The sequence below is a fragment of the Alteromonas sp. S167 genome (assembly GCF_036864375.1).
GTDB lineage: Bacteria > Pseudomonadota > Gammaproteobacteria > Enterobacterales > Alteromonadaceae > Alteromonas.
This window is the reverse complement of sequence record NZ_JAZETR010000010.1, coordinates 115,344-161,770: the sequence shown is the minus strand read 5'-3', so window position 1 is coordinate 161,770 and position 46,427 is coordinate 115,344. Positions and strand designations below refer to the sequence as shown.

General features: G+C 44.8%; 43 protein-coding genes (1 of these 43 only partly in view). 20 read left to right on the top strand and 23 right to left on the bottom strand.

Features of this window, described 5'->3' with window-relative positions; genetic code table 11:
• On the top strand, positions 1 to 85 hold an 85-nt coding region (locus V7R35_RS17865), incomplete at its 5' end, for a hypothetical protein (RefSeq protein WP_131138255.1).
• Positions 86 to 443: 358 nt separating this feature from the next.
• On the opposite strand, the gene V7R35_RS15495 is transcribed toward V7R35_RS17865, so the two are convergent.
• The 3 genes from V7R35_RS15495 to V7R35_RS15485 form a co-directional block, all read right to left on the bottom strand.
• Positions 444 to 926: a type II secretion system protein gene (locus V7R35_RS15495; protein ID WP_334015832.1), complete on the bottom strand. Its 483-nt coding sequence runs from the start codon at positions 924 to 926 to the stop codon at positions 444 to 446.
• Positions 927 to 1,004: 78 nt separating this feature from the next.
• Positions 1,005 to 1,757 carry a LytR/AlgR family response regulator transcription factor gene (locus V7R35_RS15490; RefSeq protein WP_334015831.1) on the bottom strand — a complete coding sequence of 251 codons (753 nt, stop codon included), beginning with the start codon at positions 1,755 to 1,757 and terminating at the stop codon, positions 1,005 to 1,007.
• Positions 1,750 to 2,838 (bottom strand): sensor histidine kinase, encoded by a 1,089-nt coding sequence (locus tag V7R35_RS15485; protein WP_334015830.1) that lies wholly within the window; start codon positions 2,836 to 2,838, stop codon positions 1,750 to 1,752. Before V7R35_RS15485 ends, V7R35_RS15490 begins: the two co-directional genes overlap by 8 nt.
• A 362-nt stretch (positions 2,839 to 3,200) precedes the next feature.
• On the opposite strand from V7R35_RS15485, the gene V7R35_RS15480 reads away from it, so the two are divergent.
• Positions 3,201 to 3,623, top strand: coding sequence for a TonB-dependent receptor plug domain-containing protein (locus V7R35_RS15480; RefSeq protein WP_334015829.1), 423 nt, complete (start codon positions 3,201 to 3,203; stop codon positions 3,621 to 3,623).
• A 38-nt stretch (positions 3,624 to 3,661) separates the two neighbouring features.
• Positions 3,662 to 6,118 carry a TonB-dependent receptor domain-containing protein gene (locus V7R35_RS15475; protein WP_334015828.1) on the top strand — a complete coding sequence of 819 codons (2,457 nt, stop codon included), beginning with the start codon at positions 3,662 to 3,664 and terminating at the stop codon, positions 6,116 to 6,118.
• A 364-nt stretch (positions 6,119 to 6,482) separates the two neighbouring features.
• Here the strand turns inward: V7R35_RS15475 and V7R35_RS15470 are convergent, their stop codons facing one another.
• Positions 6,483 to 7,367, bottom strand: a complete 885-nt coding sequence (locus V7R35_RS15470; protein WP_334015827.1) for a TraB/GumN family protein — start codon at positions 7,365 to 7,367, stop codon at positions 6,483 to 6,485.
• Between the two features lie 336 nt (positions 7,368 to 7,703).
• Between V7R35_RS15470 and V7R35_RS15465 the strand changes: the two genes are divergently transcribed.
• The 6 genes from V7R35_RS15465 to V7R35_RS15440 all read left to right on the top strand — a co-directional run bounded on the left by V7R35_RS15465 (position 7,704) and on the right by V7R35_RS15440 (position 15,812).
• Positions 7,704 to 8,735 (top strand): alpha/beta hydrolase fold domain-containing protein, encoded by a 1,032-nt coding sequence (locus V7R35_RS15465; protein ID WP_334015826.1) that lies wholly within the window; start codon positions 7,704 to 7,706, stop codon positions 8,733 to 8,735.
• Positions 8,736 to 9,090: 355 nt separating this feature from the next.
• Positions 9,091 to 10,770: a carbon starvation CstA family protein gene (locus V7R35_RS15460; RefSeq protein ID WP_334015825.1), complete on the top strand. Its 1,680-nt coding sequence runs from the start codon at positions 9,091 to 9,093 to the stop codon at positions 10,768 to 10,770.
• 278 nt (positions 10,771 to 11,048) lie between these two features.
• Positions 11,049 to 12,236, top strand: coding sequence for an SO_0444 family Cu/Zn efflux transporter (locus tag V7R35_RS15455; RefSeq protein WP_334015824.1), 1,188 nt, complete (start codon positions 11,049 to 11,051; stop codon positions 12,234 to 12,236).
• A gap of 134 nt (positions 12,237 to 12,370) precedes the next feature.
• Complete coding sequence (locus V7R35_RS15450) at positions 12,371 to 13,453, top strand: CNNM domain-containing protein (RefSeq protein ID WP_334015823.1); 1,083 nt, start codon at positions 12,371 to 12,373, stop codon at positions 13,451 to 13,453.
• Between the two features lie 103 nt (positions 13,454 to 13,556).
• The gene (locus tag V7R35_RS15445; RefSeq protein ID WP_334015822.1) at positions 13,557 to 14,735 is read left to right on the top strand and encodes an energy transducer TonB; all 1,179 of its coding nucleotides are present in this window, start codon (positions 13,557 to 13,559) and stop codon (positions 14,733 to 14,735) included.
• Between the two features lie 69 nt (positions 14,736 to 14,804).
• Complete coding sequence (locus tag V7R35_RS15440; protein ID WP_334015821.1) at positions 14,805 to 15,812, top strand: hypothetical protein; 1,008 nt, start codon at positions 14,805 to 14,807, stop codon at positions 15,810 to 15,812.
• A gap of 74 nt (positions 15,813 to 15,886) precedes the next feature.
• On the opposite strand, the gene V7R35_RS15435 is transcribed toward V7R35_RS15440, so the two are convergent.
• From V7R35_RS15435 to pdsR, 6 genes are all read right to left on the bottom strand, one after another.
• Positions 15,887 to 17,125, bottom strand: a complete 1,239-nt coding sequence (locus tag V7R35_RS15435; protein WP_334015820.1) for a hypothetical protein — start codon at positions 17,123 to 17,125, stop codon at positions 15,887 to 15,889.
• Positions 17,125 to 17,775 carry a methylamine utilization protein gene (locus V7R35_RS15430; protein ID WP_334015819.1) on the bottom strand — a complete coding sequence of 217 codons (651 nt, stop codon included), beginning with the start codon at positions 17,773 to 17,775 and terminating at the stop codon, positions 17,125 to 17,127. The genes V7R35_RS15435 and V7R35_RS15430 overlap by 1 nt, the downstream gene beginning before the upstream one ends.
• Positions 17,776 to 17,960: 185 nt before the next feature.
• On the bottom strand, positions 17,961 to 18,641 hold the full coding sequence (locus V7R35_RS15425) for a Fe2+-dependent dioxygenase (RefSeq protein ID WP_334015818.1): 681 nt from the start codon (positions 18,639 to 18,641) through the stop codon (positions 17,961 to 17,963).
• Between the two features lie 33 nt (positions 18,642 to 18,674).
• Positions 18,675 to 20,981, bottom strand: coding sequence for a TonB-dependent receptor (locus tag V7R35_RS15420; RefSeq protein ID WP_334015816.1), 2,307 nt, complete (start codon positions 20,979 to 20,981; stop codon positions 18,675 to 18,677).
• 127 nt (positions 20,982 to 21,108) lie between these two features.
• Complete coding sequence (gene pdsS / locus V7R35_RS15415; RefSeq protein ID WP_334015814.1) at positions 21,109 to 23,280, bottom strand: proteobacterial dedicated sortase system histidine kinase; 2,172 nt, start codon at positions 23,278 to 23,280, stop codon at positions 21,109 to 21,111.
• Between the two features lie 21 nt (positions 23,281 to 23,301).
• On the bottom strand, positions 23,302 to 23,991 hold the full coding sequence (gene pdsR / locus V7R35_RS15410; protein WP_334015812.1) for a proteobacterial dedicated sortase system response regulator: 690 nt from the start codon (positions 23,989 to 23,991) through the stop codon (positions 23,302 to 23,304).
• Positions 23,992 to 24,281: 290 nt separating this feature from the next.
• Between pdsR and pdsO the strand changes: the two genes are divergently transcribed.
• Positions 24,282 to 25,073, top strand: coding sequence for a sortase-associated OmpA-like protein PdsO (pdsO, locus tag V7R35_RS15405; RefSeq protein ID WP_334015811.1), 792 nt, complete (start codon positions 24,282 to 24,284; stop codon positions 25,071 to 25,073).
• Between the two features lie 37 nt (positions 25,074 to 25,110).
• Here the strand turns inward: pdsO and V7R35_RS15400 are convergent, their stop codons facing one another.
• Entirely contained in the window at positions 25,111 to 25,734 is a 624-nt protein-coding gene (locus V7R35_RS15400) for a carboxymuconolactone decarboxylase family protein (protein ID WP_334015810.1), read from the bottom strand.
• A gap of 271 nt (positions 25,735 to 26,005) precedes the next feature.
• Between V7R35_RS15400 and V7R35_RS15395 the strand changes: the two genes are divergently transcribed.
• The 3 genes from V7R35_RS15395 to trmB are packed head-to-tail and all read left to right on the top strand — an operon-like array spanning position 26,006 to position 28,465.
• Positions 26,006 to 26,932, top strand: coding sequence for an ABC transporter ATP-binding protein (locus tag V7R35_RS15395; protein ID WP_334015809.1), 927 nt, complete (start codon positions 26,006 to 26,008; stop codon positions 26,930 to 26,932).
• 49 nt (positions 26,933 to 26,981) lie between these two features.
• Positions 26,982 to 27,797, top strand: coding sequence for an ABC transporter permease (locus tag V7R35_RS15390; RefSeq protein WP_334015808.1), 816 nt, complete (start codon positions 26,982 to 26,984; stop codon positions 27,795 to 27,797).
• Positions 27,797 to 28,465, top strand: coding sequence for a tRNA (guanine(46)-N(7))-methyltransferase TrmB (gene trmB, locus V7R35_RS15385; protein ID WP_334015807.1), 669 nt, complete (start codon positions 27,797 to 27,799; stop codon positions 28,463 to 28,465). The genes V7R35_RS15390 and trmB overlap by 1 nt, the downstream gene beginning before the upstream one ends.
• Before the next feature lie 63 nt (positions 28,466 to 28,528).
• Here trmB and V7R35_RS15380 read toward each other — a convergent pair whose 3' ends face one another.
• On the bottom strand, positions 28,529 to 29,260 hold the full coding sequence (locus tag V7R35_RS15380) for an EAL domain-containing protein (protein ID WP_334015806.1): 732 nt from the start codon (positions 29,258 to 29,260) through the stop codon (positions 28,529 to 28,531).
• 366 nt (positions 29,261 to 29,626) lie between these two features.
• Here V7R35_RS15380 and panP point away from each other — a divergent pair, with 366 nt between their 5' ends.
• On the top strand, positions 29,627 to 31,264 hold the full coding sequence (gene panP / locus V7R35_RS15375) for a pyridoxal-dependent aspartate 1-decarboxylase PanP (protein ID WP_334015805.1): 1,638 nt from the start codon (positions 29,627 to 29,629) through the stop codon (positions 31,262 to 31,264).
• 135 nt (positions 31,265 to 31,399) lie between these two features.
• Here the strand turns inward: panP and panC are convergent, their stop codons facing one another.
• The 7 genes from panC to sfsA form a co-directional block, all read right to left on the bottom strand.
• The gene (gene panC / locus V7R35_RS15370) at positions 31,400 to 32,248 is read right to left on the bottom strand and encodes a pantoate--beta-alanine ligase (protein WP_334015804.1); all 849 of its coding nucleotides are present in this window, start codon (positions 32,246 to 32,248) and stop codon (positions 31,400 to 31,402) included.
• 80 nt (positions 32,249 to 32,328) lie between these two features.
• On the bottom strand, positions 32,329 to 33,123 hold the full coding sequence (panB, locus tag V7R35_RS15365) for a 3-methyl-2-oxobutanoate hydroxymethyltransferase (RefSeq protein WP_334015803.1): 795 nt from the start codon (positions 33,121 to 33,123) through the stop codon (positions 32,329 to 32,331).
• A gap of 74 nt (positions 33,124 to 33,197) precedes the next feature.
• The gene (folK, locus tag V7R35_RS15360; RefSeq protein ID WP_334015802.1) at positions 33,198 to 33,695 is read right to left on the bottom strand and encodes a 2-amino-4-hydroxy-6-hydroxymethyldihydropteridine diphosphokinase; all 498 of its coding nucleotides are present in this window, start codon (positions 33,693 to 33,695) and stop codon (positions 33,198 to 33,200) included.
• Positions 33,688 to 35,004, bottom strand: coding sequence for a polynucleotide adenylyltransferase PcnB (gene pcnB / locus V7R35_RS15355; protein ID WP_334015801.1), 1,317 nt, complete (start codon positions 35,002 to 35,004; stop codon positions 33,688 to 33,690). The genes folK and pcnB overlap by 8 nt, the downstream gene beginning before the upstream one ends.
• Before the next feature lie 98 nt (positions 35,005 to 35,102).
• Entirely contained in the window at positions 35,103 to 36,071 is a 969-nt protein-coding gene (gene gluQRS / locus V7R35_RS15350; protein ID WP_334015800.1) for a tRNA glutamyl-Q(34) synthetase GluQRS, read from the bottom strand.
• Between the two features lie 62 nt (positions 36,072 to 36,133).
• A complete protein-coding gene (gene dksA, locus V7R35_RS15345; RefSeq protein WP_334015799.1) occupies positions 36,134 to 36,583 on the bottom strand; it encodes an RNA polymerase-binding protein DksA in 450 nt (149 codons plus the stop codon).
• A gap of 222 nt (positions 36,584 to 36,805) precedes the next feature.
• Positions 36,806 to 37,507 (bottom strand): DNA/RNA nuclease SfsA, encoded by a 702-nt coding sequence (gene sfsA, locus V7R35_RS15340; RefSeq protein ID WP_334015797.1) that lies wholly within the window; start codon positions 37,505 to 37,507, stop codon positions 36,806 to 36,808.
• 106 nt (positions 37,508 to 37,613) lie between these two features.
• Between sfsA and pepB the strand changes: the two genes are divergently transcribed.
• Positions 37,614 to 38,897 carry an aminopeptidase PepB gene (gene pepB / locus V7R35_RS15335; RefSeq protein ID WP_334015796.1) on the top strand — a complete coding sequence of 428 codons (1,284 nt, stop codon included), beginning with the start codon at positions 37,614 to 37,616 and terminating at the stop codon, positions 38,895 to 38,897.
• A gap of 87 nt (positions 38,898 to 38,984) precedes the next feature.
• Here the strand turns inward: pepB and V7R35_RS15330 are convergent, their stop codons facing one another.
• Positions 38,985 to 39,167, bottom strand: a complete 183-nt coding sequence (locus V7R35_RS15330; protein ID WP_334015795.1) for a helix-turn-helix domain-containing protein — start codon at positions 39,165 to 39,167, stop codon at positions 38,985 to 38,987.
• A gap of 369 nt (positions 39,168 to 39,536) precedes the next feature.
• On the opposite strand from V7R35_RS15330, the gene V7R35_RS15325 reads away from it, so the two are divergent.
• Positions 39,537 to 40,139: a YhgN family NAAT transporter gene (locus V7R35_RS15325; protein WP_334015794.1), complete on the top strand. Its 603-nt coding sequence runs from the start codon at positions 39,537 to 39,539 to the stop codon at positions 40,137 to 40,139.
• Positions 40,140 to 40,718, top strand: coding sequence for a YjaG family protein (locus V7R35_RS15320; RefSeq protein WP_334015793.1), 579 nt, complete (start codon positions 40,140 to 40,142; stop codon positions 40,716 to 40,718). It begins immediately after the preceding gene.
• A gap of 27 nt (positions 40,719 to 40,745) precedes the next feature.
• Here the strand turns inward: V7R35_RS15320 and rsmD are convergent, their stop codons facing one another.
• Positions 40,746 to 41,414, bottom strand: coding sequence for a 16S rRNA (guanine(966)-N(2))-methyltransferase RsmD (rsmD, locus tag V7R35_RS15315; RefSeq protein ID WP_334015792.1), 669 nt, complete (start codon positions 41,412 to 41,414; stop codon positions 40,746 to 40,748).
• A gap of 66 nt (positions 41,415 to 41,480) precedes the next feature.
• On the opposite strand from rsmD, the gene ftsY reads away from it, so the two are divergent.
• Genes ftsY through ftsX form a run of 3 tightly spaced genes read left to right on the top strand, consistent with a single transcriptional unit; the run spans position 41,481 to position 44,759 of the window.
• On the top strand, positions 41,481 to 43,040 hold the full coding sequence (gene ftsY, locus V7R35_RS15310) for a signal recognition particle-docking protein FtsY (RefSeq protein ID WP_334015791.1): 1,560 nt from the start codon (positions 41,481 to 41,483) through the stop codon (positions 43,038 to 43,040).
• 37 nt (positions 43,041 to 43,077) lie between these two features.
• Entirely contained in the window at positions 43,078 to 43,782 is a 705-nt protein-coding gene (gene ftsE, locus V7R35_RS15305; protein WP_334015790.1) for a cell division ATP-binding protein FtsE, read from the top strand.
• Entirely contained in the window at positions 43,779 to 44,759 is a 981-nt protein-coding gene (ftsX, locus tag V7R35_RS15300) for a permease-like cell division protein FtsX (protein ID WP_334015789.1), read from the top strand. The genes ftsE and ftsX overlap by 4 nt, the downstream gene beginning before the upstream one ends.
• A gap of 118 nt (positions 44,760 to 44,877) precedes the next feature.
• On the opposite strand, the gene V7R35_RS15295 is transcribed toward ftsX, so the two are convergent.
• Together V7R35_RS15295 and V7R35_RS15290 are read right to left on the bottom strand one after the other, a co-directional pair.
• Positions 44,878 to 46,119 (bottom strand): EAL and HDOD domain-containing protein, encoded by a 1,242-nt coding sequence (locus V7R35_RS15295; protein WP_334015788.1) that lies wholly within the window; start codon positions 46,117 to 46,119, stop codon positions 44,878 to 44,880.
• A gap of 240 nt (positions 46,120 to 46,359) precedes the next feature.
• Positions 46,360 to 46,427, bottom strand: partial view of an EAL and HDOD domain-containing protein gene (locus tag V7R35_RS15290; protein ID WP_334015787.1) — the final stretch only. It continues 1,159 nt past the right edge of the window; 68 of the gene's 1,227 nt are visible here — the last part of the coding sequence; its start codon lies beyond the right edge, outside the window; the stop codon is at positions 46,360 to 46,362.

Genomic DNA, 46,427 nt, shown 5'->3' with positions numbered 1-46,427 from the left:
CGCGATGGAAGAAGGTCTTCGTTTCGCAATCCGTGAAGGTGGTCGTACAGTAGGTGCTGGTGTTGTATCTAAGATCCTAGACTAATCTAGACTTAGCAACACGAGCCCAAAAAAGCGCACTTAGGTGCGCTTTTTTTATGCCTTTTGGAAAGTGCGCGAGTGTATGCCCTCTGAAACACGCCGTAAACCCATCCTTGGGGGCTCCTACACCGCATCCCTGCGGTGTAGGGTTTCAGAAGGCATACACTCACTCCCTTCTTGCCGCATAACAGAAAGCTTTGGAGAAAGAAGAGAACACGCGGTGAGTCCATCCGTGCTTTTGTATTAGCGGCTTCGCAGCTGCATCCATGCAGCTAAGAGTTCTAAATTAAATAAGCGCCACCCCTTTAGCATTTATAAAGCTTGGTGGGAGAGAGAAACTTGTCGATACCTGCCCAATAATGCTAACTATCGCAGTCAGAAATTGTAATGGTAGGTTGTTCACCTTGGTTTGGGTGACGGTAGGTTAACTTACAAACGTCGCTTGCGTTTATTTCGGCATTCGATAGCCCACTGGTGGCACTTTCTAGGGTAGCGATAACCTCAGGTGCCGAGCCTGTAAGTTTGAAATCGTCTTCAGTGAAGTCAGCAACCAATTTTAAGTTGGTTTGGGTGGCGTAAGGATAGCCGTAGCGAACGCGAATACCAGAACTTAGCGTGGTATCGGCACTGTCTGTAGCCCCTTCGATAAGTGCTTTGGCATAAACGACGTTCGCGCTTGACGTTAGTGCAGCTCTTAGCCCTTCAAGCGCACCTTGCTGTGCATCTTTCTGTAAGTTTAAAAATTTCGGTACCGCAGTCACAGCTAGTATGCCTAGCAGTACAATTGCAATAATAAGCTCTATTAATGTAAAACCAGTCTGAGCTCTCTTTACAACTTTCTTCATGCGCAAATCAGATTTTTGTTACTACGTATTAGTATTAGTATTATACAGCTGAAATGCGCTTCAGTATCAATTAGCTTGTTAACTCATTAGATACTCTAACTTATCGCGGTTTCGTCGCGACAGCACAACACACTCGCCAGAGCGAAGCGTAACGTTGTAATCGCCTTTTTCAGTAGGGCTAAGCTCGCAAATGGCATTTCGCCTAACAATGGTTGAACGGTGAATACGAAGAAATAAGCTTGGGTCTAGCTGAGATTCCAGCGAAGTAAGGGTCTCGCGATGTAATATTACATTCCCGTCGTCAAGATGAAGCTCTGCGTAATTGCCAGCACCACCTATGTAAATAATAGACGATACATCTACTAGCCTAATGCGGCCTGGGTCGCGTACAATCAGGCGCGTTTTGTACTGTTCGGGCTTATGGGTAGCTTGTTTAATGACATCGCTTATTTGCGTGAGGTCCAGCGTGTTTTTATCAGTTACTCGTTCACTTATTTTATTTAGCATTTTATGAAACCGCTCGTCATCGAAGGGCTTCAAAATGTAATCAACAGCACTTAGTTCAAAAGCTTCAATGGCGTGCTCATTAAATGCAGTCACAAAAACAATAATGCAGTGTGGCGGTAATAATTGAGCTACTTCTAAACCGTTTTTCTGCGGCATCTCAATATCTAAAATAACCACGTCAGGATGATGCAAATTAGCAAGAGAAATGGCGTCGTCGCCGTTGCATGCTTCCCATATTTCAGTTACTTCTTCACGCTCATTTAATAGCACTTTTATGGTTTCTCGGGCGAGTCTCTCATCATCAGCAACCAGTACTTTAAGCATCCGTCTCTCCTGTTGGTATGGCTAAATGTGTCTCGAATAAGCCGTTCTCGCACCTACGTAACTCAAATTGAAAATGCTCAAACATTCGTGATAATCGCTCACGTGTGTTGGCAACGCCAATACCATGTCCTTCATGCGTAGTGTTTTCATCAAAGGCATTTCTTAAATTTACGTGAAGCATGCCTTTTATTGCTTCAACCTTAATTTGTAGAGGGTTTTTTCTAAATGTTGATTGCGAGCCATGGTGCACTGCGTTTTCAACTAAAGGGTGTAGCAACATTGCCGGTATACGCATTCCCATGCAGCTTTCGTCTACTTCTATGGAAATATCTAGCTTATCTTCAAAGCGCATTTTTTGAATTTTTAGGTAGCTCTCGATAAAGCGAATTTCATCTCGTACTTTTACGCTGTCGTTGCTCTTGTTCTCAAGTATGGTGCGAAGCATAACGCTTAATGAAGATAACGCCGTTACCGCTTCTACTTCGTTTTTTAATCGAACAAGACTGGCAATGGTGTTTAATGCATTAAACAAAAAGTGTGGATTAAGCTGCGTTCGTAATGTTTTTAATTGTTCTTCTACTAGCAATACCTGCAGTCGCCGCACTTCAATTCGGTCTTCCATCTGCCGTTGATACAAACGAGTACCAAACGCCAAGCTTAAAGTGGCACAGTAGATGAACAAATCCATGTGCAGGCTGCCGGTAACTGTTTTAAAGAAGGAAGCGATGTTTTCGTCAAACGTACGGTTTACTAACCAACCTCGCATGAAAGTAGATGCAGCAGCATAGCTTAGAAGAAGGAAAATACAGGTAACAACATGTGATAGCACCTGCTTGAGAGGTTTCCAACCTTTGCGCTCAATAAACGAGGTTGCGGTAAAGATACATGCCGATACCCAAACCCAGTTTAAAAACCACGGGCTTAATAACACCCATACGCGAATCCAAGTTATGTCTTCTTGTGTGCCTTTAAGTGCTCCGAACTGGATGTAGGTCGTTACGCTCAGCGCTGCAAGCCAAATGCAAACTGCAATCGGCCAGAAGTACTTGCCTGGAAGGTGTGGTTTGATGCTATCGAACATCCAAATGTACCTTAAACATAGGGCGCTAGCGTCTATGTATTTATCCTACTTTTGTCTAGTTTGTATTCAATAAAGCACTATATATAAGCGTTAGTCAACCTCGGCTATGTGTCAAGTTATTGCCAAGTTGTCACTAAACAAAGGTGTTTTGTCCTCAATCTACGTCATTTTAGGCACATTACTAAGTTCATCTTTTTGTTCGTCACACCATTCTGTCTGTTTATCACTGCACTCCCTCATCTGGCGTAAAACCGCTAGAGCGTTGCCAATATTGTTCCTAATTTACTTTTCAATAGCGCTAGTTATTACCAACACATAAACGCGAAATGTTACCAGGAGGGTAACTTTCCAGGGAGAATACAATGTATATAAAAACAAAGCTGGCTCGAGCCGTTAGAGTGTCTTTACTGTTAGGTGCGGCAAGTACAGCGTTATCTACAACGCAACTTTACGCACAAGAAACTGAAGTAAATGAACAAGAAGTTGAAAAAATCGCCGTGACGGGTTCGCGTATTAAGTCGGCCGAACTCGCTTCTGCTTCACCCCTTCAAATTTTAGATGCGGGCGACATTCAAGCTGCAGGTGTTGCTAACATTCAGGACTTACTTCTTGAAAACCCTGCTTTTGGCTCTCCGGCCATAAGTCGAACTAATTCAAACTTCTCTACGGCAAGTGCTGGTGTTTCAACAATCGATCTGCGAAGCCTAGGTACCGCGCGTACTTTGGTGTTGGTAAATGGACGACGCTTTGTCTCTGGTGTGCCAGGCAGTCGGCAGTCGACTTAAATACCATTCCTGCACAGTTTATTGAGCGTATTGAGATCTTGACCGGTGGTGCATCGGCTGTGTATGGCTCTGATGCTGTTGCGGGCGTTGTTAACATTGTTATGAAAGACGATTTTGACGGCCTAGAAATGCACGCACAATATGGTGAGTCTGCCGAAGGTGATGCAACTGAACGCCAGTTCTCTCTAACAACGGGAACCCAGTCATCTAATGGGCGCGGTAGTATAATGGCGCACTTATCTTACACCGACCAAGACTCAGTGTTTTCACGAGACAGAGACCGTTCTGCGGTAGACCAACTTTCGGGTATTTATGGAGAAGCCGACCCAGTTGCTAATCCAGAATCAATATTTGAAGCCATTACCCCATTTTTCTCATCATTTCCCCCACAAGGGCGTTTTGACGCTGGCGGCACTCGCTTCACCTTTGACCAAAACGGAAACCTTCAAGAAGGCTTTTCAACCAATGGAAATGGCACAATAGGTCCTGACGGTTTTAACCGGTCTGCATTTAGAACTATCGCTATTCCAACAGAACGCTACTTAATGGGGATTAACGGTAATTACGAGTTAAATGACAATCACCGTATATTCTTTGAAGGTAATTATTCGAACGGCTCAACAACAACCGAACTAGAGCCTTTCCCATTTGCTTCAGACGATATTTACGCTGATGGCTTTGTTCCGCTTGAGTTTATGGTGGATGGTCAAATGGTGGCAAACCCGTTTGTTCCCGATGCCATTCTTAATGCCGCTGTCGATGAAAACGGAAACGGTGCAAGAGACTTGTTCTTCGCTAAGCGTCTACAAGATGTGGGTAACAGGGGTAATACGGCCGAGCGGGATACTTTCAGAGTATTGGTTGGCATGGATGGCGAGCTGTTTGATGGTTGGTATTACGATGTGTTCTATACCTACGGTCAAACAAAGGAAGCTCAGGTATCTAATGGTTTAGTTAATGTGCAAAACTTCCGCTATGCATTGGAAGCTATAAGCGATGTTAACGATGTTGATGGTGACGGCATAACTGACGAAGCGGTGTGTGTGGATGAAACTGCTCGAAGCTTTGGCTGTGTTCCTATCGACATTTACGGTTTTAATTCCATATCACCTGAAGCTGCAGCCTATGTACAGGCACCTTCGCTGCTATCAACCGAAGTAACGCAAGAAGTTATCGGCGCTAACTTAGCCGGTGAAGTGTTTGATTTACCTGCAGGTCCGTTGGGTTTAGCATTTGGTTTTGAGTACCGCGAAGAATTCTCTCGTAGTGAATTTGATGCCCTACAGCAAGCTGGACTAAACGCCGGTAACGCAATTCCTGCCACTCAGGGGGAATTTGACGTAACGGAATACTACGTTGAAACCAACATTCCGGTAATCGACGGGTTTAATATTAAGGCTGCGATACGTGCATCTGATTATTCTACAGTTGGTAGCACCACAAGCTGGAACGTAGGTTTCGACTATGCGGTTAATGAACAACTTCGTTTCCGTGTAATTCAAGCGCAATCTACACGTGCACCAAATATTAATGAGCTATTTCAGCCTGATAGCCAAACGTTCCCGTCTGGCTTAATTGACCCTTGTGTTGCAAATGCGACTGCGCGTTGTCAGGCCGACCCTGGTGTGGCAGCAAATATCGCAACAAACGGCACGTTCACACTAAACCAATCTGACATACAAGGTATCAGTGGCTTTAACCGCGGAAATCCCAATGTGTCTGAAGAGGTCGGAACGTCTACCACTGTTGGTGTGGTATATACGCCTGAAGGTATTGCTGTACTTGAAGACTTCAATTTCACTGTTGATTACTTCGATATTGAAATAGACGATGCCATTGTATCGACACCGCGCCAGTTTATTCTTGATCAATGTTACGGCGGTGGTGATGAGTCTTTCTGTGACTTTATTACTCGTCGTCCAACGGCGGTAGGGAATAATAGTGCTGGCTCACTTGAGTTCATCGATAGCGGCGTATCAAATAGCGGTGGTGTAACGCTGGAAGGTGTCGACCTTACTGCCAACTATAGCGCTGATGTTATGGGTGGAAGACTAACGGCAAGACTTGCTTATACTTACTTAATTGACGGAGCGACTACGCCACTTCCTGGTGCCGAAGAAGATCCGTTCGTAGGTGAAATAGGTACATCAGAGCACAAAGGGTTCTTTAACCTAGGTTATCGCTATGACGATTTAAATGTTATCACACGCTTTACCTATATTGGCGCTGCTGACTTTGACGATCAGTTCTTGGCTGGCTTTGACATAGCACCAGGCGGTGTTGGAGTAGACTCGGTGACCTATGTTGATATACAGGCTAGCTATCAGTTAAACGATATCGTTGAAGTGTATGGCGGTGTAGATAACCTCTTCGACAAAGAGCCTCCACGTATCTTAACGGGTGTAACAGGAAATAGCACAGGTACAGAAACTGACGCAGGTACTTACGACCCAATTGGTCAAGAATTCTATGTTGGTGTACGAGCAAGATTCTAGTCTGTTTCTTAAGTAATTTTATAAATTAAAAAATAAAAGCCCTAGCATTCAAGTGTTAGGGCTTTTTACGTTTAGTACGTTGAAAAATGGTTAGGTTTTTCGAAAATACGCAAAGTGAAAATGTTTACTTTGCGCCAGCTTACCACTTTGTCACAGGATCCTTGCCGTTAGTCACAGACCGCTTTGCAAGCCAAAAAATATACACAAGTATAGCTGTGTCAGTATTAATTCTGACCAATACATTGATAATGTGTATTGCAAACTGGACTTTAGGGCTAACAGATTTCTGTTGGCCCATTTTTTTGCCCAATTACCTGAAGCTACCTGATAAAAAAGCAGCTTTGTAGAAGTAAGCTCCACGCATCTACAGTTGCTTTACGGTGTAGCCCTTCGCTTTAAGTAATTCAAGAACGTTGCCTTCACCAACAAGGTGACCCGCGCCAACTAATACAAACTCACTATCGTCATCGCCAAACATGGCTTCAATTTGTGGTACCCAATTTTGGTTTCGCTTGGTAAATACATCATCAAACGAAGAAGGAGACTCGCGTTTAAATGTATCGATAACCAGTGTTTCTATTGTTTCGCTATCGCCCTCGCGCCACGCGTCAATTGTGCCCTGCATTATTTCTTTGAATTCGGGCAGCGTGGTTAGCGTTTCAGAGATAAAGCGCTCTTCTTCACCAACCCCCATATTTGCAAGCATATTTAGCTGAAAGTCGATGGTTTCTAGGTATTCTCTTGGTTTGTTATCGCGCTTTGCCAGTTGCGTGAAATAAGCATCTACCCCTTCACCGGCCATATTTACCCGTTGTGCTTCCATTGTTATTAGCATAGTAGCCACCAAACCAGGCTTGAAGCGCGCAAGCTGCTCTGCGTTAGCCCCAAACATTCCAAGGTATTGGTTAAGCGCATTGAAGGTTTCTTCAGACAACTTGTCTTTTAAATTACTTTCACCGGTGTAGGCCATTGCTTCAATCATTCTTTGTTGGGCAGCAATGTCTGTTGGGTCAGGTAATTCTGCTTCTAATACAATGGTGTCGCTCTTTTCATAGGTGTCTGTAAAAGCAGCGGGTAATGGAAATTCAGAAATGGGGAGAATGTGAATGGTACCGCCAACATACACGGTATCACTGTCTTTCGAGACTTCCCAAACCGATGTAGTAGATGCGTCTTGTGCAGCGCTAATGGTACTAACTGCAGATAAACCTACCGCAAGAAAAAAGCGGCGTAACGAAAATCTAGTCATAAAATATTTCCCTATAAATGTTTATTAAAAGTGCCTTGAATTCCATGTGTTACACCCGCCGTTCTGAATCGTCTTTTATGCCTAATAACTCGGGTATATTGTAAAAATCATAGCAAACTCACGTTAGTATCACGCCTGATCTAAATACTAGTTTTTCGACATTTTATAAATTTTAAATGTCGGTAAAAGCGTGAAACCCTTACCAAGTAAGCTGCAAAATAAATTTACTACACAGTGCAGTTTGGTCACAGTAAAAATACTCAAAAATTCACGACTTTAAGTGAAAATAGTGTAGCGTATTACGCTATTCGACAGTCGTTAATTAGTAGGTACACTATGCGCTTACGCTTTGTATTGTTGTGGTTAAGTTTTATTTCTACCGCCGTTTTGGCAACAGAGGCTGATATGACAGAACGCCAAATTCCAGTTCCAATTGCTGTTAGCGATGAGCTAAAACACGCTATTACCCAGTTCGGTATTCCAACGGTACAACAAGCGTTAGACAGTACGCCAACCGACAAAGAGACGTGGCTAGCGCTAATTCACTCTGTAAACACAGAGCAAAAGAAAAAAGTGAAGAAAATGCGTAAGCAGTACAACGTTAATGTTGAAATGATGAACATTAATGGAGTAACGGTGCGCAAAATAGTGCCGGCTACTTTGTCAGATAAGTTTAAGGGTAAGGTTTATTTAGATGTGCACGGTGGTGCCTATGTGTTTTTTGCCGGTCTCCCTAGTATTGAAGAGGGCATTTTAATTGCGCATCGTTTAGGTATAGAGGTTATTAGTGTCGATTATCAGATGCCACCTCATGCTCCATCACCAGCGGCGTTAAACGACGTATTTTCCGTATATACGGCGTTGCTCGAAACACATGGTGCCCACAATATGTTTGTTGGCGGCACGTCCGCAGGTGGCGGTTTAGTACTTGGGCTTATGCAGCGTTTGGTGAATGAAAACATCGCCACGCCTGTGGCCATCTATGCGGGTACGCCTTGGGCCGACCTTACAAAAACGGGAGACAGTTTATATATCAACGAAGGCGTTGACCGAATACTTATTACTTACGACGGCGTGTTAAAAGCGGCAGCTAACTTGTTTGCCAACAAAATCGCGTTAAATCACTCTTCTGTATCACCCCTTTACGGAAACTTTGAAGGGTTCCCACCCACATTTTTACTTAGCGGTACAAGGGATATGTTTTTAAGCGATACGGTACGCGTTAACCGCAAATTACGCGAGGTCGGTGTACCAACTCAGTTGGAGGTTTTCGAAGGGATATCGCATGCGGAATATCTAGTGGCATATGAAACACCAGAATCTGTAGCAGCCTATGCAGAACTCGGCGCATTTTTCTCAAAATGGTGAAACCACGTATTCTTTCTCTCCCAGTAAAGCCCCGTTCAACCCTAAATGTTAGACTTTAGTCTAATGCTTTATTTCAACAAGGCTTAACATGTTTAAATACGCGCCTACAAAAACGTTAGTTTAAGTTTCTATATACCTGAGTTTCTATTTACCTTAGCGACGTTAGTTAAGCACTCGTTGTGATTGGTGTTCAATGCTGGTGTCTATAAGCCTTGCGTAATAATTGAAATTGCCTCCTTCATGCAAATACTAAAAACTGCGCAAGTTATTGAGGTGTCTAGCTTTTGCAGGTATGACCTTTACGCGCTATAAACTGGTGTAGTGTTTAAAGAAAATACAAAAATAGGATAACAGTATGCAATCAATTGCCATTGTAATACTGGGCATTGTTGGAATGATGCTTGGTTGGTTTGTGTATTCGAAGTTCATCGCAAACCGTATATTTAAATTAGATGATAGCTTTGCAACACCGGCGCACACTCAACGAGACGGTGTTGATTTTGTGCCTACCAACAAAGTTGTTTTGTGGGGACACCATTTCACGTCAGTTGCCGGTGCAGCGCCTATTGTAGGGCCTGCTATTGCGGTTTATTGGGGGTGGGTCCCTGCCGTACTTTGGGTGGTATTTGGTACCATTTTATTTGCAGGCGTTCACGATATGGGCGCCCTGTGGGCGAGTGCTCGACACAAAGGTAAATCGATGGGAGCACTGTCTGAGAACGTCATTGGAAAACGATCGCGCTCGCTGTTTATGATTGTGGTGTTCTTAGTGTTGCTTATGGTCAATGCGGTGTTCGGCGTTGTAATAGCTAACTCGTTTGTATCCCAGCCAAATGCCGTATTCCCTGCTTGGACCGCCATCGCCGTAGCGCTTGTTATCGGCCAATTATTAAAACGTAATTTCAGCCTAATACCCCTTTGTATTGTGGGTATATTAGTATTGTATGCCTCTGTATATGCGGGGAGCTACATTCCGCTTAGCTTGCCCGAGACCATGTTTGGTTTAGCGGATAAAGCGAACTGGATAATTATACTGTTTGTGTATGCCGCTATTGCTTCATTACTCCCTGTGTGGATGTTGTTGCAACCTCGTGATTTCATTAATGGTATGCAGCTATTGGTTGGCTTATTTTTGCTATACGGTGCAGTATTTTTTGCACTGCCTGACATTACTGCTCCTGCCTTTAACACACAAACCGCGGTTGATACGCCTAGCCTAATTCCACTGTTGTTTGTGACCATTGCATGTGGTGCGGTATCTGGTTTCCACGGTATCGTGTCATCAGGCACAAGCTCTAAGCAACTAGATAAAGAAACGGATGCCCGTTTTGTTGGTTACTTAGGTGCCATTGGCGAAGGCTCGCTGGCGCTTATAACTATTGTTGCGGTAAGTGGTGTTGCTTTTGCGGCGTCACCAGAAGAGTGGCATGAAGTGTATAGCCACTTGGGTGCAGGAAGTGTTGGTGCGTTTATTACCGGTGGCGCAAACTTGATTGCACAAGGCTGGGGGCTGCCTGTCGACTTCGCATCTACTATTCTTGCGGTTATGGTGGTGTTGTTCGCAGGTACTACCATGGACTCAGGTGTGCGTTTACAGCGTTACATTATTCAAGAATGGGGCGATATATACTCGTTGAACATGCTAAAAAATGGTGTTGTCGCAACGCTTGTAGCAGTGGGCTGCTGTTTGTTGCTTGCCTTTGGCGCTGGTGGTTCTTCAGGCAGTGGCGGTATGATCATTTGGCCTCTGTTTGGCTCTACAAACCAGATTCTGGCAAGCCTTACCTTACTTGTAATTTCTGTCATGCTCATCAAACTTGGTCGCCCTGCCAGATACACGCTTATTCCTATGGTGTTTGTGCTTGTAATGGCCTTTTTTGCAGGGGTGATCAAGCTAAAAGAATACTACCTAGAAGCGAATTACTTGCTGGTATTCTTAGATGCGGTGGTGTTGATAGTGTCAGTAATGGTGATGCTAGAAGCCATTTCGGTAGTGTCGAAATTAAAGAAAGAGAAAGCGGGTACAACCGAGTAAATAGCGAGTAATGAGGCTTTTCATGGTTGACCTCGTTATTTGAATCCCTATATCGAGACAGTCAGCGTTTAGGCCAGTACATCTGTACTGGCCTTTTTTATGTCTTTCAGCTACCACCTCTCTAAGCTAAATTCGCTTCGTTTCAGCTCATATTTTCCGCGGATTTTTTCAAAATGAAGTAATTCTGTTAGTATATTCTAGGTATTGAGCTTTATTAGTTCACCGCTTTTATCCATGGGCCGTTTGCCAAAAGGCTAGGCGCCCCTAAACGAGGTTATATGACGGATATCCTTTTACTTGGCCAAAACTTTCTTGCGCTCTTTATTGAGTCTGCGCCATGGTTACTACTAGGTTTATTAGTAGCGGGCGTTATGCATGAGCTTGTGCCGGTATCGTTTCTTGAAAAGCACATGGGAAACGAGTCTTTTTCGTCAATCAGTAAAGCGGCTATTATTGGCGCTCCATTACCACTGTGCTCATGCGGTGTTATTCCCGCTGCCTTAGGTTTACGTCGCAGTGGTGCATCGAAGCCTTCTACCATTTCGTTTTTAGTGTCTACGCCTGAAACTGGGGTAGACAGTGTCTCAGTGTCATACGCGTTACTCGGGCCCTTGTTTGCAATAGTAAGGCCATTCGCAGCCATTGTAAGCGCGATTTATGCTGGTGCCATGGTAAGGTGGTTTGCCAGTGAAAATAACAGCACACCGAATTCTGAACATGTACATACTAGTTGCTGTAGCAGCACGTTACGTGAAGCAGGTGAGCACAAATCACCTGCGCAAGAAAAGACGAATGAAGAACACTTTCATAATGCGCACTCATCGTGCTGCGATAAAGAGGCTACTTTGACTCGTGATGATAGTCATCATGCTGCATCTCCCTCGAAAGCACGTCGTGTTGTAAGCTATGCTAGTGGCAAGTTACTAGAAGATATTGTGGTATGGCTATTAATTGGCCTAGCTCTAGCCGCGGCGATAAAAACATGGGTGCCTAACGACTTTTTAACGCAATGGGGCGACGGAATTGTTGCTATGCTGGTTATGGCTGTTATCGGTATTCCTATGTACATTTGCGCCACCGCCTCTACGCCATTAGCCGTGGGGTTTTTGGCGGCTGGTTTGTCGCCAGGTGCAGTATTAGTGTTTCTAATGGCAGGCCCAGCGACGAATGTTTCTACTATGGGAATGATTCGCCAAGAAATGGGCGGAAAAACACTAGGCTTGTATTTATTTAGCGTAATTACAGCAAGTGTTGGTTTTGGTTACCTGCTTAACTATATAATCGCCCACTTTTCATTGGAAAGCTTTATAAAAACAGAAAGCCATATGCACCAGCACGGCGCTAATGTTCAAATTATTTACGGCGTATGTGCCCTTATTTTAGCTGCGCTTATAGTTCGGCTGGGTGTTGCAAAATGGCGTGAGCGTCGTCATCAGCCGCATTCGCATTCAGCGTGTTGCAGTTAGTAACAATTAATATAACACTGCGCTTGTATCTCGCGGTACGTCACTCATAATAGGCCTTCACCCAAACATAAATCACCTTGCGGTAATGGAAACATTCGCTTGGTTAACATTGCAATTGATTGCTTGGAACACACATGCTTTTACTCATCATTTATGTCTTTATCGCACTGGGCTTTTCGTTTTTGTGCTCTATTGCAGAGGCAGTTATTTTAAGTGTGTCGTCGGCGTACATTTCAGTGTTAGAGAAAGAGAAAAAGCCAAGTGGTTCGCTGCTACGTGCGCAAACCGACAACATCAACACGCCGCTATCGGCTATTTTAACGCTTAACACCATTGCTCACACTATGGGCGCTGCCGGTGCAGGTGCGCAAGCCGCGTCGGTATTTGGTGAAGCATATTTAGGCGTTATTTCGGCTGTACTGACGCTGCTAATTTTGGTTTTTTCTGAAATTATACCTAAAACGCTTGGTGCAACTTATTGGCGATCACTGGCGCCAGCAACAGCTTACTTTTTGAAGTACCTTTCACTTATTCTTAAGCCTTTTGTGAAAATGTCTGAGCTACTTACACGCGGGTTTAAAGAAGACAGCCCGTTAAGAGGGCTTAGCCGTAGCGAACTACACGCAATGGCAGAATTGTCGGGGCAGGAAGGTCAATTGGCTAATCATGAAGCGGCATTTTTACAAAGCTTGCTTAGCTTGCACGAGCTGAAGGTGAAAGATGCGATAACACACCGCACGGCGCTTTTCTCTGTGGCGGAGTCGATGACCGTAGAAGCCTTTTTCCATAAACATGCCAGCATCGAATTTTCGCGTATTCCCGTTTACGAAGACAATGATTCAGAAAACATCACGGGGTTTGTTATGCGCTCAGATTTGCTGGTGGCGCAGGCACGAGGGAATACAGACAAACCCCTTTCTGAATACGCAAAAGACATGATTACAGTACTTAACACCATGCCGCTGTCGGTAACCTTTGAGCACTTTATCAATAAGCATGTACACATGTTGCTGGTTGTTGACGAATACGGCGGTCTAGAAGGCGTATTAACGTTAGAAGATTTGCTAGAGCGCTTACTAGGTGTGGATATTGTTGATGAGAAAGACACAACGGTAAGTATGCGAAGACTTGCTAAAATGATGATGAAGCGAAAAGAGCAAATGATGGTGAAAAATGTACCCGATGCTTCGCTTGAAAATTCGTCTAAAAAGTCTTAGCTTTTGCAATATTGTTCGCGATTACGCATCGGGCTAGCTAGAAAAGTGCACCTTTATATTCGCAGAAACGTTCGTTACCAGCTTTGTACGAAGGACTGAAAAAATGAAAAATTCACGGATTGAAACATCTCAAATACTTTTTAGTGCTAAACGCGCTTCTACCTTGTTTTCGCCATCTCGTGTTGCTATTGCCACTGCAGCGTGCGCCGTGCTGTTAAGCTCGGGGACAATGGCACAGGAGTTAAGCGTGCCGTGCGATGAAACGGAAGAAAAAGCGTTAGCAACGGCCAAAAAAGATGAAGTAAAACGCATAACAGCGTTTACCCCTGCCGTTACCATTGAACGAGTGAATCCGCGTTACCCTAAGATGGCTGCAAGACGAGGAAGAGAAGGCTGGGTACGCGTAAGCTACGTTATAGATGAGCAGGGTAACGTGAAAGACCCGGTTATTGATGATTACTTCGGCAGCAGTGCTTTTAAACGCAGCGCACTTAGTGCGGTAGAACAATGGAAATTTGAACCTGCCATGAAAGATGGCAAACCCACTCAGCAATGCCATCAGCTTGTGCAAATGGACTTTAAAATGGGCGGGCAAACTGGAGCACGTAGAAAGTTCATTATTGCGTATAAAGAAGTAGACGAAATCTTTCGCTCTGGCGATATTGAAGCTGCTGATCAGGCAATAGAAGCTCTACATGCTTGGGACTCGCTAAACAGATATGAAAACACTTGGTTGCTGAGTTTAGATGCTCAAATAGCCAATGCATTACAAGATGAAAAGCGCGAAGCAAAAAGTCTAAGCCGCGTATTATCAAGCAACGGCAGCAAACAGCACAACGACATGGTATTCAGTGAAGACTATATCGCAAACGTTTATCAACGCATGATTGTGTTAGATGCACAGCGCGGGCAATATGCCGATGCATTAGCATCGTTCGAGTCGCTTAAGGGCATGGAAGAGCAACAAGCGCGCGTAGATGAAATTATGCCTGTTGTAGCTCAAATTGAAGAGCAGATAGCATCTGACCAACACCTTCAGCTAACCGCAGAGCTAAACCAGCGCGGTGCCTGGTTTCATACGTTAGTACGCAACAAGTTTGCTTTCAATAATATTCAAGGTGACCTAGATACCGTAGAAGTGCGCTGTGAAACCCATCGTGAGAAATTTACCGTAGCCGAAGACCACATATGGTCAATCCCAGAAAGCTGGGGGCAGTGCCGCGTGCTGGTAAAAGGCGACGATGCCGCCACCTTCGACCTGATTGAGGTTGCTGAAAGCTAATAAATTCGGTCGATTCATGACAGGTAATCTGTAGCTAGTCGACCTATTACGGATTAAAGGGAATTAATCATGAACCAAAAATTGTTTGTTGCTTCGCTAGTTATTGTAGGCGTAGTTATATACCTATTGCTTAGCAGTGTAAGCAAAACCGCACCAAGCGAAGCGCATTCGATAATAACGGGTGCTCCGGAGTTCAATGATGCTGAACCCGTTGAACCCAGCCCACAACCCATTCAACAGGTCTTTGATAGCAGTTCAAGTAAACCTTTAGCGCCAGAAAAGTATAACGCAGGTGCATTGTGCATTGTGGAAGGCGATATTGAAGACGCCGAAATCGCAAATATAGAGAAAGCGTTATTGGAATGGGATGTCGAAAGAGGCGACATCCTTTTGCCCCGTAAGGATTCTAATTTTGAAACACCCAATGCAGTATTTCTTGCTCCTTATGTTGAGTTAGGTCTGCAAGACCTAATTGCGCATGCAAGAAATGACGATATGTTTGCGTTATTAACCATTATGCAGCGCAGTGACGTGCCTAAAAAGTATCGAGACAATGCAGCGCGCCATTTGGCGATATTGGGAAATACGTCGACCGCTATGTCATATTTAGTAACAAAAGAAATGACACTTGCAAACTCGTTATTTAAACAAGAGGGTGAAATAACTGAGCGCGTGAAGCAGTATTTAACGAATAGTTTGGCTTACGTTAGTTATGGGTTAGAACAGCTTGATGTAACGGCACTTCGTAGTTACATGATTTTTGTGAAAGGGCATAAAGAGGGAAACTATGCCCTAGACCCAGAAATAGTGCTTTCTAAGCAGGAAATGGCAAAAGTGGAAAGTGCGAAATCACAATTTGTAAACTACCTAAACCAAAAGAGAGAAGAGAAATATCTTCCTGCTATCGAAGAAAAGACGTTCCCAGATGTCGCTGTGCGCAGCTTCGAATCAAGCTTAGCGATAGAATATCATGTTTTCGGAGAGCTGCTGCAGGCCAGTAAAAATTTGGAAAGCATGGGGTATGACTTCGAGAATCCACCCGAATGTACTAAGCGAGTACTGCAAAACTTCAGCTAACCAACACCAATGTTTTATAGCTTTTCTATCGACAAAGCAGTTGTTTGAAAAAGCGATTGACTACAAATACGTTGTTAAAACGTTGCTGTAATTGCTAGCTGGAAAAGGTGTTCGGTAAAACGTTCGTTGTTTTGAAAAAAGCGAAGGTTTTGCTGGCTCCCTGAGTTTACTTGCCATTCACCGGTTATCGAGAAGTTGTCGTTTATTTTACGCCCTGCGCTTAAGGTGAATGCGCGCCCTCTGCTGCCGTTGGGGTCGTACATAAAGTCATCGTTATCGTTCACTTGATACCAGTCTGCACGAGCAGCGATGGTATAGGGTGCCATGTCGTAAGCAGCAGCAACGTACGCACTGTTAAAGTCGTTATCAACGATGTTTTCACCCATCAGGGTGTCGCCAACCAACAATTGAGAAAACACGGTTAATTCAGCGCTATATTTATAGCGAAGGGTGACCGAGTGAAAACGGGTGTGCCACGCATATATACGGTCAGGATCTAAAATATTTGGGTCTGCGTTATTGTCGTAGTAGTAGTATTTCAACTCGGCACTGCGCTTGTAGGCTAAATGCGCGCCTACGTAGTAACCAAAGCGACCGTCTATTTCTCTGAACGGCTCCGTCCACGCTGGGGCGTTTAAGCCTTCTTCGCTTACAATGCCCGGCGTTGGTAAGAAGTTTACTCTGTCATCGTAAAGTGATTGTCTATCGTGCAGCGCAAAGCCGCGCCACGAAAGCAAGGTGCCGGTACTATCGTTGCCCTTAAATAGGCTGCCCAGTATTTTCCACGACCAATTACTTCTTACTTGCCGTCCATTTTGACGCAAGCTTACTTCCACACCGCCGGTTCTAAGTTCTTCTCCAATCCAACTGTTAATGGCTGAATTCGTTAAGAAGTGAGGAGAGAGCCACCCCATATCGGTGTTTTCAGCAGAAATAGCAGGATAGAACGCACCAATTTTTACTTCAGGTTTTATGGTTGAAGCGGTAAGCGGCCTATATTTTAGATAGGCTTGGGAAAAACCAAAACGCTTTTCACCATCACTGTAGCCGTTTATGACGGCAGCTGCAGACCAGCTATTCGATAGTCGCTGCTCGGTAGAAAGCACCGCTTGAGAGACGTGAAAGCCATCGCCGTCGAAACGCTGATGGCTGCGCCCCATTTGCTGAAAACTGTCACTGTTTTCTTGGGCAGTAAACGAAGTGCGAATAAGTACATCAGTATTTGCACAGACATTGTGAGAAACCGCGGTCATTACCGTTGCTAGCAGTAAGTTAGCTAATTGGCATGTGCGTTTCAGCTTAGCCTTATTCATTAGTAGTCGCCAAAACCTGAATCAAAACCATCGTCACTTGTTATGGCTGCATTTATTTGCCACGATACGGCGGTATTGTCGTTAACGGTTATTGTCTTTTCTGGGAAAACGTCATCACCGTTTGCCTCTGGGTGCCAGAAACGCAGTTTGTAGTCGCCTTTTGGTAGTTTTAACGAAGCTGTGCCATTTTCTTCGGTTTTCACGAAGAAAGGAGAGTCTGACACTATGATGTAGCCCAACATCCAATCGTGAATGTTACAGCCAATATCCACTATTCCAGGCGCATCAAACGTAAGAGGTTCGGCGGTAAATTCTTTATATAGTTTAAGTTCGAACTGCTTTGTGGGAGAAAACGAATATACGTGGTGAAACAGGTTATCTGCATTTGGAAAGGTTATATCAGTTCCCGTATTTACCACTAAAACATGTGGCACAAATTGCTTATTAATTTGGTTCATCACAGCCGGCTGCTGGTGAGGAACCATGTTGGCTTCAACATCGAATAACGGCTCGAAAATAAATACGCCATTGCTTACTAAATTGGCGTTGCTGTCGGTTAGCGCAATGTCAAATTTGTAGGTAGGTGCGCTATCGTTTGCCAATAGCCCAGAAGAGAAAAACAATGAAGCAGCAATTAAAAAGGTTTTCATAGTACCAACACAGTTAACGTCTTAAACGCGAACTTTGTTCCTTTACATGATAGGCGTTACGTTTAAGACTACCTTAGATTACTAATAAAGACCTTATCATTCGCGCAATAATTTCATTGCAAAACAATACTAGGTTTAGTTTACCGGCACCAATAATTGCTGTAGACGGGAAGCTATTGTATTGCCTATACGTTGGTAAATTTTCTAATAAGGTTATGATACACGTGATGCAGTTGATCAAGCTGCTCTCGTGATGCTGTGTCACTACTCAGTAAAGATTGAATAGCTTGGTCTAATTGATAGAGCGTTTCACGAATTTGCTGGTCACCAACCATGCTTTGCATCCATGTAATAGCAGCAATACGCTTGCCTTTGGTAACAGGCGTCACCTTATGTAGGCTTGATGATGGATACAATATGGCACTACCAGCATCACATTTTATGCATTGCTCACCAAAGCCTGTTTGTATTACCAATTCACCGCCTTCGTATTCTTCTTTTTCGGATAGGAAGACAGTCATGGACATGTCGCTACGAAGAACATCGGGTGTATTTGGAATACGCATGATTGCCGCATCAACGTGATAGCCATAGGTCTGTGACTGACTGTACCGGTTAAAACAGGGTGGGAAAATACGTTGGGGTAACGCGGCAGAAACGACCTGCGGATGTGCCCCTAGTTTACTTAATAACGCGTTAGCGAGCTGCTGAACGCGTTTATCATTGGCATCTGCTTGACCGTTATTCTTGACACTAGCAGCCATACCCATCGCAGTTTCTTTACCATCACTAAACGGTACGTCGGCAAGGTGACGACGAAACTTTGCAACTTCATGTGGTGTTAGCAAATCAGGAATAACGATCATTTTTCAGCACTTCTCTTTTGTGTTTATGAGCAATTAAAATTCGTAGCTAAGCGTACCAGTGATGTTGCGACCATCACCAATATACATAAATGAGCCAGAACGATATGCTGCAGTCCAGTATTCTTTATCAAACAGGTTACCTACGTTTACGCGGAAGGTGAGGGCGTCTGAGTAATAATAGTTAGCAAATAAATTCACAACGTCATAATCTGGAACGACTATAGAGTATTCATTTGTATCGGTATTAAAACCTGCTGCCGTGTCAGGTTGTCCGCCAAACATTTCAGATTGATAACTGTAATCACCACCGAAGGCAAACTTTTCGTTAGGCTGATAACGCATTTGAATGTAAAAACTTTCATCTGCAAAGTTACTCAATGCCAACCCTAAATTACTGTCGTTATATGATTTTAAGACTTCTGAATCCATAAAGGCTGCTGAAGCCTGAATACTAAATTTGTCAGTTATATCGCCACTTAGACCAAACTCAATACCTTCAACGCGGTTTTCACCTGTGTTCAACGTGCCAAGGGTTGAATATGAATCGCCAACACTTTCATGAACATCGCTTTTAGTGATTCGGAAAATGGCTGCATTGGCTACAAGTTTCTCGTTAAACAACGACCACTTTGTTCCAATTTCAATATTTTCTACCTGCTCTGGGTCAGCCTGTGCTGCTTGTTCTGGTGTTCCACACAAACCGCCATAACCACAGTTGGCACCTAAGTCTGACTCACCGCCATTAATATTAGTGGCTGTGCTGTATGATGCATAAAGGTTGCCGTGTTCTGATAACGAGTAAACAAGACCCAAATGGCCGTTGTACAGGTCGTCTTCAAAGGCAAAAAGCTGCTCTCCACTACGCCCCGATGTCGCATTGGTATAGTCGTAGCTATCTGCGCGTAGACCAAAGAACATATCAAGCTTTTCAGTAAGCGCTAATGTGTCCATTACGTACCAAGAGTACGTTTCGATATCATATTGTGCATCGACGTTACCGCGCGTAAACGTTCTTCCCATCAACGCACCTATGTTGTCTACTGCATTACCCTCAGCATCTAAAATACAGTAGCTTGAAGAAACACCGCGTCGTCCTCCAACAAGACAATTTGTTGGGTTGTTGTTCTCAACACTGAATACGCCGTTGTCTACTGACTCATCTGTATATTCAAAGCCGAATACTAGGCGGTGGTCTAAGCCTAAAAATGCTGTATCCCAAAACAGGTTAAACTGCGATGTAACGTACTCTACATCTTGCCAACCTTGATGCGTGCTAAGTGATAGTGTGTAAGCACCAGGTGCAATTGGGTCTGTGGCATCTCGGTTTGTTCCACGCATGCCTGTAGTAATATACTCGTTTTCGGTTTTTCCTACGCGCGTGGCGTTATAAAAACGAAGGTTATCACTGATGTCATACTCGGTACGAAGCGTAAATGTGGTCACTTCTGAGTTAAGGAAATCCTCATCTTGTGCGTACACAGGAATATCTTTAAGTGGATATCCTGCGTCTCTGTCGTAGTAGCTGCCCAAATCAGGTTTATCTTCAGCATTAAGGTAATAGATATCACCAGTAAATGACAAACGGTCAGTTGGCTGGTTTACGTATGATAATTGAACACCTTCGCGGTCTCGCTCAATTCCTTCACGGCCAGGCTTGTCTTCTGAAGAATAAAGGCCGTTTAAACGAACTGCACTTGTTTCAGTAAGGGTTTTATTTAAGTCAACAGTAAAGCGATTGTGTTCATCGGTACCTATTGCTGCGTCAACGCGTCCAAAATTATAGGCTGTAGATGCCTTCTTCGTAATTGAGTTAACCGCACCGCCTGAAGATCCTCGCCCAGCAAAAGTTGAGCTTGGCCCTTTGGTTATTTCCACACGCTCGGTTGCAAAACTTTCACGTGTTGTCATTCCAGGATCTCGTAGTCCATCCACAAACACGTCGCTGCGTGCTTCATGTCCACGAATAATATATCGATCACCAAAAGCATTACCATTCTCACCCGTTCCAAGGGTAACGCCTGCTTGTGCTTGCAGAATATCTTCAAGATCGGTTCTGCCACTTTCTTGAATTTGATCTTGAGTAAGAACAGTAATGGTTTGTGGTGTATCAACAAGGTCGGCTAAATGTCTTGGATCGCCGGATTTGTCGTAGCGATAAATAGACTGCTGAACGCCATGAATACGAATAAGTTCAATAGCGTCATCAGACGGCGCAGCGCATTCAGCTGATGTCTTATCATTGCAAACGTCGGTGTTTTCTTGCGCTAAAACCGCGGAGTGACCAAAAGCAAGCGCAGCAGCAATAGTGTGTGCGCCCATACTTAACTTTTTGTTGTTCATTGTTTTTCCCCAGTGTGTGTGAGGGCGGGGAGTGTATAGAAAAAAGAAATTCGTGTAAATATAAATGATAACAATTATCATTTATATTGGTTATTTGGATAAGTCTCTGAGAGTTGTGATTATATTTTTATGCAAGTGGAACAGACGCAGTAACGATCACGCCTGTTTTATCTTCGCGATCGTTAAGGCTAAGCGAACCTTTGTGAAACATCATAATGATATTGGCAATGTAAAGCCCCAAACCTAGGTGTGGCGACTGTGCTGAATTTTGAACGTCGTTCTCTTTTCTCACAGAGACCATCGACTGTAAAAGTTGTTTTTTCATGCCTTGCGGTAACAGCGGGCCAGGATTACTGACACTGAGTATTGCTCGTTTATCCCTCTTTGAGAGCGTAACGTTAATTTCATCTTCTTCGCTGCTGAAATCGACGGCGTTTGAAATAATCTTATCGAAAAACTGTGCAATTAATTCTGGCGAGCCATCTATTATCAGTTGCTCTTCGCTGGCAGTTAGTACCCACTTGCGGTTTGTATACGTGTGCTTGTAGCCTTCGATGCAACCCGTAATCACCTTTACAACATTGAAGGTTTCTAAGTCTTCTTGTGCAATAGCCTGCTCTAGTCGGGTTGCTTCACTCATGCTATTGAGTATGGTGCTAAGCCTGTTTACGCCCGATTGCGCCCGCGTGACGAATACATCCTGTTGCTGCTTTTCGCTCACGTGTCCAAGCATATCTAATGATGATTTCACGACCGCAATGGGCGTGCGCAGTTCGTGTGATAAACGCGAAGCCATGTTTTCAAGGTACGAGTTGTATTGTTGAAGACGAGAGAGGACATCAGAAAATGAGCGCGATAAATCGCCTATCTCATCTCGTTGGTTTGATACAGGCAAGGTGCCCACTATTTTCCCGTTATCGTCGATAACCGCTTCGGTGCTGTCGCGAAGCTGCCTGATTCTGCTTGAGATACGACTAGCGAAAAGTAAAAGTCCAAGGGTACCAAGCAACATTACCGCTAATATGACATGAAATAGTTGCTCTAGCGCCCGGTTACGAAGGGTACGAATACCGTTTGTGGTTTGCTCTATTACCACGGCTCCCATTACGTTTCCGTCAATAAAAATGGGATATGCAGCCGACAGAATAATGGCTTTGTTGTCGGGCGACAGACGCCAAAGCGAGTCGGGCTGACCATTTAATGCGGTGCCTAAGTCTTGGCCGACCAAGGCGTAGGCATCGTCAAGCTCGTCGATAAAGTCCGCTGGTGGGCGAGTAAGAATTTGATAATAAACCGGCAGTAGCCACTCGTTTTCCACCCATTGCCAGGCTGCGCTTCGCTCGGCTTGTGGTGCCGTTACTTCAATGCCTGTTGCCGATTGTATATCACCCGCGCGGGCCAGCACCCGCTTATGTTTATCAACCACCCATACGCGCGAGTCTGCGTATTTAAGCCCAGCAAGAATGCGCTCAATTTCAGGCGATGGGGTGATTACCGTCCCCAGCTTTTCTAAATCTTTGGTGTTCGCGGTACCAAGAGCATATTGTTTGTCACGTGTTTCTACGTTGTCTACATCAACGAGAGTAAAGGCTAAACCTCCGGTGGTCATAGAAAGCGGAAAGCGCAGTTCAATGTTGTAGCCGTTTGCGGTCTCTTGCCAACGCCCTTGGATAGATAGCGCGTTTTCAACGGCGCGTGTGGTGTCTGTAGCGTCAGCCAGTTTATAGGCGTTTACCCAGCCACTTTCATAAGGGGCAACCACGTAGCGAGCCAACGCACCCTCTGGGGTTTCCATTCCTATAAGTAAGTGATCGCCACTCTCTACACTTAAGCTATTTGGTTGACGCCATAATAAAGCATCGTCCGACACCTCAAACATGGCATAAAGGAACTGGCCGTAGCGTCCAACCATGTGCTTAAACGACAAGCTTACGGGCTCGCCCTTATTACCGCTGTAATACTCAATAACTTCAGCGTTTCCATATTCGCTTACCAACTCATTTACTTGCTGCCAGTCGTTAAGCTCGCCGTCTAATCGAATTGGGTAGGGAATGGGCGGCGCATACAGGTCGGTACCCGGGCGTACATCTTGCAAATAGGCAGATTGACTGTCGAATAGCGCCGGTCGCTCGTGAAGTGCTGTAGCCACGGCTCGAGCGGTGCCAATCATGGTTTGCTCTTGCCCATTTCGCAGGTATTGCTCAAGCTCCCATACATAGTTGTAGCCTAGGTAAGGAATAGTGAACAAAAACAGCGATAGTACAACAAGCTGTAGGCGTATAGAGAAACGAAGTCGCATAGCTAATACGTGATTTCTATGTTACGGCTGCCAGCGATAACCCATACCGTAAACGGTATCGATATGCTCAAAATTGGCATCTAGCTGCACAAATTTTTTGCGCATGCGCTTAATGTGCGACGTAATAGTGGTGTCATCTACCACCATTCTAGATTCATCCATTAACTGCTGTCGGCTTTTAACATGCCCAGGGCGTTTAATAAGCGCGTGCAGCATCCAAAATTCGGTTACGGTAAGCAGTACAGGCTGGTTTTGCCAACTTACAGTCATTCTTGAAACGTCCACTTTTAAATCGCCCACTTTCAATTCGTCTTTTTGCTCAGTAGGTGCGGCCAACAGGTCTGTTCTTCTGAACAAAGCGGCGATACGAGCAAGCAGGTGAGCCATGCTGATATCTTTGGTTAAATAGTCGTCGGCACCCATTCGTAAACCACTTATGGTATCAACATCGTTGTCGCGAGCCGTGAAAAATATAATAGGCAGGGTTTGTGACAAACTGCGCAACTGCTGGCAAAGCATAAATCCACCTTCAATTTCATCTTTTAAGCCAATATCAATAATGGCAAGGTCGGGCAGAGTGTGGGTAAACGCTTCTGCCGCAGAGGGTCTATCATCGTATGCATTCACGCTGTAGCCCTGTGCCTGAAGGGCCATAATGTAGTTCTCTCGAATGGCTGCATCATCTTCAACTAAGGCGATGGTTTTTGGCATGCTGTGGTTCCGTCGTTCTTCAAACAGGGTGTGTCAATGTGCACACTATACCTTTGAAAAGCCACCTTTGCTTAAGTTCGACATAAAATCCTCAAGAGTGCCTCATTTACGCCATATTTCTCCAAAACCATCACAACATTTCCTCAAACTATCGCACTTTCTGCCACTTATCGGCGGTTAAATAGCGTCATACCAAATGACTTACAGCAACACACTTTATCAACAAACTACCCTTTGCGTTGTGCGTCCCCCCAACGGCGCACAACGCTTTTTTTGAAGAGGATTTATTTATGTCACTACATTATTCACTGCATCGCACTTTTAATGCTTTCACATACACCGCTGCAGCAGGGTTAATGGCGCTTTCACTAAACGTTTCTGCCAGTACATCAAATCAGTACAACACACACCAAGTGCAGCAAAACACACAGCAATTGCAGCAGAACGAAGAGTCCAAGGCTGCTGCTATTGGTCTTGGCAGTGGTGTGGTAGTGGGCGCCATTGTGGCCGGCCCTGTTGGTGCAGCGGTAGCCGGTATTGTTGGTGCACTTTTGGGAGAAAATACAGCTCAAGAAAATGCGCTACAAAATAACCGTGAAGCGTTAAGTAAAGCGAACGATGAAAATACTGCTTTACTTGCTGCTAACCAGAGTATGCAAGAGCAGCTTATGATAACGAAAGTGGCGTACAGCGAAGAACTAGTGCAAGCACCTGCGCCAACACTTAAAAGCAGTATTCAGTTTAAATCTGGCTCTGTGGTGGTAGAGCCTGCGTATCAAGAGCAGTTATCACTTATCGCTAGTGCGCTTAAGGGTAATGAAAAACTGAGTATTCGTTTAACCGGTCAAGCTGATCAGCGCGGTGATACCCAGTTTAACGAAGCGCTTTCAATGCAGCGTGCACTAAGTGTTAAGAAAGAATTAACCCAGCGTGGTGTATCGGAAACACAAATAATGACGGTAGCTGTCGGCGAGTCGCAAAGTAAACAAACCGAACATGAAGGTATTTTCTTTGATAGAAAAGTAGAAATGGAAATTGCCGAGCGAGCGCCGGTACTTATGAGTAACAGCGCGAACTATTGATTGCCTTGGTGTTGGCCGAGCTTAATTAAGCTCGGTTTTATTCCTTAACGTGTTTACCGCCAGTCCATCCACCTTGAGCAAGTACCTCGTCACCTAGTGCCTTGGGTGACGATTCAATTTCGGTGGCCATTGAGTCGTTCCAGCGATTTAAGAAGCCATACAAACTTACGGCACCAAGAATTTCGACAATTTCCTCTTCTTTCCAATGCGTACGCATTGCTTCCATAAGTGGGGCATCAACAGCATTAGGGACACTGCCTGCTGCTAGGGCAAAATCTAGCGCCATGCGTTCGGCCTGCGTGTAGAGTGGACTTGTTTGATATTCCCACACCGCAGCTACTTTTTCGTCGCTAATACCGTGAATTCCTGCAGCAATTAGCGAATGCGCTTCGCAATACTGACAGCCCGCAGCGCGGCTGGCAAAGTGGGCAATTAGTCGTTTGAAACCGCCATCTACAACACTGCCTTCACCCATTACCCCTTTAGTTAGCGCGGCAAAGCCTTTTACCATCTCTGGTTTGCGCTGCATGGTAAGTAAACTGTTGGGAATAAAACCCAATATATCGATAAAAACGGCAAAGTCGTCGGCCAACTCTGGCGTTGTCTCAGGTGGCAATGGTGGCAGCAAAGGCGCGGGAGAAGTATTCTTGTTGTTAGACATTATAAATGGCCCTGTATTTATTATTATCCATTACATTTCAATATAAGCCGCATCTGCGGTAAAACTTGAAATGTGTACTTTTTATACCCACCTACTGTGGTGTATTTAATCGTTAAAAACAATGACTAAATCGCGTTGATGTTCTAACTGCCAAGCGTTTTACGTTAAACTGTATATTCGCGTTAAATCTTTACCATGCGCGCTTGCATGAAAAACTGCGATTGTCTCTTTCCAAAGTATGTCACTGCGACATTCAAAATACAGGCTACACATGAAAGCTTTAGATATTAAAGGGTTAACAAAAACCTATAAGGGTGGCGTACAAGCATTAAAAGGCGTTGACCTTTCAGTTGAACAAGGCGATTTCTTCGCTTTGTTGGGCCCAAATGGTGCAGGTAAATCAACCACTATCGGCATTATTAGCTCGTTGGTGAATCAAACCGATGGTCAGGTGTCTGTATTTGGCTATGACCTTACAACCCAAAAAGAACAGGCTAAAGCCTGTATTGGGTTAGTGCCGCAAGAATTTAATTTCAACCAGTTTGAAACGGTTTTACAAATTGTTCTAAACCAGGCTGGTTACTATGGCGTTCCGCGTAATGTAGCCAAAGAGCGTGCTAAGAAATACCTTGCCCAATTAGACTTGTGGGAAAAGCGAGACGCACGTGCGCGTGAACTGTCTGGCGGTATGAAACGCAGGCTTATGATTGCACGTGCGCTGATGCACGAGCCTAAACTGCTAATATTAGACGAGCCAACCGCTGGTGTTGATATAGAAATTCGCCGCTCAATGTGGGGTTTCCTAGAAGAAATTAATCGTGCGGGCATTACTATTATTCTTACTACCCACTACCTTGAAGAAGCTGAAATGCTGTGTCGCAATATCGCCATTATTAATAAAGGTACTATTGTAGAAAATACGAGTATGAAAGCGCTGTTGTCTAAGCTTAGCCTAGAAACCTTTGTGCTAGATATATCTGTACCTGAGTCGGCAGCAGCACCATCGCTTAGCGGCTTTGAGAGCAGGCTTATCGATGAGCACACATTAGAAGTGGATGTTGAAAAAACAGAAGGCCTAAACCCCGTTTTCTCTCAGTTAAGTGAGCAGGGTATTCAAGTAATGAGTATGCGCAATAAATCTAACCGCTTGGAAGAATTATTTGTGCGCCTTGTAGAGTCGGCAAAGCAAGCTGGTTAGCAGGTTTGCTACATCCTCCGCTGCAACGCAACGAATACGGTATTAAACAGTGAAAACAGAAACCACAGTAATGAATACAGAACAAAATACCAGCTGGTTAAAGCAAAACTATGTGGCGCTAACCACTATCTGGATAAAAGAGTGCACGCGCTTTTTGCGTATTTGGGTACAAACCTTGGTGCCGCCAGCTATTACTATGAGCCTTTACTTCGTTATTTTCGGCAGCCTTATTGGTAACCGCATAGGCGAAATGGGTGGCTTTACCTACATGGAGTTTATTGTACCTGGGCTTATTATGATGTCGGTTATTACCAACTCATACGCCAACGTGTCGTCGTCTTTCTTTAGTGCTAAGTTTCAACGCAATATTGAAGAGCTGTTAGTCTCACCAGTACCTACTTCGGTAATAATTCTTGGCTATGTAGGCGGTGGTGTAGCGCGTGCAATCCTTATTGGCATTATCGTTACCATGGTGTCGCTGTTTTTTGTTGATGTTCAAATTCACAATATTGGCATTATTGCTTTAACCCTTTTACTTACTTCAACGCTATTTGCTACCGCAGGTTTGATTAACGCAGTGTTTGCTAAAACCTTCGACGATATCAGCGTAGTACCCACCTTTGTGCTTACTCCCCTAACGTATTTAGGTGGCGTGTTTTATTCGCTTTCACTGTTACCAGAGTTCTGGCAGTGGGTAAGTAAAGCCAATCCAGTGGTATATATGGTTAACGGGTTCCGCTATGGGTTTTTAGGGGTATCAGACGTAAACGTAACCCTATCGCTAGGGCTGCTAGTGGGCTTCAATACATTGCTGTTTAGTGTGGCGTATTACCTTCTCAAAACAGGTAAGGGCATACGCAGTTAATGGCTTCAGGAAACTCTAGAGAAATAACCACCACGCAACAAGGCATTCACGATAAGCTTGACGAGCTGGTGGTGAAATACCAAAAAAGCGAAAACAAACGTCCTATTAGCGACCACACACAGACTGCGTTTGATGAGGTTAGTGCATGGCTAGACGGTTTTAAAGGCGATGTTATTTTAGATTCGTGCTGTGGTGTTGGTGAGAGTACAGCGAACATTGCCAATGCCTATCCTGAAGCACGGGTTATTGGTATCGATAAGTCTGCTCTTCGCGTAGACAAACATATGCACTACAGTACACAAAGTCAGAACTACCGCGTTATTCGTGCAGACGTGAATGACTTTTGGCGTTTGGTAAGGGCGGCCAATTGGAATGTGGTAAAACACTTTTTGCTTTACCCCAATCCGTACCCGAAAAAAACACAGGTACAAAAGCGTTGGCATGCCAGCGCGGCGATGGTCGATTTAATGGCAATAACGCCAAATATTGAAGTGCGAAGTAACTGGCTTATCTATGTCATGGAGTTTGCTCAGGCAGCAAAACATTATGGTGTAGTAAGCGATTTAGCAGAAGTCACTGGCGAGAAGCATATGACGCCTTTCGAACGAAAGTATCGCGAAAGCGGTCAGCCGTGCTGGCAATTAATGTGCAGCAGCGACGAAGAATAAGTTCGAGAAGATTACGCGAAAAAAAGCTAATCGGGCGAAGGCTGAGCGAAAAAAAATTAAGCGTTAGTGTGGTTGCTGAGCCCGCTTTACACTTGCTACAGGCGGGCTAAAAACATATCCCTGAGCATAGCGAATTGGCAAACGCTTAACGCGCTCTAGCTGAGCTTCATCCTCAATGTGTTCAGCAATTACGTTCACGCCGTGCTGCTCGCATAGGTTAAGCACATAGTCTACGTATTCGCGTACTGCGTCTTGGTCGTCGTAATGGCGAATTAAACCGCCAGCTAACTTAATTCCTCGAACAGGAATGTTCATTAGTGCGCGGATATTCCCTGGACACGAACCTACATTATCAATAAAAACCCCCAATCCAGCGTGCATGCTTTTGTCGATAAAGCTCGCTAATTGCTGAGGGTTTGAAAGTGCCGTAGATGCACTTACTTCTGTACTGACTCGTTCAGGATTAGGGTAGCTGGCTAAGTGCGTAATTAACGTATTTGTCAGCTGTTCGTTTTGCAGATCGTTAGATGTAATGTTGAAGTTCCACGGTATATTAAGGTCGTGAAAGTAGTGCGCACATTGCACAAACATACTTGCGGCTAAGGCGCTAATATGATGCTCACGCTCAATAAGATACAGAAACTCACTTGGCAGAAACGTTTTGTCGCCTTGCGTAATTAATCGCGCAAGGCACTCATAGCGCCAAACGCCGCTGCTATCTAAATCAATGATAGGCTGAAAATACGGCACGATGTCGTTCACCGAGAATTCTTCGCTTATTTCTCTAATTGGCATAAACTGACATCCTTACTTGTGCGTATTTATTCATAATTAAAATATAGCAGTATTGAAATGCAATGCCTTAGTTTTAGTGAACATAACAAATATGTTTCACGAATCAGCCTAAATGCTAAGGCGTACCACTTGGCGAAAATTGCAATCTAAGGTAAAGTGCGACACCCTGAAAGTGACGTGATAAACTTTCAGGTTTGACAACGAATGGACCATGTCAGTGCGTATGCGTATACCCCAACGTTGAGCCATGCGGGTAACAATTGCTGCGCGTTAGGGAAAATAGGTGTCAGGCCGGTGTCCTACAAAACCGCCTGTTAATTCCGCCAGCGCGGAATATGTGTTTGTATTTATTGTGAGGTGTGTTGAGTGGGTGAAGCGCAAGTTAGTTTAGAGCACTTGTTTAGGGTCTTTACCAAGCCTGAACACAAAGACTCGAAGCTGGCTCAAATTGAGCAGCATTTATCTGACAACATTTTAGACTTTTTGTCGCAGCATGTTGTTACGAAAAAGACATCGCTTGAAGAAATTGAAAAAGACTTCTCAGACTCGAAAGTGCCTGAGTCGCCTGAGTTCGTTTCAACGCACGCAGAAAGCTTATTGGATAAGCTTGTAGCCCATTCTGTAAATACTTACTCGCCTACGTTTATAGGTCATATGACCTCGGCCCTGCCATATTTTCATCTTCCGCTGTCAAAGCTGATGGTGGGGCTTAACCAAAACCTCGTAAAAATTGAAACGTCGAAGGCCTTTACGCCGTTGGAACGTCAGGTCATCGGTATGATGCACAACTTGGTCTACGATCAGTCTGAGGCGTTTTATAACAAACATCTGCACAGTGCAGCACATTCATTGGGTGCATTTTGTTCTGGTGGTACTATTGCCAATATCACTGCGCTTTGGGTAGCTCGCAATAAAATGCTTGGCCCTCAAAAAGGTTTTTCTGGTGTGTCAAAAGCAGGTCTGGCTGCGGCATATCGCCATTACGACATTAACAACCTTGGCGTAATGTGCTCTAAACGCGGGCACTACTCGCTGTCTAAAGCAGTAGACGTCTTGGGTATTGGCAGAGAGCAGTTAATTACACTGCCGGCACCACACCAAACGCTAGACCCTGCAAAGGCGCTTCGCGCAGGTAAGCGTTACCAGGAAGAAGGTAACAAGTTGCTAGCTATTGTTGGTGTGGGTGGAACTACTGAAACCGGTCACGTAGACCCATTAGATGAGCTTGCCGATGTGGCCAAAGAGCTTGGCTGTTGGTTCCATGTAGACGCAGCATGGGGCGGCGCAACGTTATTCTCATCACGCTATCGCTCTCGTTTGAAAGGCATTGAACGTGCTGACTCTGTTACTATCGATGCCCACAAGCAAATGTACGTACCTATGGGTGCCGGTATGGCCCTATTTAAAGACCCGCAAAACGCCAATGCGGTAAGGCATCACGCGCAATATATTTTACGTGCCGGCTCTAAAGACTTAGGTGCAACTACCCTTGAAGGTTCGCGAAACGGCATGGCCATGATGGTGTACTCAGCGCTGCATATCTTTGGTCGTAAAGGCTACGAGCTGCTAATTGATAGAAGTATTGATAAAGCCAGTGACTTCGCCAATATGATTGATAAGGCACAAGACTTCGAGCTAACCACATCGCCAACGTTGTCGCTGTTAACCTATCGTGTATGTCCGCAAGAAGTGCAGCAAAAACTGAAGCACGTAAACGCGAAAATGCGCAATGCCATTAATCAAAAAATTGATGCACTCGTTGTAGCGGTACAAAAGCAACAGCGGGAAGCGGGTAAGTCGTTTGTGTCGCGTACACGATTAGAAGCGCCAGACTATCCTTCGCAATGCATAACGGTGTTTCGTGTAGTACTGGCGAATCCGCTTACTAGCCATAACGACCTTGCAGCGATTTTGGCTGAGCAACATTTAATAGCCAAAGAAACGCAGGCGTGGAAAGAGCTTATTGATTTTGTGTCTGATGAGGCACTTCTTGCTTCGGCCTAGTGCATCATGCCTATGCTAGTAGGCAGCTAGCTTAAACAACACATTAAACGAAAAAGCCCGAACGGTATTACCATTCGGGCTTTTTGCATTTAAGTCACCACAGTTTTAAGTGTGTTTTGATTGTGACCTAACGTATTAAACGTGTACTTGTATGTTGTCGATAAGCCGTGTTTTACCCATAAATAACGCAACAACGATAACAAGGTGAGCATCAGTGGCTGAGGCCGGCATAAACGTACTTGCGTTCACAACTTTTACGTAGTCGTTTCTGAACCCTTTTTCTTCTAAATCCGCCACGGTAGATGCTTCAAGCTCGTCGAAATTCTTATTGCCCTTCTCGATTGCCAGTTTCATGCGCTGCATCGCTTGATAAATTTCACTGGCCGTTGCCTTTTCTTCCTCTGACAAATAGCCGTTGCGCGAACTCATGGCTAAACCCGATGTCTCGCGCTCTGTAGGGACACCGTGGATAGTAACTGCCATAGAAAGGTCGCGGGCCATAGTGCGAATAACGGCAAGTTGCTGAAAGTCTTTTTCTCCGAAGAAGGCGTCGTCAGGCTGCACCATATTGAACAGCTTACTTACTACCGTTGCTACGCCGCGAAAGTGGCCTGGACGGCTAGCGCCGCACAGTACGTCAGAAATGCCGGGTACTTCTACGAAGGTTTGTGCATCAAGCCCAGCAGGGTACATATCAGCAACGCTAGGAAGAAATACCGCATCTGTACCCTCTGCGACAAGCTTCGCTTTATCTTGTTCTATTGTGCGAGGGTAAGCATCTAAATCTTCGTTTTTGCCAAACTGCATAGGGTTAACAAAGATACTTACTATTACCTTATCGTTGTGCGCTTTAGCGCGCTTAACTAACTTAAGGTGGCCATCATGCAAATTGCCCATGGTAGGCACAAAACCAACGCTAAGGCCGCTGCGTTTCCAATCACCAATGAGCTCGCGTAATGCTGCAGTGCTATCGATAACCTTCATATCTGTATTAACCTTTCTATCTAATCCAAGCTTAGTAATGTTTTGCCGTGCTTTTCGAAACTTATTTATTCGAAACCCATCTATTCGAAGCTGTGTTCAGCAGAAGGGAACGCGCCGCTTTCTACTTCTTCAATGTACTTGGCAACGGCCTTACGCATATCGCCCGTTTCTACTAAGTAATTCTTCGAAAACTTAGGCATGTAGTTTGCGCTTATCCCGAACATATCATGCATCACCAATATTTGACCGTCGGTGTCTTTGCCTGCGCCAATACCAATTACTGGAATGGTAAGGGCTTCACTCACTGCTTTTCCTAGTGATGAAGGCACGCACTCAAGAACAAGTAGTTGAATACCCGCTTGCTCTAGCGCCTTAGCTTCTTCAATTAGCTTTTCAGCTTGGCTTGCTTCACGGCCTTGTACCTTAAAGCCACCAAATACATGCACAGACTGTGGCGTTAAGCCTAGGTGACCACATACGGGCACACCGCGTAAATTTAGTCCAGCTATGGTGTCACACAGCCAGCTACCGCCTTCCATTTTTACCATGCTTGCACCCGCTGCCATAAGCTTGGCGGCGTTGGTAAAGGTTTGCTCTGGTGTGGCGTAACTCATAAACGGCATATCTGCCAGCACAAATGCGCGTTGAGTGCCTTTGCGAACACTTCTAGTGTGATAAGCAATGTCATCAATTGTTACAGGTAACGTATCGTCTTCGCCCTGTAGAACCATCCCTAACGAGTCACCAATCAGCAGTGCGTCTATGCCTTGCTCGTCGAACATTTTGGCAAAGCTGGCATCGTAAGCTGTTAACGAGGTAATTTTTTCACCTGCTTGCTTCTTCTTGAGCAAGCCTGAAACCGTAACTTTTTTCATGACATGATCCAGATAATGTTAGGAAATCGGTACTAAATATCGATATTGTGTGGCGAACTATACGGATTTTGCTGCTAATTGGAAGTGCGAAGACGACGAAGGCCATCTAGTGTGCAGCTAGCAACCCAGCTAGATAGTGGCTTGCCGTCATGCATTACCATGTTTGGGGCAATTTCAAAAAGCGGTACTAAAACAAACTCACGGCCAGACATTCCATAATGAGGGATCGTTAAATCTGCGGTGTCGATATTTTCGCTGCCGTACAGCAAAATATCGAGATCTAACGTGCGCGGGCCCCAGCGCTCACCTTTGCGTTCACGGCCTTCTTCTAATTCGATTCGCTGTAACTGTTTAAGTAAGCCGTGAGGTTTTAATGCGGTTTCTATCAGTACTACTGCATTGATGTAATCGGGCTGATCTTGAGGGCCCATAGGCTTACTAGAATACAGTGAAGAGGTTTTAAGAACGCGTGTGTCTTCTAACCTTCCTATAGCATCAAAAGCACGCTTTGCTTTTTCTTCACTTTCACCAAGATTACTGCCAACACCAATATAAACGTGCTCTTTATGCATCTGAGTCTTTCCTAGCTGGGCGACGCTTACGTTTCTTTGGTGCTCCTTTACCGCCTTCGCTACGTCTTAATGCGTTTAACATGCCTTTTTGTTTGCTATTCTCGGCATGCTGAAAATGTGTCCACCACTGTGCAAGTTCGAGTAAATCGCCACCTTCTGTTTGGCCTCGTGCCAGTAAGAAGTCATAACCTGCTCTGAACTTGGGGTGTGTAAGTAACTGGAATGCTCTACGACCAAAGCGCTTGGGTAATCGCTGCTGTAAAATCCAAATGTCGCGTACCACGGTGGAAAAACGCTTGGGTATCATAATGCGCTGTGTTTGGCGGGCAATAACGTCGCCTGCAGCAATATTAAATGCGTCATGTGCGTTCAAGCCAGACTCAGTTTGAAGGCGCTGAGAGTGCTCTTCTACCGGATACCACAACAACGCTGCATATAAGAAGGCCGGTGTAACACGTTGGTTACTGTTAATTCGTTCATCAGTATTCGCCAACACGCGGCGAATGAACTGCATTTCTTTGCTATTTTCGTCTTTTAAAAATGGCGTTAGCTGTGGGAATAATGGATCTAACAGGCCATATTCGCGCAGCATTAAAAACGTGTCCTCGCCTTTACCTGACAAAAAGAGTTTTAGTGTTTCTTCGAAAAGTCGGGCAGGTGGAATATTTTGCAGTAAGTTAGCTAAAGCCTTGATAGGCGCTGCCGTATTCTTTTCGATATGCATCGACAGTTTTACTGCGAACCGTACGGCGCGTAGCATACGTACAGGGTCTTCACGGTAGCGGGTTTCAGGATCGCCAATTAGCGCAACTTCACGCTTTTCTATGGCTGATAACCCATTGGCAAAATCTTTAACGGTAAAGTCTGCAACGCTGTAGTACATGGCGTTAAAGGTAAAGTCGCGGCGCTGGGCATCTTCTTCAATAGTGCCAAACACGTTGTCGCGAACTAGCTGGCCATGAGCATCACGTTTTGCTGTCACTTTGTGTTTTGGTGTACCTTCGTTTTCGTCAGACTCTTGGTGGTGCCCACGGAACGTGGCAACTTCAATAATCTCTCTACCGAAAACAATATGAGCAAGGCGGAATCGGCGGCCAATAAGGCGACAATTCTTAAACAAACCTTTAATTTGCTCTGGGGTAGCGTTAGTGACTACATCAAAGTCTTTAGGTTCGTGTCCCATCAAAATATCGCGTACACAGCCTCCAACCAAATACGATTCGAAGCCAGCTCCGTTAAGGCGGTACATCACTTTTAACGCGTTAGCACTTACGTCTTCACGTGAAATGCCATGTTCACCTCGAGTCATAACTCTGGGCTTCAGTGCGTTATCAGACGAACTCTCTTTTGAAAAAGCGCGTTTAACAGATTTAAAAACACGATGAATGATGATGGTATCTCCGCAAGCTATAAAGGTTCGCTATAATAAGTGGATTCATGTTGTGGAACAATAATTTCGGGCGTTTTCACTACTTTTTTCCTATCCCAAATGGCAATAGCGTGTGCCAGTAACGCCGAAATATCATTAAATGACGATGCGGCGGGGAAGTCAAAACCTAAAAACTGCATTACCCGCAAAAGGTTTTCTTTCGGTGTAGTATTGTTTACAGGCGCAGCGCGGTTTTGTTTGCTCAACTTTCTTCCGGGTGATACTGCGGCCACAGGTATGTGCCCATAAGTAGGAATCTCATATCCTAGTGTTTGGTAAACGGCTTTTTGCAGCGGCGTGACATCTAACAGGTCACACCCTCGAATAACGTGGTTTACGCCTTGAAACACGTCGTCCAAAATAACCACTAAATTGTAAGAAAACAGGCCGTCTCTGCGCTTTATTACCACATCTTCTGCGCTTGAATTAGCAGTTGAGGCTTCTTGATGCGGGCTATCACACGGTGCTTCGGATTCAATGGGCGTAACATTCCCCATAATGACATCTTCAAATGCTTGTAGTGGTCTAGTCATTGTTAATCGAATAGCAAACTGGTCTTGGTTGTTGCTATCGGGAGCAAGCCCCAAATGTCGGCAATGCCCATTGTAAACGCCGCCCATGGCTTTGATTTGCTTTCTTGTGCACGCGCAGTAGTAGGCTAAGTCTTGCTCAAGTAAACGGTCTACCACTTCTTGATAACGCTGATGCTGCTGACTTTGATAGATGACATCTCCGTTCCAAAACAGCCCATGTTTTTCCAGCGTGCATAAAATATCTTTATCCACACCTGATATGCATCGTGGTTCGTCTATATCTTCCATGCGAAGCAGCCACGTTCCGTGGTTGCTTTTGGCGTCTAGGTAACTTGCAACCGCAGTAACCAGTGAGCCGAAGTGAAGTTGTCCAGAAGGAGAGGGAGCAAAGCGCCCTACGTATTTTTTATGCATAATAACAAAAAGCCCCATCGTTTCGGATGAGGCTTTCTAATCAACTTTACATGGTTAACGCATTAACCTTGTAGTTGTTTCTCTTTAATTTCAGCCATTGTCTTACAGTCAATACATAAGTCTGCTGTAGGACGCGCCTCTAGGCGACGAATACCAATTTCGATTCCGCAAGAATCGCAAAAACCAAAATCGTCTTCTTCAATGCGTTTAAGCGTTTTTTCAATTTTCTTTATTAGCTTACGCTCACGGTCACGCGTACGTAACTCTAGGCTGAACTCTTCTTCTTGTGCAGCACGGTCTACAGGATCTGGGAAGTTTGCAGCTTCATCCTTCATGTGCGTTACCGTACGGTCAACTTCTTCACGAAGTTGGTTGCGCCAAGCTTTAAGCAATAGACGGAAGTGCTCCATTTGGGGCTCGCCCATATACTCTTCGTCTGGCTTTGGCTCGTATGGCTGAAGACCAGCCAGGGCTAATAGTCCTAGGGATTTTGTTTCTTTTCCTGTTGGCATGTGCCACATCTCCTACACTACGACATCCGTCTTGTCCTGAATCAACCGTTATCTATAACAGACTCTAGAACAACAGGCAATCTATCGTGTCTATGTAATTATTGTGCTGGTATCGCTTTACCGTGCCATGTGGCCGCGACTTTCCAGCAAACGCATTAGTGCGTTATACCACTAAAACAAGGCGCAAATATGGCGCCAAACTGAAAAAATTCAACCTATTTTTTACAAAATAACTGGTAGTGATTGATTTAGAATGATTTTTTGTTCATCTATTGAACAGGCCGCAGCGATAACTTCCACGCCAGCATCTTGCGCAGTCTTTACGCATTTGGCATAGGTTGGATCAATATGTTCAGCAACACTCACAGTGGCGATGGCTGTGTGTTGCACACAAAAAAGCAGTGAGGTTTTAATGCCACTTTTCGCCAGTCTTGCCAATTCTAAGCAGTGTTTAGCGCCGCGCTCGGTAACGGCATCAGGAAAATAACCTTTATTGCCGTCGGCCAATGTGACCGATTTTACTTCCATAAATTGTGTGTGGCTGTTGTTATAAAGCGCGAAGTCGAAACGACTATTTGCACCAGGTGGTGTTACTTCAGCTTTCCAACTATCGATGGAAGAAAATTGCGTTAGTACCTTGTTATTTAGGGCTTCCGCCACCAACTTATTAGCATTGTGCGTGTTTATGCCGATGAAGTGACCGTCAAAGGTTTCTGCAAGTTCCCACGTATATTTGAGCTTGCGTTTAGGATTGTTTGATTCGCTTAAGTACACCGTGAAACCGGGCTCAGCACAGCCTGTCATGGCTCCAGTGTTAGGGCAGTGTGCGGTTACCACTGAGCCATCAGCAAGTTCAACATCGGCCAAAAAGCGCTTGTACCTTTTTACAAGCGTGCCGCGTATTAACGCAGGTGCAAAGTTCATAGTTTTCCCTGAGCTTAAATAACCAAAACGCGCAGATTAACAGACATTCGGGTGAGTCAGTAGTGATTACCCGCATACAGCAACAACTGATAAGGATTAAAACGCAATGGCAGAATTTACCGTTAGCCTCTCGACTAGCAGCGCACAGGCTGCGTGGGGAGAGAATGCAAAACTTTCTTTCAATGAAACCGGTGCGGTAATTCACCTACCCGACGACAGTCAAAACGCGCGTTTAATTCAGCAAGCGGCGCGTAAACTTGATGGTTTGAACTTACCTGGCGTTACCCTTGTTGGCGATTGGCAAAAAGAACAACAGTGGGCATTTGCACTTAGCTTCACTAAAGCACGTAACCCAGCTTCAATTGAATGGGCAGACAACGGTGACAAAGCGGCGTTAGAGCAAGAGTACGCGGCATTATTGTTTACCCGCCAGTTGGTGAACGAAACGCCAGAAGACCTAAGCCCAGAAACATTGGCACAGCGCGCTGCAGAATGGCTTAAATCGCTGGGCGGTGACAACGTAACCTACAGCATGACTGTTGGCGAGGCGCTGAAAGAAGAAGGGTGGATTGGCATTTATAATGTAGGTCGAGGCAGTGAACGCCCGCCTGCTATGTTGGTATTAGATTACAACCCAACCGGTAATGACGATGCGCAGGTTGATGCCGTATTGGTGGGTAAAGGCATTACATTTGACAGTGGAGGATACAGTATCAAGTCAAGCGAAGGTATGCTTGATATGAAGTGTGACATGGGTGGCGCTGCTACAGTGACAGGTGCACTGGGTTTAGCGATAACACAAGGCATTCAAAAGCGCATTCAACTTATTTTATGCTGTGCAGAAAACCTTATCAGTGGACACGCTTATAAGCTTGGCGATGTTTTAACCTATAAAAACGGTGTTACTGTTGAAGTCGTCAATACCGATGCTGAAGGTAGATTAGTGCTGGCCGATGGCTTAATGCTTGCCACAGACACTGGCGCACCACTTATTATTGATGCTGCAACGCTTACCGGTGCTGCTGTAGTTGCTTTAGGGTCGGATTACCACGGTGTGTTCTCTCTTGACGATAATGCAAGAGAGCAGATGCTGGCCGCTGCAAAGGCGGAAAATGAGCGGTTTTGGCCACTTCCTTTAGAATCATTCCATGCTGATCGTTGTCCATCTGCGTTTGCCGATACAGCAAACAGTCGTCCAATGAAAGGTGGCGGCGGTGGCGGTGCATCAAATGCTGCAGGTTTCTTATCGCGCTTTGTAAAGCATGAAGGTTGGGTGCACTTAGATTTAGCCGCGGCCTATCATGGCGGCGCAACGGCTGAAATGCCTGTTGGCGCTACCGCGAAAGGCATTCGCTCAATTGCGCGCATGTTGAAAGACTTTAAAGCGTAAGCATCAACAGCACGTTTTGTTGAATAAACAAAAAAGGCACTGCTATTTATATACAGTGCCTTTTTAGATTGTGTAACTGCGGGGAAACTAGATGCCGCCGAGACGCTCTGCTAGTTGCTTATAGCGTTCTACGTCAGCTTTATCAAAAAGCGGATTACCGTCTGCATCTTTATCTTTCGACACCAAAAGGCTCTCCCTCTCCAAGCGCTCTACGCGAACATCTTGTACATCTAAGAAAGCAGCTACTTCTTTTACTGTCATTAAACTCATTGTTAATTATCCACTTGTTAATATTGATTGTTATTATTCTACTGTTCATGTCACGAACGTTTTCGATGATAACACCATTACATCAAAAGGGTTGGTGTTAAGACATTAGCCAAAAGTTGTAGGTGTTCGTTTTTCTCGTGCCTTTAAAATAGAAGGCGTATTTGAAAAAACGAGTTTGTTCATAACTCAGTAGAACGTAAATTTATGTCAACACGCTCTAGCGTTACTCCTATTATTTAAGCGCAAATTTTCTATTTTTCGAATATTTTTTCTGCTTCGTTAAATATAGGTGTTTTTAAATTGAAGCCGCTTGGTTTACCATGGCGCGCATCAGCACACCGCAACCACATTCTTTGGAGAAGAGACAATATGGATACTTGGTCAGCCGCCATAATGCTTTTTTTGATCATGGATCCGCTTGGAAATCTTCCTGTTTTTATGTCGGTGCTAAAGTCTATTGAGCCGAAGCGCAGACAGATAATTCTCATTCGCGAGTTATTGTTTGCACTGGGCATACTGTTCTTGTTTTTGTTTAGTGGTCAATCGGTGCTTAACTTCCTAAACGTTGAGCAAGAAACCGTGAGTATCGCGGGCGGGATTATTCTATTTCTAATTGCATTGAAAATGATTTTCCCTTCTTCAGGTAACCCAAGTGGTCTTGCTGTTGGTGAAGAACCTTTTTTAGTACCGCTTGCAATCCCAATGATTGCTGGCCCTTCTACACTAGCAGCACTCATTCTGCTGGCAAATCAGGCGCCAGATAGAATGACAGACTGGTCGATTGCTTTGGCGGCGTCGTGGTCGATCAGTGCTGTAATTTTGATGTTCTCAAATGTTTTTCATAAAATTCTAGGAGAACGCGGATTAGTTGCCATGGAGCGCCTTATGGGAATGATCCTTGTGATGATTGCCATTCAGATGCTACTTGATGGCGTTACGAAATATTTCATGCATGCCACCGGAGCTCTATAAATGGCGAAGCAAAAACTGAATACATTTGGTCGTGTAAGAGCCTTGGAAGGCTGGAAAGCCATTGCTTTTGGCGCGGCGTTGCTTGAACGCATGCTGCCCAACTACACCTTATTTTGCGATGTAACTGAAACGGGCGATGCACCTACACTGCGCAACTGTTTGAATCTTGTTTGGGAAACATTGAAGTCACCTAAAAGCAAATTCAACGTAGGCGTTCAGCTTGAAAAAGTGGAAGTAGCAACACCAGATACCAGTGAGTTTGATAACTATGGTGTTTACCCTGCCATTGATGCTGCTATTGGTTTAGCCGCACTTTTAAATTTAGTTGCCGGCGATGACCCTCAAGGTGCCGTAGTGGTTAGCAAATTGTCTCAAGGTAGTGTGGAAGCATATTTACTGGCCGCAGAGGAAGCCTCTGACGAAACGGTAAAAGAACATCCGCTAATGGCTTTTGAAGTAGAAGTACAAAACGAATTGCTAGACTACATAGAGCAAGCGAAGTATCCAGCCAAAGCATGTGAAGAAATGAAGCAGCTTGCGCTTGAAGCGGGTATTTCAAACATTGGTCTTGAGCTTTAACGCTTGAGACAGCCTTGAGCGCCGTTTCTAGGCCTCTACCTGAATTAACATATACACAAGTGCGCTTGTCCGCTTTTCTTTTGTAATACGCCAGTTTGCCGGAAGGGGTGGCGTTTCAAGCGTACTCTCGTGTTCTAAATAGATGACACTGTCCTTGTCAACGCACTGCGCTAGCGCTTTTAACGTTGGTGCTACCAAGCCTTTGTAAAAAGGTGGGTCGACAAACACAATATCAAACTTACTATTAGCAAAGCTTTCAATGGCGCGTAAAGCGTCAGTATTATGCACAACTGCAGTCGCAGTATCGTTTATTTTTAGGGTTCTAAGGTTTTCTTTCAGCTGAGCACTGGCTTGCTTGTCTAATTCAACGAAGTCGCAGTGTGAAGCATAGCGAGAAAGCGCTTCAAGTCCCAACCCACCAGAACCCGCGAAGACATCTAAACAACGTGCGTCGCTTAAATAGGGCATTAGCCAATTAAATAATGTTTCTTTGTTTCTATCTGTAGTGGGGCGTAAACCTTCGGCATTTAGCACGGGTAACTTTCTACCGCGCCATTGGCCACCAATAATTCTTATCTGGCCAACGCTATTTCCACGTTGAGAATTGGCTTTTTTAACCCCATTTCGGTTTTTTGCAGAAGATGGTGCCCGAGATGGGCGAGAAACTCGCTTCATAGTAGCTGACAATGGTATCATGCGTTCATACATTAGGCGGCAAGTGTAGCCGAATTTGCTCAGAATTTATAAGGATTTGTCCTAACAATGTCGAAACTTTTTGGCTGGTTCAACAAGAACAAAAAAGCGGAAAAACAAAAAGCACAAGAAGCAGAAGCACTAGCAGCAGAAAACGCTGCTGCTGAAGCTGCCGCAAAAGCGCAAGCTGAGGCAGAAGCCCAGGCTGAGGCAGAAGCAAAAGCGCAAGCTGAGGCAAAAGCGAAAGCCCAGGCTGAGGCGGAAGCAAAAGCGCAAGCTGAGGCAGAAGCGAAAGCCCAGGCTGAGGCAGAAGCAAAAGCGCAAGCTGAGGCAGAAGCTAAAGCTCAGGCTGAGGCGGAAGCAAAAGCGCAAGCTGAGGCGGAAGCAAAAGCTCAAGCTGAGGCAGAAGCAAAAGCTCAAGCTGAGGCAGAAGCAAAAGCTCAAGCTGAGGCAGAAGCAAAAGCGCAAGCTGAGGCAGAAGCGAAAGCTCAAGCTGAGGCAGAAGCAAAAGCGCAAGCTGAGGCAGAAGCAAAAGCCCAGGCTGAGGCAGAAGCAAAAGCGCAAGCTGAGGCAGAAGCGAAAGCTCAAGCTGAGGCAGAAGCGAATGCTCAAGCTGAGGCAGAAGCAAAAGCCCAGGCTGAGGCAGAAGCGAGAGCCCAAGCTGAAAAGCCTAAAGAGAAAAAGTCGCTTTTTTCTCGCTTAAAAGAGAGCCTTTCACGCACCAAAGAAAATTTAGGCAGCGGTATTGTTAGCCTTTTCAAGGGTAAGGCTATAGACGATGAGCTTTACGAAGATCTTGAAACTCAGCTTCTTGTTGCCGATGTGGGTATGGACACTACACAGAAAATCATCAGCCACCTAACCGACAGCGCATCGCGTAAAGATTTAAAAGATGCCGAAGCACTTCTAGATATTATGAAGCAGCAAATGGCGGGAATGCTGTCTGAAGTAAACCAACCACTGCCAGAGGTTATGCAGGCTCATGATGCGTCTGAAGGACCTTTTGTTATTTTAATGGTAGGTGTTAATGGTGTAGGTAAAACTACCACTATTGGTAAGCTTGCAAAACAATTCCAGCAGCAAGGTAAAAAGGTGATGTTAGCAGCAGGTGATACATTCCGTGCGGCCGCTGTTGAACAGTTGCAAGTATGGGGTGAGCGCAACGATATTCCTGTTATTGCACAGCACACCGGTGCCGACAGTGCATCAGTACTTTATGATGCATTAGAAGCTGCTAAGTCGCGCGGCACTGACGTACTCATTGCTGATACGGCTGGCCGTTTACAGAACAAAAATAATCTGATGGAAGAGCTTAAGAAAGTAGTAAGGGTTATGAAAAAACTAAACCCTAATGCACCTCACGAGGTTATGCTTACGCTCGACGCCGGTACAGGACAAAACGCAGTTAGTCAGGCTAAGTTGTTTAATGAAGCTGTTGGATTAACAGGATTAACGCTAACCAAGCTCGATGGTACGGCGAAAGGTGGTGTTATCTTCTCTATTGCCGATCAGTTCAAAATTCCTATAAGGTATATAGGTGTGGGTGAAGGCATTGACGATTTGCGTCAGTTTGATGGCCAAGAATTTATTGATGCCTTGTTTAGCGAAATGGATGCTCCAGAGAGTTAATACATAGCGGCGTTAGGAAATGCAGTAGGGAATAATAATGATAAAGTTTGAGCAGGTAAGCAAAACCTACCCCGGTGGTCAAAGAGCGCTTAGCAAAGTTAACTTTCACATTGCGCCAGGAGAAATGGCATTTTTAACTGGCCACTCTGGCGCAGGTAAAAGCACACTGCTTAAACTTATCAGCATTATGGAACGCCCCACTGTAGGTCGCGTTTTAATAAATGGGCACGACTTAAACAACATAAGTCGGCGAGACATCGCCTATATTCGTCGTGATATAGGCATGATTTTCCAAAGCCATCAGCTGTTAATGGACAAAACCGTATTCGACAACGTGGCTTTGCCGCTTGTTATTGAAGGCTACACTCACAAAGAAATTCGAAAACGCGTAGAAGCCGCCCTAGAAATGGTGGGGTTGCGTGATAAAGTTCGCAATTTACCAATGACGCTATCGGGCGGTGAGCAGCAGCGCGTTGGTATCGCCCGCGCGGTGGTTAACAAGCCGCCCCTATTACTTGCCGACGAGCCTACGGGTAATCTGGATCCCAAATTGTCCATGGAAATTATTCGCTTGTTTGAAGACTTTAACCAAGCGGGCGTATCCGTACTCATTGCCACGCACGACCTTGGCCTTATTGCGCGTATGCGCTATCGCACCCTCACACTGAAAAGCGGTCAAATGATTACTGATGGTTTAACTGACGGTGCAGATGCAAGCAGCCTTGAAGGAGAATGGTCATGAGCATTCTTTTTAAAGGAAGGGCACAGGGCGCGTCATCATCGAAAGTAAGCGTGACACAAGCATTTTTCATGTTTTTTGTAAGTCATATCCGACAAGCCTTGTCGAGTTTAGGTGAACTTTGGCGACAGCCGTTAGCATCAATGATGACCATTGGCGTGTTAGGTTTAAGTATTACATTGCCGAGCACGCTCTATATAATGGTTAAGAACACCGAAAAAATTACCGCTGGGTGGGATCAAGCGTCTGAAATATCCTTGTTTTTAAAACCAAACGTAACGACTACAAGTTCTCAGCAATTGGTTGCACGGTTAAACACGTGGCCTGAGATTGAAGGTGTGGTTTATATCCCGGCTGATGACGCCTTAAAGGAGTTTCAGCATTTATCTGGCCTGGGTGACGCTATTGCGTATTTAGAAAAGAACCCGTTGCCTGATGTGGTATTGATAACACCAGCAGAAAAACATGGGTCGCCAACTGCCGCTAAAGCACTGCTTGATAAATTGCGACAACAGCGTGAGGTTGACATTGGTAAGCTTGATATTGAGTGGCTAGAGCGCTTGTATGCGGTTATCGATATTGCGCGAGATTTAGTAACACTTATCGGTCTGCTGTTATTCATTGCAGTGGTGCTTATTATTGGGAACACCATTCGCCTAAATATCTTAAATAAGTACGATGAAATTGTAGTGATGAAGTTAGTGGGTGCTACAGACGCCTTTATCCATCGCCCGTTTCTATATACGGGGTTTTGGTACGGATTACTGGGCGGACTAATGGCGTGGTTTGCCGTCATCATTATTTTGTGGTGGATGGACAGCAGTATTACTGCCTTTGCTTCGATGTATCAAAAAGACTTCAACATAACCGGTCTTACAGGTAGTGCGCTACTCACCATGTTAGGGTTATCAATTGCGTTAGGGTTGTTAGGGTCGCTAATATCAGTGCAGCGTCACGTTCGAGACATCGAGCCGAAGTAGCACCGACCTGCGATTAACCTAGACAGATCTGAACTTAAAAGCCAAAAAAGATTCAATGCATTGCCCGTGCGCTTATGTTTATTTTCTACATAAACGCATGGCTCTGGTAGGAAGTAAGTTACGCTTTGGCAACCGCTCTTGGATAGTGAGAGGAAATCGCGCTTCTTACGCCGTTACCCCAAACAATAGCTTGGTTGTAAAGAACGTGAAGTTGCTTTTGGTCGATGTTTAATAACTTTGCCTGCTTGATAACGTTCATCCATAGCGCACCTTCAAATGCCCTTACCAACGTCATGTAACTGTTCATTTCAAGATTCTTACCTAACAAAGCTTCGTTTACTTCGTCTGATAACGGTAGCTGTTTTACAATGTCAGTCATAGACTGATCTAACAACGCTTCAAGCAGCGAGAATAGACCTACCAAAAACGAAATTGGCGGGTTGTTCTTAACGCCCCTGCGCTCTGCAAGTAAGTCGAAAAACTTCGCTCTAACCAAAGACATATGAATAACTTCAAGTGGCTTTTCATCGCCTAGATTAGTCAGGCTCAGCAGTGCAATAAACTTCTTAATTTCCACTTCACCCATGTAATTAAGCGCGTGTTTTAGCGAAGTAATTTTATAGCGCTTGTTGATGGTTGGGTTGTTGATAAATTTAAGAAGTAAAAAACTGAGCGTGGCATCACGCTCTATAATCTGGCTAATACGGTTAATATCAAAGTCGCTGTTTGAGCTTTCGCCCATCAAATCAACAACGTTCATTTTAGAAGCAGGTAGCTGCCTTAAAATACGTGCTTCTGGCTGTGAGAAGAAATAGCCCTGGAAGAAGTCGAAACCAAGGTCAACACAGGTTGAAAAGTGTTCCTGTGTATCTACCTGCTCGGCCACCATTTTTACGTCGGCGTCGTGATACCGTGAAATTTGCTTTTCAATGGTTTCGAAACGGGTTTTGGTTACGTCTACTTTTACAATGTCGATAAGCGGAAAAATATCGTGCTGCGAGCCCACCATCATAGGGTCGCTTATGGCAAGCCTAAAGCCGAGCTGCTTTATGTGCTCGCATGCTTGAAACAGTGCGGAGGTGTTTTCGGTTGGATCGGCTAACTCAACCACAACAGAAGAAGGGTTAAGTGTAGTTGGGAACCGCGAAATAAGGGTGTCGGATGAAAATGTTATAAATGACGTTTTTTCACCACAGATATCATCGAGACCTAAAGGATGAAATTGCTCGCTAATATACTTCGATTTCTCGGCACTGTGTTCTGGGTAAGCACCACTTTTGCCATCTCTAAACAGCAGCTCGTAGGCAAAGACATCTTTGCTTTTATCCAAAATAGGTTGGCGAGCTATAAAGGCGAACATATTCATTCCTGATCCAACATGGTTGAGAAGGTGCTTTGAAAAACTGTTACAACTAACATCCTGTTGCCCATTGAACAGTATATCGGCAGGCTTGCCGATAACAAAAGCCCTAAGTTTCTTATTCTTGCATGCACCGTTTAAAGTGCGTGTTCACTTTTCATATTTTAGTCTATGACAAAGAAACACACACTCACAACCATTTAGCGCCTTTATTTGGGATAATTTTTCGTTGGCGAGTGACTACTTTTCAGGCAGAGCCGATTTGTGGATATGTTTTGCCCACTTTATTGCTTCGTTGTAGTAACTAT

Coding starts and splice junctions, on each gene's coding strand:
- V7R35_RS15495 (WP_334015832.1), bottom strand. CDS start 926: ATGAAGAAAGTTGTAAAGAGAGCTCAGACTGGTTTTACATTAATAGAG.
- V7R35_RS15490 (WP_334015831.1), bottom strand. CDS start 1,757: ATGCTTAAAGTACTGGTTGCTGATGATGAGAGACTCGCCCGAGAAACC.
- V7R35_RS15485 (WP_334015830.1), bottom strand. CDS start 2,838: ATGTTCGATAGCATCAAACCACACCTTCCAGGCAAGTACTTCTGGCCG.
- V7R35_RS15480 (WP_334015829.1), top strand. CDS start 3,201: ATGTATATAAAAACAAAGCTGGCTCGAGCCGTTAGAGTGTCTTTACTG.
- V7R35_RS15470 (WP_334015827.1), bottom strand. CDS start 7,367: ATGACTAGATTTTCGTTACGCCGCTTTTTTCTTGCGGTAGGTTTATCT.
- V7R35_RS15465 (WP_334015826.1), top strand. CDS start 7,704: ATGCGCTTACGCTTTGTATTGTTGTGGTTAAGTTTTATTTCTACCGCC.
- V7R35_RS15460 (WP_334015825.1), top strand. CDS start 9,091: ATGCAATCAATTGCCATTGTAATACTGGGCATTGTTGGAATGATGCTT.
- V7R35_RS15455 (WP_334015824.1), top strand. CDS start 11,049: ATGACGGATATCCTTTTACTTGGCCAAAACTTTCTTGCGCTCTTTATT.
- V7R35_RS15450 (WP_334015823.1), top strand. CDS start 12,371: ATGCTTTTACTCATCATTTATGTCTTTATCGCACTGGGCTTTTCGTTT.
- V7R35_RS15445 (WP_334015822.1), top strand. CDS start 13,557: ATGAAAAATTCACGGATTGAAACATCTCAAATACTTTTTAGTGCTAAA.
- V7R35_RS15440 (WP_334015821.1), top strand. CDS start 14,805: ATGAACCAAAAATTGTTTGTTGCTTCGCTAGTTATTGTAGGCGTAGTT.
- V7R35_RS15435 (WP_334015820.1), bottom strand. CDS start 17,125: ATGAATAAGGCTAAGCTGAAACGCACATGCCAATTAGCTAACTTACTG.
- V7R35_RS15430 (WP_334015819.1), bottom strand. CDS start 17,775: ATGAAAACCTTTTTAATTGCTGCTTCATTGTTTTTCTCTTCTGGGCTA.
- V7R35_RS15425 (WP_334015818.1), bottom strand. CDS start 18,641: ATGATCGTTATTCCTGATTTGCTAACACCACATGAAGTTGCAAAGTTT.
- V7R35_RS15420 (WP_334015816.1), bottom strand. CDS start 20,981: ATGAACAACAAAAAGTTAAGTATGGGCGCACACACTATTGCTGCTGCG.
- pdsS (WP_334015814.1), bottom strand. CDS start 23,280: ATGCGACTTCGTTTCTCTATACGCCTACAGCTTGTTGTACTATCGCTG.
- pdsR (WP_334015812.1), bottom strand. CDS start 23,991: ATGCCAAAAACCATCGCCTTAGTTGAAGATGATGCAGCCATTCGAGAG.
- pdsO (WP_334015811.1), top strand. CDS start 24,282: ATGTCACTACATTATTCACTGCATCGCACTTTTAATGCTTTCACATAC.
- V7R35_RS15400 (WP_334015810.1), bottom strand. CDS start 25,734: ATGTCTAACAACAAGAATACTTCTCCCGCGCCTTTGCTGCCACCATTG.
- V7R35_RS15395 (WP_334015809.1), top strand. CDS start 26,006: ATGAAAGCTTTAGATATTAAAGGGTTAACAAAAACCTATAAGGGTGGC.
- trmB (WP_334015807.1), top strand. CDS start 27,797: ATGGCTTCAGGAAACTCTAGAGAAATAACCACCACGCAACAAGGCATT.
- V7R35_RS15380 (WP_334015806.1), bottom strand. CDS start 29,260: ATGCCAATTAGAGAAATAAGCGAAGAATTCTCGGTGAACGACATCGTG.
- panC (WP_334015804.1), bottom strand. CDS start 32,248: ATGAAGGTTATCGATAGCACTGCAGCATTACGCGAGCTCATTGGTGAT.
- panB (WP_334015803.1), bottom strand. CDS start 33,123: ATGAAAAAAGTTACGGTTTCAGGCTTGCTCAAGAAGAAGCAAGCAGGT.
- folK (WP_334015802.1), bottom strand. CDS start 33,695: ATGCATAAAGAGCACGTTTATATTGGTGTTGGCAGTAATCTTGGTGAA.
- pcnB (WP_334015801.1), bottom strand. CDS start 35,004: ATGACTCGAGGTGAACATGGCATTTCACGTGAAGACGTAAGTGCTAAC.
- gluQRS (WP_334015800.1), bottom strand. CDS start 36,071: ATGCATAAAAAATACGTAGGGCGCTTTGCTCCCTCTCCTTCTGGACAA.
- dksA (WP_334015799.1), bottom strand. CDS start 36,583: ATGCCAACAGGAAAAGAAACAAAATCCCTAGGACTATTAGCCCTGGCT.
- sfsA (WP_334015797.1), bottom strand. CDS start 37,507: ATGAACTTTGCACCTGCGTTAATACGCGGCACGCTTGTAAAAAGGTAC.
- pepB (WP_334015796.1), top strand. CDS start 37,614: ATGGCAGAATTTACCGTTAGCCTCTCGACTAGCAGCGCACAGGCTGCG.
- V7R35_RS15330 (WP_334015795.1), bottom strand. CDS start 39,167: ATGAGTTTAATGACAGTAAAAGAAGTAGCTGCTTTCTTAGATGTACAA.
- V7R35_RS15325 (WP_334015794.1), top strand. CDS start 39,537: ATGGATACTTGGTCAGCCGCCATAATGCTTTTTTTGATCATGGATCCG.
- V7R35_RS15320 (WP_334015793.1), top strand. CDS start 40,140: ATGGCGAAGCAAAAACTGAATACATTTGGTCGTGTAAGAGCCTTGGAA.
- rsmD (WP_334015792.1), bottom strand. CDS start 41,414: ATGATACCATTGTCAGCTACTATGAAGCGAGTTTCTCGCCCATCTCGG.
- ftsY (WP_334015791.1), top strand. CDS start 41,481: ATGTCGAAACTTTTTGGCTGGTTCAACAAGAACAAAAAAGCGGAAAAA.
- ftsE (WP_334015790.1), top strand. CDS start 43,078: ATGATAAAGTTTGAGCAGGTAAGCAAAACCTACCCCGGTGGTCAAAGA.
- ftsX (WP_334015789.1), top strand. CDS start 43,779: ATGAGCATTCTTTTTAAAGGAAGGGCACAGGGCGCGTCATCATCGAAA.
- V7R35_RS15295 (WP_334015788.1), bottom strand. CDS start 46,119: ATGTTCGCCTTTATAGCTCGCCAACCTATTTTGGATAAAAGCAAAGAT.